Source organism: Pseudactinotalea sp. Z1732 (assembly GCF_049724975.1).
GTDB lineage: Bacteria > Actinomycetota > Actinomycetes > Actinomycetales > Beutenbergiaceae > CALKWS01.
The window spans coordinates 284,792-342,462 of the sequence record NZ_JBMPQC010000003.1 but is presented as its reverse complement, the minus strand read 5'-3'; the positions used below and the strand labels follow the sequence as shown (position 1 = coordinate 342,462).

The window sequence follows — 57,671 nt, the reverse complement described above, 5'->3', positions numbered from 1 at the left end:
GGAACGCCTGAAGAAGGTGCTCAAGGAGATCCGTACCCGCGGAGACATCATCCTGTTCATCGACGAGATCCACACCCTGGTCGGCGCCGGTGCAGCCGAGGGTGCGATCGATGCCGCCTCCATCCTCAAGCCGATGCTGGCCCGCGGTGAACTACAGACCATCGGGGCCACCACCCTGGAGGAGTACCGCAAGCACATCGAGAAGGACGCCGCGCTGGAGCGCCGTTTCCAGCCGATCCAGGTCGACGAACCCACGTTGGCGCACGCGATCGAGATCCTCAAGGGTCTGCGCGACCGGTACGAGGCACACCACCGGGTCACCATCACCGACCCGGCCCTGGTCTCCGCCGTGCAGCTGGCCGACCGGTACGTCAACGACCGGTTCCTGCCGGACAAGGCGATCGACCTGATCGATGAGGCCGGCGCCCGGTTGCGGATCCGCCGGATGACCGCCCCACCGGAACTGAAGGAGCTCGACGACCAGATCGCCGAGGCGCGCCGCAGCAAGGAGTCGGCGATCGACGATCAGGACTTCGAGCGTGCCGCCCGGCTGCGCGATGAGGAGAAGAACCTCACCGCCACCCGCGCCGAGAAGGAGAAAGCCTGGAAGTCCGGCGACCTGGACACCGTGGCCGAGGTGGATGAGGAACTCATCGCCGAGGTGCTGGCGATGTCCACCGGTATCCCGGTGTTCAAGCTCACCGAGGAGGAGTCCTCGCGCCTGCTGAACATGGAGACCGAACTGCACAAGCGGATCGTGGGCCAGGACGCCGCCGTGAAGGCGCTGTCCCAGGCGATCCGGCGCACCCGAGCCGGGCTGAAGGACCCCAAGCGTCCCGGTGGTTCGTTCATCTTCGCCGGCCCCACCGGTGTGGGGAAGACCGAACTGGCCAAGGCGCTCGCGGAGTTCCTGTTCGGTGATGACGACGCGCTCATCCAGCTGGACATGAGCGAGTTCTCCGAGAAGCACACCGTCTCGCGCCTGTTCGGTTCTCCGCCCGGGTACGTCGGTTACGAAGAGGGTGGACAGCTGACCGAGAAGGTGCGGCGCAAGCCGTTCTCGGTGGTCCTCTTCGATGAGGTGGAGAAGGCCCACGCGGACATCTTCAACTCGCTGCTGCAGATCCTCGAGGACGGCCGGTTGACCGACTCCCAGGGTCGCATGGTGGACTTCAAGAACACCGTGATCATCATGACCACCAACCTGGGGACCCGTGACATCGCCAAGGGACTGCTCACCGGCTTCCAGGCCGGAGGGGATCTGTCCACCAACTACGAGCGGATGAAGATCAAGGTCAACGACGAACTCAAGCAGCACTTCCGTCCTGAGTTCCTCAACCGCGTCGACGACGTGATCGTCTTCCCCCAGCTCTCCCGCGAGGAGATCCACCAGATCGTGGACCACATGGTCGGTGCGCTGGCCACTCGCTTGGCGGACAAGGACATGACGATCGAACTCAGCCCCGCTGCCAAGGAACTGCTGGCCGATCGTGGCTACGACCCGGTGCTCGGTGCCCGGCCGCTGCGCCGCGCGGTGCAGCGTGAGATCGAGGACCAACTCTCCGAGAAGATCCTCTACGGCGAACTCACCGCGGGCCAGAAGGTCTACGTGGACGCCACCGGAGAGGGTCTGCTGGCCGAGTTCACGTTCACCGGGGTGGACAGCGACGAGCCCGCCAAGGAACTCGAGGCCGCAGAGCCGGTCGCTGCGGCGGTCGGCGCGGGTTCGCCCAACAGCACTGCTGAGGACGCCCCCGCCGACGAGGACTGAGTTCCGCCCGCCCCTGGGCCCAACCGTCGAACGCCCCGTGCACCCCGTGCACGGGGCGTTCGCGTTCCCCACCCCCGGCCCCGCACCCCCAAACCCGGGGGCGCTGAGACCGGTCACGCGATCGACCGGCCTCACGGGCGATCGACCGGTCTCATTTGCGCCGCAGCCGCCCTCCCGTGGTACCGAGCGCCGGTCCGGCGGCCGCCGGCCGGATGGTGAGATGGCCGCGCAGCCGCTGGAACGATGCCGATGGGCTGGTTAGCGTGCCTGATGTGAGGGATTCGCACGGCGCTGCCACCTCGGCTGCCCCCGGGTTGCCGGTCGAGGTCGACCCGTCGACCCCCGAGGTCGACCTGGTGATCGTGGGGGGAGGGCCGCGGGCCGTGGCCACCGTGGCCCGCCTGGCCGCGCGGTTGCGCCCGGAGGAGCCGTTCGGCGCTCCCGCGCCCTCCGGTGATCCGGCGCTGCGGGTCGCGATCATCGACGCGGTCCAGGTGGGCGCCGGCGCCACCTGGCGGACCGACCAGCACCCGCTGCTGCTGAACAACACCTACAGCGCCCAGACCACCGCGCACGCCGACGCCAGCACCGACCAGGACGGTCCGTTGGTGCCGGGGCCGGACCTGGTGCAGTGGGCGGCCACCTGCTCGCACGCCCCGACGCAGCGCTACCTCGGTATCGGCCCGGAGCGACCGGCATGGCTCGGCGCCGAACTCGCCGCATTGCGCCCGGAGTCCTACCCGACCCGGCGGCTGCAGGGGGTCTACTACCGCGACCAGCTCGCCGAGGCCGCCCGCCGCGGGGGAATCGAGGTGTGGCACATCGAGGGCACCGCGACCGACATCGCCGTGGCCGGCGCCGAGCCGGCCACCCGCGCCCACGAAACACCTGGCCGCACCGGCACCAGCACAGTGGGTGGGCGCCGCCTCGTCCGGCTCACCGGCGCCCACCGGGTAGCCGTCGACGGACCCCGCGGACACCGCGCCCATCACCCCGAGCCGGTCGCCGCGATCAGCGCCCCCCTGGTGGTCCTGGCCCAGGGCATGATCCAGGCCGAGCCGTCGGATCAGACCCGCGCCCGCACCGACCGGGCGCGCAGGCAGCGACTGCTCTATGTGCCCCCGGGGATGCCATCGGAGCGGGACTGGACCCAGGTGCCCGGCGACGGCCAGGACGTGCTGGTGGCGGGGATGGGGGCGAACTTCTTCGACGTGATCGGCATCCTCACCGCCGGTCGCGGGGGCCGCTTCACGCTGGCGGACAGCGGCGCACAGGCTGATACCGCCGGGTTCGCCGCCCTCGACGGCGGTGCAGGTGGCCCGGCCGCCGGCGCGCCGCTGCACTACGAACCCTCCGGCGCGGAACCGCGGCTGCTGGTGGGATCCCGGCGCGGTCTGCCCTACCGCGGCAAGGGCGCCTATCCCACCGGTATGCCCCCGCCGTGGCGACCCCGGATCGCCACCGCCGGAGCCCTCGCGGACGCCTGCCGTGGCCGTGTCCGGGATCTGCGCACCCAGGTCTGGCCGCTGTTGGCCGCCGAGTTCGCGGCCGCGCACCTGATCACCTTGGCTGCCCACCACCGCCACGCCGTGGTCGACGGGGTGGATGAGGCCGCGATCATCGCCGCGCTCAGCCGCGGCACCGATCCCGCCGCCGTCGTCGCCGATCTGGTCACCGCACCCGGTTACGACCTGGACGTGGACCGGCTGGACCGGCCCGCGCCCGTGGCGGACCCGCAGCAGTGGGACGGCTGGGTGCGCACGTGGTTGGACCAGGAACAGGCCTCGATCGCGAACCCGCTCACGTCCCCGCGCAACGCGGTGAACCGGGCGATGGCCACCCTGCGAGTCCTACTCGGGCGCCATGTGGCCGCCGGGGCACTGGACGGGCGCGCCCGGCTGGTCCAGTACGAGGACTGGTTCGTGCCGTTGGGCCTGACCCTGGCCTCCGGCCCGCCGCCGCGGCGTACCGCTCAACTGCTGGCGCTGGTGCGCGCCGGAGTGGTGCAACTCCTGGGGGAGAGCCTGCTCATCGAGCCCGACGACGACGGCTTCCGGGCCCGCACGCGCGTTCACCCCGGGGGGGTGGTCACCCGGGCGCTGCTGGAGACCCGGATGTCCCGGGGCCAGGTGCCGGGCACGTCCGACCCGCTGCTGTCCACGTTGATGGGCAGCGGCCGCGCCCGGCTGCACCGGGTCCCCGACACCACCAGGGCCGGTGGGTGGGCAGCGACCACCACCGTGGATGTCACCCCTGACGAGTTTGCACTGATCGATGCTGCGGGCCGGACGGATCCGGACGTGCTGGTGCTGGGAATCCCGGCCGAGGCGGTCCAGCCGGGCTCGGCGATCGGGGCGACCCCCGGGGTCCCCTCGCCGCTCCTGGCGGGCGCGGACCGGGTGGCCGCCCAGGCGCTGGAGCGGATCGCCGTCCCGGTTTGAGGGGGCGGAAAGGTGGGCTCAGCGCACTCCCCGGCGCACGCGCAGCAGCGGCAGCCCGGCGGCAGCGACGATGATCGCCACACCTGCCCAGTTCAACGCCGAGATGGTCTCGCCGAACAGTGCCGCGCCCAGCAGCAGGGCCACCACCACCTCCCAGTAGGAGGTCCTGGACAACTCGGCGGTGCGCAGGTGCTTGCCGGCCAGCACCAGCAGGCCCAGGGCCAGCAGGCCGCAGACCGCGAAGAACGTCAGGGCCCAGGCCCAGTTGGCCGGGGTCATCGCGCTCAGGTCCGGGCGGGTGAGGGCCACCATGGCCCCGGTGGCCAGGGTGCCGAAGGTGAAGTTCCAGAAGCTCCGCACGTCGGCGGGCATGTCCGCGCGGAACCGGTAGCACAGCAGCGCGGCTCCGTACAGCACCCCTGAGGCAACCCCGAGCAGCACCCCGAGCAGGTGGTTCTCCGAGGCGGTGGTCGGCCCCTCGATCAGCCCGGCCACCAGCATCATGCCGGTGAATGCGGCCGCCAGCGTCAACGTCTCGGCGCGGGTGGGGGACTCCTTCAGGACCACCCGCGCCAGGATGGTTGCCAGCACCGGGCCGAGATAGAGCAGCGCCACGGCCAGGGCCAGGTCGGTCAGCACGGTGGCCGAGAGCATCAGCGCGAAGGACAGGCCGAGGAAGACCCCGCCCAGTACGACGGCGGGCGACAACCTGGTCTGCCGCAGCAGGTGCCGGCGCCCGGTGATGGTGAGCAGCACGAGGATGCCCAGGGCCCCCACCAGCATCCGGCCCATGGTCAGTGCCTCACCCATCACCTCACCTGGAGGGCTGGACAGCCGCCCGAAAACCCCGGCCGTGCCCATCGCGGTGGTCGAGGCGAAGATCGCGATCAGGCCCAGCGCACGGTTGGGACGACGCGAGGCAGCGGGCGGGCGTGGAGCCGGTGTGGCAGGCGCCGCAGAAGTCGCTGCAGCCGGAACGGTAGGGGCCGGTGTATCGGTGAACGTTGCCAAGGATCTCCTCGGGACGGGCGCAGGCACGCCAAGCGGTCAGGTGGTTCCCCGCTCTGTCATCGGACCTGAGAGATTTCGCGGGCACGCCCGCCTGCACCATCGGTGAACCCCGCAGGGTTACTTTTCAGAGGAGCCTGGCCGTCGGCGGTCTGGGTGCCTGAGAGATTCCCGGGGAGGTTGCTCCGTCGGCGCCCGCTCGTGCGGGCTCTCCCGCCACGGCTGAAGTGGCATGTTCAGTTCTGCCCCGATTATGCCACCCGCTGCGCTTGTCCGATGTGGCCCGCCTCACTCCTGCTGCACGGAACCGCACCGACGCGGCCGGCGGTGACGCGGCCTGCGGTTGCGCGGGTGCCTGCCCTACCCCGGGGGATCGCCGCGAAACTGTGCCGCGACGCGGTTCCCGCGCGACGAGTGCTCAGGTGGACACGCTCAGCGGCGGGGGAGTACGTGCGCGGCAATCTCGCAGGCATAGTGTTGCGAGGTGGTCATCTCGCCACGGAACCACAGCAGCACCAGGGTGCCGGGATCGCCGGGAGCCACGATCGGGCGCAGATTGTCCACCGAGGAATCCCGCGTCACCGGGGTCCAGGCCCAGGTAGCGCCACCGTCGGCGGTACGGCCGTGGAAGATCTCGTGGTGGGCCAACTCGGACCCGTCGCGCGGGTCGATGTGGGTCGAGGCGTAGACCGAGTCCGCGTCGTAGGGGTCGATCGCGATCAGGCCGGTGTAGTCCTCCTCGCGCGGGAACAGCGCACGCCCGGCCTTGGCGACCTGGTACACGCCCCAGGTTCCGTCGTCGTTGGTGCGGCCGTAGAAGAAGCGGTGGTCGGCGAAGTTGGAGTTCTCCGGTTCGTCGTTGGCGCGGGCGGTGAAGGTGGCCACCACGGTGCCCTCGATGCGCCGGATGTCGGTTGTCCACCCACGCGTCATCCGCTCCCCGTCCCACACCGAGTCGGCGGCGAAGACGGTGGTCAGTTCCGCCTGGTCCGGCGCCTGGCCGGACAGCGCGTGGGGGTCGACGACGGTGCCATCGGAGGCGTGCAGCGCCCCTGCGCTCAGGTACCCGTGGTAGATCGAGTTGTTGTAGTCGCGCGGGTGGTGGTCGGTGGTGAGTACGTCGATCCGGTCGCTGCCGGCGTAGCGGCAGTATCCGTTGACGTAACCGACCTTGGGCCGGTCGAAGAGCTTGCCGGCGAAGGTCCAGGTGTCGCCCTCGTCATCCGAGACCAGGGCACAGGCGTCGTCGTTGATCGCCCGGGCGAAGCAGTACAAGCGACCGTCCAGTGCGTGCAGGTTCGAGTAGGTGACGCCCCGGCCCCCGGTCAACTCGGTCCAGTCGAAGACCTGCTCCGGGCCCCAGGTGGTGGGGTCCCCCGGCTCGCTGACGCGCCACCGGGTGTAGTTGTCACTCTTGTGCTTGGCGTAGACCGCCAGCCAGCGACCGTCACGCCGGCGCCACAGGCCAGGGACGTTGTGGTCATCGGACTCCAGGTTCTCGTGCAGCACCACGATCGTGGACTCACCCGTGCCCAGGTCGGTAACGGTGAGTTCCACGTTCCCGGCTCGGGTCGCACCATCCTCACCCTCGGGCGCGGCCACCGAACCGACCACCAGAACATTGGACTCGGGATCCACCAGGGCACGTTCGTCCTGGTACCAGCACCAGGCGCCGTTGCGGTTCAGGACCCACGGGTCAGCGTCGAACACCGGATCAGCCGCCATTGGGCCACCACTCTCTCGAAAGCTTCGGGAATTTCTCCGATACATGGCGACCGTAGAGCGGGCGTCGGCGCAGGTCAAGTCGGTCCGGCCGGGCCGAACAAATGCGGCCACCCCGGCCCGGTCTGCCTCGGCGCTGCCGGACCCGCTAGCGTGCCGCAAGCCCTTGGATGAGGCTCTCAGCCTCGCTGACCGAGACCGCGCGGGCGCCCTTGCCGGTCCAGTGGCGGATCAGGGCAGGCTCGGCGCGGGTGTGCGCCAGCCCCCGGCGTACCAGTGTCGGCAGGGGTTTGCGGGCTTCGGCGATGTCGCGCAGCAAGCGCAGCCAGAAGGTCTGCACCCGCGGGCGCACCAGGCACAACGCCTCGGCGAGCAGATCGCGTGAGCGCAACTCGTCGATGAGCTCGGCGGCGAAGATGCCTTCGGCCAGGACTACCGGGTGGTCCGGTATCACCAGCCGGGTGGTGCCGGTGCGCCGGGAGGTGGGGATGTCATAGATCGGCAGTTCGGCCTCGCCGTTCAGGCACAACTCCTCCAGCGACTGCACTGCCGCGGCACCGTCCCAGGCCAGTGGGGAGTCCCAGTCCACGCTGCCGAAGCGTTGCGGGAGACCGGGGTGGTCGATGTCGCGGTAGAAGTCGTCCAGTTGCAGTGCGGGCAGGCCGAGCCGGCGCACCAGGGAACTCTTTCCCGACCCCGAGGCCCCGGTGATCAGCACCACCCGGCGGGGTGCGCGCCGGCTACCGCTGGGCAGATCGAACAGTGCCGGATCGGAATCGGCGCCACGGTCGAAGGGCATGGGTGCGATTATCGCCCCTGCCGGCCGCGCATCGGACCGCGCCCGCCCTGCCGGCGGCGTTAGGCTCATCCTCAACCAGCCGCGGGTGCAGGTACCCCGGCCGGCGCCAACGTGAGGAGTGCTTCGATGGTCAAGCGGCGAGTTCCACGGGTTCGTGACCTGGCCCCCCTGCTGCGGTTCAAGCCGCCGGTACTGGACGGTCGCCGTCGTCGGTTGGAAGCAGCGCAGACCATCGCCGACCTACGCGCCGTCGCCCAGCGCCGCACCCCGCGCGCGGCCTTCGATTACACCGAGGGGGCGGCCGAGCAGGAACTGTCGCTGACCCGGGCCCGACAAGCCTTCGAGGACGTGGAGTTCCACCCCTCGATCCTGCGCAACGTGGCCGAGGTGGACACCGACACGACGATCCTGGGCGGGCGCTCGGCGCTGCCGTTCGGCATCGCCCCCACCGGCTTCACCCGGATGATGCAGACCGAGGGGGAGATCGCCGGGGCCGGTGCCGCCGGGGCGGCGGGGATCCCGTTCGCCCTGTCCACCATGGGCACCACCTCGATCGAGGACGTCGCACTGGCCAATCCCTCCGGGCGCAACTGGTTCCAGCTCTACATGTGGAAGGACCGGGACCGTTCGATGGCCCTGGTGGACCGGGCCGCGGCGGCCGGGTTCGACACGTTGCTGGTCACTGTGGACGTACCGGTGGCCGGGAACCGCCTGCGGGACGTGCGCAACGGTCTGACCATCCCGCCCTCGCTGACCGCGCGCACCGTGGTGAACGCGATCCCGCGCCCGCAGTGGTGGTTCGATCTGCTCACCACCGAGCCGCTGGCGTTCGCCTCGCTGGACCGCTGGTCCGGGACCGTGGCCCAGCTCCTGGACACCATGTTCGACCCGACCGTCGACTTCGAGGACCTACGCTGGATCGCCCGGCAGTGGCCGGGCAAGACCGTGGTCAAGGGCGTGCAGACCCTGGCCGACGCCCACAAGGTGGTCGAGGCCGGCGCGGACGCGATCATGCTGTCCAACCATGGCGGGCGTCAGCTCGACCGTGCCCCGGTGCCCTTCCACCTGTTGCCCCAGGTCGCTGCCGAACTGGGCCAGGACGCCGAGATCATCCTGGACACCGGGATCATGTCCGGGGCCGACATCGTGGCTTCGGTCGCCCTGGGTGCGGACTTCACGATGGTGGGCCGGGCCTACCTGTACGGGCTGATGGCCGGCGGTCGCGCGGGGGTGGACCGGATGATCCAGATCCTGCGCGCCGAGATCGAGCGCACCATGCGCCTGCTGGGGGCGGCCTCGCTGGCCGAACTGGAACCGGGGCACGTCACCCAGCTCCAGCGCCTCACCCCCCGCCCGCGCGCCGGGGTGCATCAACAGGCCTGAGCCCGGCTGCCGGAGGTTCGCCCCAGGACGGGGCTGGCGGGGCGGGCGAGCAGCGCCTGGCCGCTGAGCCCGGCCCGGGGCGAGTCGAGTCCGACGACGGAGCCGGGCCCGGGCCGAGCCGGCCCCTGGGCGGGGGTGCTCAGAGCGGCCGGACCGTCAGGTCGGCGTACTCGGCGATCATCGGGGCCATCTGCCGGAAACCCAGGTGCCCCCCGCGCAACGGGTCGCCCCCGGTGCCGCCGTCGTCGTGCCAGTCGAAGATCGGCAGATCGTCGATCGCTAAGCGGACCCGGTCACGTCGGGTGCGGACCGAGATCCGGTACGGCGGATCGGCGTCGGCCAGCGGGGGGAGCGGATCGGCGCCCTGAGCCACCAGGTGGAAGCCGTGGGACTTGCGCAGGTTGGCGGTGTGGAAGCGCCGCTCGCTGTCCCACTTCCGCCGGAAGTAGGACACGTGGTAGGCGTCCAGATCCCCGTGGTGGTACTGCTCGTACGGGCCGGTGCGTGGCGCCAGGGCGGGGTCCAGCACGCTGCGACCGCCGTGACCGGTGGCGTGGAAGAACAGGATGCACAGGCCCTCATCGGCCAGCGGGTAGAAGTCGAAGGAGATCTCCACCTCGGCACCGAAGGGCTGCGGGCACCACAACACGATGTTGGCGTCCTGACCCTCGCCGGGATCGCGTAGGGACTCCAGGCGTAACCGGCCCCTGGGGAAGGACAGTGCGCCGTCTCCCTCGAGGACGAAACGGTCGAGGTCTGCGGCCGAGGCCAGCCGGTTGCGGTAGGTACTGGGCATGCGGGCACTTCCGTTGCTCACGGCCGGTAACCGGCCACCTGCAGGAACGCTGCCATCCTTGCAGCCGCTACCGGTGGGTCCAGCAACAGGCCGGCCCGGTCCGCGAGACGGAACACCTCGATCAGGTGGGCTGCCGAGCGGGCCGAGTGCATGCCGTCCAGCATCTGAAAGCCCGGCTGGTGCCCGTTCAACCAGGACCAGAACGCCACCCCCGCCTTATAGGACTGGGTCGGAGCGGCGAAGATGTGCCGGCCCAGGGCGACGGTGTCCTCAAGGATCCGGCGAGCCCCGTCGTCGTCGGCCGCTTGCAAGGCCTGCAGGGCCGCGGAGGCGGCCGGATAGATCACCGCGAACACCCCGAGCAGGGCATCGGAGTGGTGCCGCCCGTCGCCGAGGATCAGCTCCGGGTAGTTCAGGTCGTCCCCGGTGTACAGGCGCACCCCAGGGGCCCGGCGCGCCAGTTCGGCGCGCAGGTCCATCTCGCGCCGTGCCTCCAGCAGCGAGACCTTGATGCCCTCGATCCGGTCTGCGCCCCTGGCGATGAGGTCGGCGACGGTCCGGTGTGCCTCGTCCAGGTCCTCGCTGCCCCAGTAGCCGGTCAGATCCGGATCGAACATCGGCCCGAGCCAGTGCAAGACCGCCGGTTGGTCCACATCGGCCAGCACCGACTCGTACACCCGGGCGTACTCGTGGGGGTGGGTGGCGACAACGGCCAGGTGACGTGAGGCCATCACGATCACCCGGGCACCGGCGTGCTGGATCACCTCGACCTGGTGGCGGTAGGCATCGATCACCTCGGTCAGGGTGGGTGTGGCATCGGCGGGTAGGTGGTCGGTGTTGGCCCCGGCAGCAATCGTCCCGCCGGCGGCCCGAGCGTGGGCGGCGGAGCGTTCGATGAGTTCGGCGGCGCCGTCCCAGTCCAGCCCCGTTCCCCGCTGCGCGGTATCCATCGCCTCGGCCACGCCGAGCCCGGCGTCCCAGATCCGCTGGCGCATGCCGAGGGTGGCATCCCAGTCGATCAGGGCCGGTGCGCCGGGAACGTTGTCGGCGTCGTGGCGGGGTGCGACCGGGACGGCGGCGTAGGCGGACCGGGCGGTCAGGGGCCCGGTGGGGGTGGGCCAGTGAGTGGGTTCGCGCAGTGTGAGCGGTTTCCAGTTGCCCTCGGGGCCGGGCAGGGACAGGGTGATGTCCGTCGTCGTCATGGCTTGGCTCCTTTCGCGCTGACCGCACCGGTGCGGTCGGCCCGATTCTGCTGCGCCACGCACCTGCGCTGGTCCCGGCCACGGTAGGCCGCGGGGCGGGCGTGTGCCTGCCGAGCCATCCCGGCGCGGCGCGGGAGTGCGCTGCCCGCCGGGTGCCGAGCCGTAGAATCTGTGTCCTGATGCGTGCGACGTGGCGGGAGTAGGCGATGGTGGCAGGCGGGCGGACCCGGCCGGGGATGCTGGACGTCGCACGTCTGGCCGGGGTGTCGCACCAGACCGTTTCGCGGGTGCTGAACGAGCATCCGAACGTGCGCGAGAGCACCCGCGTCAAGGTGGTGCAGGCGATCGAGGAGTTGGGCTACCGGCGCAACAGCGCGGCGCGGGCGCTGGTGACCCAGCGTTCGGGAACACTCGGGATCGTGACCACCGGATCGGAGCACTACGGCCCCTCCCGAACCCTGGCCGTGGTGGAGCGCGCAGCGCGGGAGGCCGGGTACTTCGTGGCCGTGGCCACCGCCGTACATCCGACGCCGGACATGGTCACCTCCATCTTCGACCGGTTCCTGGACCAGGCCGTGGAGGGCGCGGTGGTGATCGCCCCGACCGAGGAGATCGCGGCGGCCGCCCGCAACGCCTCTGCCGACCTGCCGGTGCTGATGATCGCGGCCACCCCGAAGTGGGAGCCCGGCCAGCACGCCCTCAGCGTGGACCAGGGCGCGGGGGCACGGATGGTGGCCGAGCACCTGATCGAGTTGGGCCACCGTGACGTGGTGCACGTGGCCGGGCCGGTCGATTGGTTCGACGCCCGGGCGCGTGCCCGCGGCTGGCACGCGAAGTTGGCCGAGGCCGGGATCCGCGCCCGCGCCGACCGGCAGGGGGACTGGACCGCCGCGTCGGGGTATGCGATCGGGCAGGCGTTGCTCAAGGACCTGCCCACCGCGATCTTTGCCTCGAACGACCACATGGCGCTGGGGCTGTTGCGGGCCTTCGCCGAGGCCGGCGTGCACGTGCCCGGACAGGTCTCGGTAGTCGGCTTCGACGACGTGACCGGGTCCGATCACTACTTCCCGCCGCTGACCACGGTGCAGCAGGATTTCACCGTGCTGGGCAGGCGTGCGCTGGAGGCGCTGATCGACCTGATCGTGGGGGTTCCGGTGAACACCGAGCAGGTACCTCCGACGCTGGTGCCACGGGCCAGCACCGGTCCGGCGCGCCGGTAAGCCCCACGCCACGGGTCCGCGCTGGTCCGGTCGGGACCGCGGCCGCGGGCGCGCGCCCGCGCAGCGGCTCGGACCCGCGCCCGAGGTTGCGGCGCGCACCCGCGCCCGAGCAGCCCAATTGGATGGTTGTGGCGGACGGGGGTGCCGGGTTGGCGCTGTACGCGCGCAATTGGATGGTTGCGGCGCACGGGGTGCGGGAGCGGCTACCCGCGTGCGGCCTGATGGAGCCGAACAGGTGCGTCATGTGTGACGTGCGGGGCTGGTGCGACGGATCGAGTCCGGATCGTGATCCTGGAACCTTTGACCGTTGAATCGTTTTATTGCTATGTTCTCGCTCACAACGGTAAACGCTGTCCAGCGGCAGGGTCGTCGCTCGGCGGGAGAGTGCCCGACCGAGTCCCAGGTTCGAATCGCCAGTCGGCCCCGGCCCGCGCTCGGCAGACGTGTCACGAAGAGGTGTTTCCAATGGTGAGTCCCACGCAGGCGAAGGCAGACCGCGCCTTCGGCGTGGGCCGTGCGTGGGAGTTTGCCGACGCGGTCCTGTTCACCGCGCTCCTGAACCTGCTGGTGCTCGTGATGACCCTGGCCGGTGGCGTGCTGTTCGGACTGGCCCCGGCGCTGACCGCGGCGGTCACCTGCGCCCGTGCGCGGCTTCGCGGGGAGGTGCACCCCTGGGTGCGCACCTTCGTGCGGCACTGGCGTACCCAGTTCGGCCACGCCAACCTGTTGCAGGCACCTGCGCACCTGGTGCTGGTCCTGCTCGCGGTGAACCAGGTCACCCTGGGTCGCAGCAGCGGTCCGTTGACGATCGTCATCGCGGGTGCCGCCGCCCTGACCCTCGTTTACCAGGTGCTGGTGGTGACGATGGATGCCCACTACGAGGTGCGGCGCCGGGACTGTCTGCGCCTGGCCGGGCAGTTCCTGGTGCGCTTTCCCGGGGCGCCGTTGCTGCTGGCGGCCACGCTCGCCCTGATCGGCGTGGGCACCTACCTGGTCCCGGGCCTGCTCCCGGTGCTGTCCGTCGGGGTGGCGCTGTATCTGTGCACCGCGCTGTGCCTGTCCTTCTTCGCAGCCAACGACCGCGGCCTGGCGGCCCAGCCCGCCGGCACTCCCGATCCCGTCGCCACGGGCATCTCGGCTCGAAACACCCATCAGCACCACCCGGCGGACCCTGCCGCGCAGAACCCTGCGCGCACGCCGGCAGCGACACCCACGATCTGACACACCCCAGACGTCATCGACGGCGTCGACGAGAAAGGAAATCCATGCGTTATCGACACACAACAGCAGTGGCCACTGCGGTGGCCGGTGCACTGGTGCTGGCCGCCTGCGGCGGTGGCAACGGCAACGGCAACGGCAACGGCAATGGAGGCGGTGAGAACGGGGAGGCCGGCGGCAGTGGCGAGGCGGCCTCGCTCGACTCGGTGACCATCATGGCTCCCTTCTTCTCCCCGACCGCGCCCGAGCCCGGGGGCGAGATCGAGGAAGCCCTGACCGACCTGACCGGCGTGGACCTGAACATGCGCTGGGTGCCCAACTCCAACTACGGCGACCAGACCAACGTGGTGCTGGCCAGCGATGACATCCCCGATGTGATGGTCATCCAGGACAAGAGCCAGGGCTTCATCCAGACCGCTGAGGCCGGCGGCTTCTGGGATCTGACCGACTACCTGGCCTCCGGGGACTTCCCCAACCTGGTCACCGAGAACCCCGAGGTGCAAGAGGCCTCCGGGGTGAACGGACAGATCTTCGGCGTCTACCGTGCCCGGGACGTGATCCGCCACTCGATCATCCTGCGGGCGGACTGGATGGAGAACCTCGGTCTGGAGGACCCCGAGACCCTCGACGACCTCGCCGAGATCGCCCGGGCCTTCACCGAGGACGACCCCGACGGCAACGGTCAGGACGACACTTATGGCCTGATCGTTCCGGAGTGGCCCGCGGCAGTGGGCACCGGCAGCCCCTGGGATGCGATCGACGTCTGGCACGGAGCTGGCAACGTGTGGCGCGATGACGGCGGGGAACTGACCGCCACCTGGACCACCGACGAGTGGCGCGACTCGCTGCGCTTCCAGCGCGACCTGATCGACTCCGGCTACGTCAACCCCGACTTCGCCACCATGCCGCCGGAGGACTGGAACCAGCGGTTCATGAACGGCGATGGCGGCATCATCATCGACGTGCAGTCCCGTGCGGCCGAGTTGATCAACCTGTACCGCCAGAACGACCCGGACGACTTCGACTCCTACGTTCGTCTGGTCGGACAGGTGGAGGGCCCGAACGGCAAGTTCTCCCTGCCCACCGCCGGCTACGCCGGGTTCCTGGCCGTGCCGCGCTCCTCGATCGAGACCGAGGAAGAGCTCCTCGCCGTGCTGCAGGTCCTGAATGACCTGAACAGCCCGGAGGCGCAGGTCCTGCTGAACAACGGGATCGAAGGCCACAACTTCGAGGTCGAGGACGGGTACGCGGTGACCGACCCCGACATGCAGGAGTTCACCGACTTCGTCACCGGCGCCTGGGCGCAACTGGGCACCAACGTGGCCGGGCAGCACTTCTACACCCCGCTGCCCCAGACCGACTATGACGTGGAGATCTTCGAACTGCGTCAGGAACTCCAGGAGGAAGACCTGCAAGATGCGGTGTTCAACCCCGCCCTCGGGCTGATCTCGGAGACCTACGTCACCAACGCCACCCAGCTCGACACCCTGATCGCCGACGCCCGGATCCAGTACCTGGCCGGGCAGATCGACGAATCCGGGATGGACGAGGCGGTGGAGCGCTGGCGCTCCAGCGGCGGTGAACAGGTGGACGCCGAGGTGAACGAACTCTACTCCCAAGCAGGCTGATCTCCGCTGGTGGGGGCGGGCGCTGGCGCAGTCCCGCCCCCACCAGGCAGACCACCCACGAAAGGACCCGCGGTGAGGGTTGCAACCCAGACGCCACCCGTGGCGATCGCCCCCGGCCCCGCGCCGGCCCGGCGCCGACGCGGCCTGGGCACCACGATGGTGCGCTACCGGTGGCTGTTCCTGTTGATGCTGCCCGGCATCATCTATTTCCTGGTCTTCCGGTTCTGGCCGATGTACGGAGCCCAGATCGCGTTCCGCAACTACGTGCCGTTCCTGGGCATCGAGGACAGCCCCTGGGTGGGCTGGCAGCACTTCGAGGTGTTCTTCACCAATCCCGATTTCCCCCGAATTCTGGCGAACACCCTCATCATCGCGGCGATGAGCCTGTTCATCGCCTTCCCACTGACGATCGTGCTGGCGTTGCTGCTGAACGAGATGCGGCTGCAGATCCTCAAGCGCACCGTCCAGACGCTGGTCTACATCCCCCACTTCCTGTCCTGGACGGTGGTGGTCTCCCTGACCGGGCTGCTGTTCACCATGGGCACCGGCCCGTTGTCGGCCTTGCTGGACTCGGCACTGGGTGGCACCACGAACTACCTTGCCGATCCGTTCTGGTTCCGGCCCCTGATCCTGCTGCAGGAGATCTGGAAGAACACCGGATGGGGCACCATCATCTTCCTCGCCGCCCTGGCCGGGGTGGACCAGGAGCAGTACGAGGCTGCGATCATCGACGGCGCCGGCCGCTGGCAACGGATGTGGAACATCACCATCCCCTCGATCCAGCCCACCATCATCGTGCTGCTGATCCTGCAGAGCGGGCAGATCCTCAACACCGGGTTCGAGCAGATCTACCTGATGTCCAACGCCCTCAACCGCTCCGTCGCCGACGTGTTCGACACCTACGTGTACTTCGTGGGCATCCAACAGGGCGCCTACTCCTACGCCACCGCCGTGGGTCTGGCCAAGGCGATCGTCGGGTTGATCCTGGTGTTCGGGACCAACTGGCTGGCCAAACGGTTCAACCAGCAGGGGATCTTCTGATGGCACTGCACTCCACCCCCGTCACGCTGCCCGCAGAGCACGACACCTCGCCGGCGGTGCCGCAGCGCCCACGCGCCAACAAACAGCGGTACCGGTTCAACACCCGGGCCGGGAAGGTCTTCGACGTTTTCAACGGCGCCTTCCTGCTCGTCGTGGGGTCGGTCGCGATCCTGCCGTTCCTGTACGTGCTGGCCGGGTCCTTCGCCACCGAGTACGAGATCACCACCCGGCCCTTCTTCTTGTGGCCGAGCGAGTTCATCACCACCTCGTACGAGTCGATCCTGGGTTCGCGGGCGTTCGTGCGCTCCTTCATCACCACCGTGGTGGTCACCGGGGTGGGCACGCTGATCCAGCTGGTCCTGACCGCGCTGATGGCCTACCCGCTGTCGAAGGTGGACCTTCCGGGCCGGCGCACCATCTTGTCGCTGGTGGTCTTCACCATGGTCTTCAGCGCCGGCATGATCCCCACCTTCCTCGTGGTGCGGGACCTGGGCATGTTGAACACCTACTGGGCACTGATCCTGCCGATGGCGATCAACCCCTTCAGCCTGATCATCATCAAGAACTTCTTCCAACAGTTGCCCGATGAGTTGGAGGAGTCGGCCAAGATCGACGGCGCCAACGAACTGCGAATCCTGCGCAGCGTGATCGCACCGCTATCCAAACCGGTGCTGGCCACCTTCGGGCTGTTCTACGCCGTGGGGATCTGGAACGACTACATGTCCCCGTTGCTCTACCTCTCCGACCAGTCGATGTGGACCCTGCAGATGGTGCTGCGCCAGGTGACCGCCGCGGCCTCGCTGACCGCTGACGACCTGGCCACCGACGTGCCGCCCCCGGTCGAGGGCATCAAGTTCGCCGTCATCATCGTGGCCACCATTCCGGTGCTGCTGGCCTACCCGTTCCTGCAGAAGCACTTCGCCAAGGGCATTCTGATCGGCAGCGTGAAGGGGTGAACTCGATTCACCTGGCCGGGGACTCCACCGTGGCCCCGGGGCCCCTGGACGGTACGGGTGTGATCGGTTGGGGCGGCGTGCTGCACGAATTCATGACCCAGCCGGTGCACAACCGCGCCGTCGGCGGGGCCACCACCGCCTCCTTCGAAGCAGAAGGGCGCTGGGCGGACACCCTCGCGGCGATCAAGCCCGGTGATCTCGTGGTGATCCAGTTCGGGCACAACGACCAGAAGGAGACCGAACTGGCCGCGGCGGGCGGCTACCGGAACAACCTGGCTCGGTTCGTCGAGCAGGTCCGCGCCGCCGGCGGTCGACCGGTGCTGGTCACCAGCGCCGAGCGGTGCCTGTTCGACGACGACCGCGACCTGCGCGTCTCTCACGGCGGCTACCCCGCCGCGGTGCGAACTCTGGGCGACCAGCTGAACGCCCCCGTGATCGACCTGACCGCATTCACCCGGTGGCTGTACACGTGGCTGGGAGAGCAGGGCTGTGCCGACCTGTTCCCGCACGCGGTGCCCGAGGGCGGCGAACGCGACACCACACACTTCGGCCTCGCCGGTGCACGTGCGGTGGCCGGGTACGTGGCCCAGCATCTACGTGCCCTGCAGGGCCTGGATGACCAGCATGAACCGATCGGGAAATGGGGAGTGAGTCCATGACCATCCAGCACGTGGACGTACCGTTGCGTTGGCTCGACGATGCGGCACCGGCCAGGTTGCCGGCGGGCGCGACCCTGGGTGTGCCACTGCCACGGGGGGCGGTGCCGGCCCCGGAGGGGCTCGCGGTGATCGACGACGACGGTGCACCGGTCCCGGCGCAGACGTGGCCCCTTGCCACGTGGCCGGACGGGTCGGTCAAGTGGGCGGGCATCGCACTGGGCAGTACCGCGGCACCGGCCGCGGCCTACCGGGTGGTCACCGCGGGGGAGCAGGGAGGCGCCGCCGGCCCTGCCCCGGCGAGTCCGGATCCGGCTGCTGAACGCGCCACGGTGCGCATCGAGCCGGGCGCCGACGAAATCGTGGTGCACACCGGCCCGTTGCGGGTGGTGGTGCCCCGCTCGGGGGCCGCGCTGGTCGGCGCGGTGCACGTGGACGAGCGCCTGGTCGCCACCGGTGCGCACCTGGTCTCAGCACGCCAGGACCACCCCGAACCTGCCCACCGCGACCGGACCGACGCCGTCGGGCACCACACCGAGGTCGAGGTGGAACAGGACGGGCCGGTCCGTGCGGTCCTGACGCTACGCGGACGCCACCGGGACCAGGTCCGGGATGAGGCCGGGCCCGGGGAGCAGCGCCGTGCCTGGCTGCCGTTCACGGTGCGGCTGTACTTCACCGCCGGGGCGCGCACCTTCCGGATGGTGCATACCTTCACCTATGACGGCGATCCGGGGCAGGACTTCCTCGCCGCCCTCGGGGTTCGCTTCGCGGTGCCGTTGCGGGCCGCGTGCCACGACCGGCACGTCCGCTTCGTCGGGGCGCAGCAGGGGGTGCTTCGCGAGGCGGTCCAGGGCCTGACCGGGCTGCGCCGCGACCCCGGTGAACAGGTCCGCCGGGCGCAGGTGCAGGGCCGGCCCACGCCGGACCCGCAAGAGTGGCAACGCGACGTGGGGGACCTGCTCACGTGGGTGCCGCGCTGGCCGGACTACACCCTGCGGCAACTCGGCCCGCAGGGGTACTCGATCGCCAAGCGCACCGCCGCCGACCGGCCCTGGATCGACGTGGCCCACGGGGATCGCGCCGCCGGGTTCGCCTACCTGGGTGATATCGATGGTGGCCTCGGTGTGGGATTGACCGACTTCTGGCAGTCCCACCCCACCGGCATCGACCTGCGCGGCGCCGACACCGACTCCGGTGAGGTGACCGTGTGGCTGTGGTCCCCGGACGCGGACCCGATGGACCTGCGCTTCTACCACGACGGCCTCGGTCAGGAGACCTACCCCCAACAACTCGAGGCGCTGGAGATCACCTACGAGGACTACGAGCCCGGCCTGGGCAGCGCCCACGGGATCGCCCGCACCCACGAGTTGGACGTCGTCGCCTACCCCGCCACCCCGGACCTGACGACGCTGACCGCCGACGCGGCCCACGCCGGGCAGCGCCCCCGGCTGGTGCCCACCCCGCAGGCGCTGGCCCGGGCCGGGGTGTTCGGGGACTGGGACGTTGCGGACCACTCCAGCCCTGCCCGCGCGGAGTTGGAGGAGCGGCTCACCGCGATCGTGGACTTCTACCTGACCCAGGCCGAGGAGCGGTCCTGGTACGGGTTCTGGAACTACGGCGACGTCATGCACTCCTACGACTTCGACCGGCACACCTGGAAGTACGACGTGGGCGGCTACGCCTGGGACAACTCCGAACTGGCCACCGACCTGTGGCTGTGGTCGATGTTCCTGCGCACCGGCCGGGCCGATGTGTTCCGGATGGCAGAGGCGATGGCCCGGCACACCGGGGACGTGGACGTGTACCACTGCGGCGAGCACCGCGGCCTGGGCACCCGGCACAACGTGCAGCACTGGGGCTGCAGCGCCAAGCAGGTGCGCATCGGGTCCCCGGCCTTTCGCCGTCCGCACTACTTCCTCACCGCCGATGAGCACTCGCGCGACCTGCTGCTGGACAAGGCCGACAGCGACGCGGCCCTGGCCGTGCTGGAACCGACCCGGAAACTGCACGGCGACGACGACGCCGCACCGCTGGACCGGAACCGGCTACGGGTGGGACTGGGCACCGACTGGGGCGCCCTGGCCGCGACGTGGTTGGCGAACTGGGAGATCGCCGGAGATGTCGCCGCCAGGGACCGGCTCCTGGGCACGATGGCCGACATCGGGGCCCTCCCGAACGGGTTCCTGCACGGGGAAGCCTTCTACGACCTGGACACCGGGCGCTTCACCGGCCCGGCGCGTGAGGTGGCGGTCTCGCACCTCTCGGCGATCTTCGGGTTGGTGGAGATCTGCTCGGAGTTGATCGACCTGGTGGAGGTGCCCGGGTTCGAGCAGGCCTGGCTGCAGTACTGCCGGCTCTACCTGGCCGACCCTGGCGAGCAGGTGGCCGAGGTGGGGACGGAGCTGAGCGGTAACAACTTCCCGCAGTGGCACTCCCGGCTGCTCGCCTACGCGGCGCACCGGCTCGGTGATGAGACCATGGCCGACCGGGCCTGGGCGGCGTACCGCTCCGGTGGTGAGCACACCCCGATGGACCTGGGGCCGGTGCGCACGATCAGCCCGCCGGAGGTGCTCACGGAGGTCAGCGAGGTGTTCATCTCCACCAATGACGCGGCGCAGTCCAGCCTCGCGGCGATCCAGAATCTGGCCCTGATCGGGCACCGGCTCGACGCAGGGCACGGGCCGGCGGCCTGACCAGCGTCGGCCGGGCGCCCGACCCAGGCTAGTTGTAACGATTCAGCAACGAAAACGATTTCGGGCGAATCGTGACCTGGGTCACCTCTTGCCAGCCTGAATGGATTCAACCTAGCGTGTGAACACCCCCGATGACGGGGATCCGCGAAAGGAAGTCCAATGACTGCAACGTTGCAGAACAACAAGAGAACTCTCATCGCACTCAGCGCCGGTCTTTCGGCCGGCCTGGTTCTGGCCGCATGTTCGGGCAGCGCAGCAGGAGACGGGCCGGTGGAGATCGACTTCCTGGTCGACAACCAGCCCCACACCATCGCGCTGGCCGATGCGCTGGTCGAGGCCTTCACCGCCGACAACCCAGATGTCACCATCTCGGTCGACTCCCGTCCCGGGGGTGGCGACGGCGACAACATCGTCAAGACGCGACTCTCCACCGAGGAGATGGCGGACGTGTTCATCTACAACAGCGGGTCGCTCTTCCAGGCGCTCAATCCCGATCAGATGCTCGTGGACCTGAGCGATCAGCCGTGGGTGGCGGAGTTGGACGAGGAGTTCGTCAACACCGTCAGCACCGAGAACGGCACCTACGGCAACGCCTGGGGCGCCACCTTCGGGGGCGGCATCATCTATAACCGCGCCGTCTACGACGAACTCGGCCTCGAGGTCCCCCAGACCTGGGATGAGTTCATGGAGAACAACGAGGTGATCGCCGAGGCGGGGATGACCCCGGTGATCCAGACCTACGGCTCGACCTACACCTCCCAGCTCTTCGTCCTCGCCGACTTCGCGAACGTGGACTCGATGGACCCGGACTGGGCGGAGGAGTACACGGCGAACAACCGCAAGTACGCCGATGAGCCCGCCGTGCAGGCCTTCCGGAACCACGAGGAGGTCTACGAGGCCGGCTACTTCAACGAGAACTTCCCCTCGGCCACCGATGCCGACGGCGCCCGGATGCTCGCCGAGCGCGACGGGGTGCACTACCCGATGCTGTCCAACCTGATCACGCACGTGCGCCAGGACAACCCCGAGGCACTGGAGGACATCGGCTTCTTCGCGATCCCGGCGCAGGAGGCCGAGCACACCCAGGCCACCATCTGGCAGGCCGCCGGCATCTACATCCCGCAGACCACCGAGGGCGCCGAACTGGAAGCGGCCAAGGACTTCGTGGCCTTCATCACCTCCGACACAGGGTGTGAACTCAAGGCGGAGTACCTCTCGATCGCCGGGCCCTTCCCGGGCACCTGTGACCTGCCCTCGGATGCCGCGCCGATCCTGACCGACCTGGAGCAGTACGTCGATGAGGGCCGTACGGCACCGGCGCTGGAATTCCTGTCCCCGGTGAAGGGCCCGAACCTGGAGCACATCATGGTCGAGGTCGGCTCCGGCATCCGTTCGGCTGAGGACGCGGCGGCCTACTACGACGACGACGTGGTGAACCAAGCCCGCCAGCTCGGCCTCGACGGCTGGTGAGTACTGCGGGGACCCGCCCGGGCACCCCGGCGGCCGAGACGCGACGCTCCTGGACCAGGGGGCGCGTGCCGAGGCCGGCCGGGGAGGCCGGCCGGGGCCGGTCATCGGGTGTGTGGCGCCACGCCTATCCGATGTGGTTCTACCTGCCCGCAGGGCTGCTGTACGTCGTCTTCTTCGCCATCCCGACCTTCGCCTCCTTCTACTTCAGCCTGACCCGCTGGACACTGTTCAGCTCGGAGTTCATCGGGATGGAGAACTACGTGCGGTTCTTCACCGAGCCCCAGTTGCGCCAAGGGTTCATCAACACCTTCATCTTCGGGGTCACCACCTCGGGTGCGAAGGTGGTGATCGGACTGGCCCTCGGGGTGCTCCTGGTCTCGAACATCTTGGCCCGGGGCTACCTGCGCTCGGTGGTGTTCTTCCCGGTGCTGGTGTCCACCATCGGGGTGGGCGTGATGTTCACCGCACTACTGGATCCCTTCGACGGCATGGTCAACTCCATCCTGGCGGCCGTGGGGATCGACGGCCCGGGTTGGTTCACCGACCCGAACATCGCGCTGCTGACCATTGCCGGAGTGGACATCTGGAAGGGTCTGGGCATCGCGACCCTGATCTACATCGCCGGCCTGGTAGCCATCCCGCGGGAGTACTACGAGGCAGCCCAGATTGATGGGGCGGGCGCCTGGCAGCAGTTCCGACGGATCACGTTGTCGCTGGTGATGCCGGCGACCGGGACCGTGATCATCCTGTCCCTCATCGGTGGGCTGCGCACGTTCGATCTCATCTGGGCCACCACCGGTGGTGGCCCGGGCTTCGCCTCCGATGTGATCGCCTCAGTCATCTACAAGCAGTACCAGGCCGGCTTCTACGGTCTCTCCACCGCCGGGAACGTGGTCCTGTTCCTCACCGTGACCGCGATCATGGTGCCGATCACGATCATCATCAACCGCAAGGCGGTGGAGCGATGAGGTCGGCACGCAAGTGGACCGGCGGCATCGTCGCGATCGTCGCCTCGTTGATCATCTTCCTGGTGCCGTTCGTGTTCGTGATCCTGCAGGCGATGAAGACCCCCGCCGAGGCCTCCCGGTTGGAGTTCTCCTGGCCGGAGCAGATGGCGTTCGTGGAGAACCTGATCGAGGTGCTCACGATGCGCAACGGCGTCGTGCTGCGGGCCTTCGTCAACAGCACGATCATCACCGTCGCCGCAGTGACCCTGATGGTGATCGTCTCGGCGATGGTGGGGTACGTGCTGCAGCGGCGGGTGAGCAAGATCAACCCGGTGGTGAACTTCTTCGTCCTGGCCGGTCTGATCGTGCCGCCGGCCGTGGTGCCCACGGTGTGGCTGCTGCAGGCGCTGGGTCTGTTTCGCACCATGCCGGGGCTGGTGCTGGTGCAGGCCACCTTCGGGATCTCCTTCTGCATCCTGTTGTTCCGGGCGTTCGTCGGCACCATCCCGAGAGAGTTGGATGAGGCCGCGGTGATCGACGGGTCCGGCCCGGTACGGCTGTTCTTCACGGTGATCCTGCCGTTGATGAAGCCCACCGTGATCACCGTGATCGTCGTGCAGGCGGTCAATGTCTTCAACGACTTCGTCAACCCCCTCTACTTCCTGCCGGGCGAGCGCAATGCCACGGTCCAGTTGACGCTCTTCAACCTGATGCAGCAGCAGGCGGCCACACAGTGGAACCTGCTCTTCGCCAACACCCTGCTGATCACGATCCCCCCGCTGGTCATGTACATCTTCTTCAACCGCCAGATCGTCGCCGGCATGACATCGGGGGCGGTCAAGGGCTGAACTCACTATCCCCAGCGCGGCGCGCCGGGCGCGTCCGCCCCCACTCCGGATCTTCAGCAAGCAAGCAAGGAAGCGAGCATCACGACGATGTCCATTGAGGTTCTATCTGTCCGCATCGAACGCCGCCGGGACGGCCACTACGCCGACACCTCGACCCCGCGCCTGTCCTGGACGGTGCGCACCGACGTGCCGAACTGGAACCAGGCCGGTGCCGAGGTGCGACTGGACGCCGAGCACGTGGTGGAGCTCGACGGCGCGGAGTCGGTCTTCGTGGAATGGCCGTTCGCGCCCCTGCAGCCCCACGGTCGGCACGCGGTGGAGGTGCGGGTACGGGGCGGCGACGGCGAGTTCTCACCATGGAGTGAGCCGGTCACCGTGCGTGCGGTGTTCCTGGGTGAGGGGGAGTGGCGGGCCGAGTTCGTCGGCCTGGCCGAGCCGGTCGGTGAGGCGTGCCCCGGGCTGGTGCGGCGGGAGTTCGAGGTGAACGGTGATCTCGCGTCCGCCACCCTGTACGCCACCGCCCAGGGCGTCTACCAGGTCTCGGTCAACGGCAGCGACGTCGACACGGACGTGCTCAAGCCGGGGTGGACGAGTTACCAGTACCGGATCGAACACGAGGCAACCGACGTCACCGACTTGCTCAGCACCGGACGTAATGCCATCGGCATCAGGTTCGCCGGCGGCTGGTTCACCGAGAAGTTCGGGTTCCACGGCGAGGGCCGAGCCTTCTACGGTGACCAGCCGGCCGTCGCCGCCCAGTTGCACCTGCAGTACCTGGACGGCCGCACGGAGGTGCTCAGCACCGATTCGCAGTGGCGCGGCGCAGCCGAGGGCCCGGTGGTGCACAGCGGAATCTACGACGGCGAGCGCATCGATGCCCGCCGCCAGCTGTCGGGCTGGGACCGGCCCGGCTTCGACGACGGTGGCTGGCCGGCCGTGGCGGTGCGCCGGAGCGAGGTGGTGCCGGAGCCGATGAGTAGTGAACCGGTGCGTCGCACCGATGAACTCCCCGTCCGGGAGGTGCTGACCACCCCGTCCGGCAAGACGGTGGTGGACTTCGGGCAGAACCTCGTGGGCTGGGTACGGGTGCAGGTGCAGGGAGAGCCCGGGCACGTCATCTCCCTGCGCCACGCCGAGGTGCTGGAGCACGGCGAGTTGGGTGTGCGCCCGCTGCGGCATGCCAAGGCGACTGATGAGTTCGTGCTCTCCGGCGGCCACGACGTCTTCGAGCCGCAGTTCACCTTCCACGGGTTCCGCTACGCCGAGGTGAGCGGGTGGCCCGGCGAGCTCGACCCGAGCGCCCTGACCGCCGTCGTCGTCCACAGCGATATGCGTCGCACGGGGTGGTTCGAGTGCTCCGATGAGCGGGTGAACCGACTGCACGAGAACGTGGTGTGGGGGATGCGGGGCAACTTCCTGTCCATTCCCACCGACTGCCCCCAGCGCGATGAGCGGCTGGGTTGGACCGGGGACATCCAGGTGTTCAGCCCCACCGCCACCACGTTGTTCGACTCCGGTGCGTTCCTGGCTGCCTGGCTGAAGGACGTGGCCGCCGAGCAACGAGGCCTGGGCGGGGTGTGCCCGTTCGTGGTGCCCCAGGTGCTTCCCGATGGCGGGCGTCCCGCAGCCGCCTGGGGTGATGCGGCCACGGTGGTGCCGACGGTGCTGGCCGAGCGCTTCGACGACCGGCGCGCACTGGCCGAGCAGTACCCCTCCATGCGCGCCTGGGTGGACGTCATGGCCGAGCGGGCCGGGGAGAACCTGCTGTGGCAGGGCGACTTCCAGTTCGGCGACTGGCTGGACCCGGACGCCCCGCCGGAGAGCCCCGGCGACGCCAAGACGGAGAAGGACCTGGTGGCCAGCGCGCACCTGATCCGCTCGGCCCGGATCGTGGCCGAGACCGCCGAGCTGCTCGGTGACGCCGACGGGGCATCCCGCTACGCCGACCTGGCTGAGCGGGCCCGGCAGGCGTTCCTCGCCGAGTACTCAGTCCCTGGGCATCGGTTGACCTCGGATACCCAGACGGCCTACTCGATGGCGATCTGCTACGAGCTGGTCGACGGCGAGGCGCGCCAGGCGATGGGAGATCGGCTGGCCGAGTTGGTGGCAGAAGCGGGCGATACTATCCGCACCGGTTTCGTGGGTACCCCGATCATCTGCGACGCCCTGACGAGGACCGGGCACGCTGACACGGCTGGGCGGCTGCTGCTGCAGACTTCGGTGCCATCCTGGCTCTATGCCGTCACGATGGGGGCGACCACCATCTGGGAACGCTGGGACTCCATGCTTCCGGACGGCACGATCAACCCGGGCCAGATGACCTCCTTCAACCACTACGCCTTCGGAGCGGTGGCGGACTGGCTCTACCGGTGCCTGGCCGGTCTGGCCCCGGCGGCTCCGGGTTACCGCCGAATCCGGATCGCCCCGACTCCCGTCGCCGGCATCGACGACGCCTCGGCTCGCGTGGAGACGCCCTACGGGATGGCCGAGGCGGGATGGGTCGTCCGGGACGGGATGCTCACGGTGCGCGCCACGGTGCCGCCGAACACCTCCGCCACAGTGGCGCTCCCGGGCGAGGCCGAACGGGAGGTGGGATCGGGCACGCACGAATGGAGCGTTCCCGACCCGCGCCGCAGCGCCTGAACCCGCAGCGCCTGAACGTTGAAGCCTGCCGCTGCACGCCGAGGACGACGCCCGTCGTCATCGTCGAGTGGCCGGCCCGTCGTCTCCGCCCATGCCCGTCGCTTTCGGTGCTGGGCGGAGGCGATGCGGCCCTGGCGTCGCCGGGACGACGGCGGTGCTCAGCCCAACTCGAGGCGCACCGTGGCGTAGGAGTGCGGGGGCAGGGTGATCCGCACGTGCTGTGCCTCGCTGGTCACCGGGTGCTCGCGGGGGGCCACCTGCTCGGCGTCCCCGGGTGTGTTGTGGGCATGGGGCGCCGCACCGCTGAGCACCTGGGCGCTCGCGGACGTAACGCCCCGCCCGCGCAGGTCCAGGGTCACCTCATGGTCGGAACCGGCGTCCAGGTTCGTGAGCGAGACCAATGCCACCCCGTCCTTGACGGAGGCGGAACTGGAAATGAGGGGCAGTTCCTTCCCGCCCACCTCGCGCACCGGCACCTCACCCAGCAACGGTGCCTCCAGCGCGGCGGCGTCGTGGTGGCCGGCATTCATCGCGAACACGTGGAAGGTGGGTGTACGCACCAGCGCGCCGGAGTCCGGATCGGTGAGGATCATCGCCTGCAGCACGTTGACGGTCTGGGCGATGTTGGCCATCGTGAGCCGGTCTGCGTGGCGGTGGAAGGCGTCGAAGTGCACCGAGGCCACCAGCGCATCGCGCAGCGTGTTCTGCTGGTACAGGAAGCCCGGGTTGGTGCCCGGTTCCACGTTCCACCAGGTGCCCCACTCATCCAGCACCAGCCCGACCTTCTTCTTCGGGTCGTACACGTCCATGACCGCGGCGTGCCCGGCGATGAGTTCCTCCACCCGGGCCGCGGCCGCCATGGTGCGGTAGTACTCGTCGTCGGTGAAGTCGGTGGCGCTGCCCTTGTCCGCCCACTCACCGGACATCGTGTAGTAGTGGAAGGAGACCGCCTGGAAGATGCCCCGGGGCTCCTTCTGGCATCCGAAGCAACTGATCGCCTCCATCAGCGCCCTGGTCCAGGCGTAGTCGTCGTCGGAGGCACCGGCGGCGATCCGGTACAACTCGTTCCCGTCATGGTTGCGCAGGTAGGTGGCGTACTGGCGGGCCAGGTCGGCGTAGGCCTGGGCACGCATGTTGCCCCCGCACCCCCAGGCCTCGTTGCCGATCCCCCAGAACGGGACCTTCCAGGGTTCCTCCCGACCGTTGGCCTTGCGCGCCGCCACGGCCGGGGAGTCCCCGGTACGGGTCAGGTACTCCACCCACTCGCTCATCTCCTGGACCGTGCCGGAGCCGACGTTGCCGTTGACGTACGGCTCGGCGCCGAGCATCTCGCACAGGTCCATGAACTCGTGGGTGCCGAAGTGGTTGTTCTCCTCCACGTTGCCCCAGTGGGTGTTGACCATGCGGGGCCGCTCCTCGCGCGGGCCGATCCCGTCGCGCCAGTGGTACTCATCGGCGAAGCATCCCCCGGGCCAACGCAGGTTCGGGATCCGTAGTTCCCGCAGTGCCCGCACCACATCGGTGCGGATACCGCGCTCGTTCGGGATCTCGGAGTCCTCACCCACCCAGAAGCCGCCGTAGACGCACCGGCCAAGGTGCTCGGCGAAGTGGCCGTACAGGTGTCGGCTGATCACCGGACCGGGCAGGTCGAGGTTGATCACGGCGCGCAGGTTGTTGGTCATCAGTTGAACTCCAGGTAGGTGCCCGCACCGGGGCGTGTTCGAACGTGCAAGAGAATCAGCGGTCAGCGGGTTGATGCGGTTGGTTTGTTTGCGTCCCCAACGACCGTACTCGTCAGGAGGACTCGGGCGGGGCATCAACGGGCAGCCAGACCCGCATTGCACCGGCGCCGCGGTTGCCCCAGTGGCCGAACGGAATGAGGCCGGCCTGCACCGACGCATCCCCATCGGCCCCGGACTCGGAAGCCGGGCGATACAGGCCCGGCCGGGCCGGCCGATGGTTGGCCGTCACGCGCATCGGGGCGAGGTCGCCGTCACCGGAGACCCGCGGAGCGTGGGAGGCGTCGACGATCACGTCGTCCACGTCGATCCCCTCCGGCAGATCCGCCTGCTCCAGGCAGTAGACCACCGGCCCGCGCTCGGCTGCCAGGCAGCCCCGCACTGCGTCCACCCGCGGGTGGGCGGCGGTCCAGCGCGGGCTCATGTCCAACTCCAACACACCGCCCACCCCGAGCGGCAGGTGCAGGTAACCGTCATCGCCGGCGGTGACCTCCTCGCCGTCGAACGTGGTCCGCCGCGACCACGACGGAATGCGCAGGGCGAGGTCGGCACCCGGACGGGCCCCGCCGTCGAGGCTCACTTGCACCCGGCCGCTGCGGGGGTAGTCGGTGCGTACTCGCACTACCCCGGAGCCCAGATGGCCGGGCAGATCGATGTCAGCCGCGGCGTACACGTGCAGCCAGAGTGTGTCCTCGGTGGAGGTGGCCAGGTAGGCGGACAGTTGGGCGATGACCCGGGCGATGTTCGGCGGGCAGCACGCGCACTCATACCAGGAGGTGCGTTCCTTCGGAGCGTTGACCTCGGTGGTGCGATCGGGGCGCATCTGCAGGGGGTTGGAGTAGAAGAAGCGGGTGCCGGAGGCATCGACCGAGGCGCGCAGCGCGTTGTGGATCTCCCGCTCGATGGTCTCGGCATAGGGACCCGGGCCGAAGGCGAGCAGCATCCGCCAGGCCCAGTGCGTGTCGGCGATGGTGGCGCAGGTCTCGGCGTAGGCGCGATCGGGCGGCAGTTCGTAGTCGGATCCGAAAGCCTCGTCCCGGTGCCGGGAACCGAAGGCACCGGAGATGTACATCTTGCGCTCATGCGTACTGCGCCACTGGGCGTCCATCGCCTCGGCCAGTGCCTGCTCGCCCGTCTCCAGATACAGGTCGGTGACCCCGGCATTGAGGTAGAGCTGGCGCACGGCGTGGCCGGCGGCGTCGGTGGCGTTGCGCACCGGTTCGTGATCCTGGAAATAGCGCGCCCCCAGACCTCCGCGTTTGAGTAGGCCGGTGCCGCGCAGGTTGATCATCCGGGTGGCCAGGTCCAGATAGCGGCGCTCCCCGGTGTGGCGGTAGAGCTCGATCAGGGCGGTCTCGATCTGAGGGTGCCCACAGATCCCGTTGGTGCCCTCGGGTCCGAAGGTGCGCTCCAGCAGGTCGGCGAACGCTCGGGCGATCTCCAGCAGGTCGGTGCGCCCCGCCGCACGGTCCAGGGCGATCGCCGCCTGGATCAGGTGCCCGGCCACGTACATCTCGTGGGTCCACTCCAGCTCGGCGAACCTCTTGCCCGGGTGCACCCCCTGGATCCACGTCATCACGTACCCATCGGGCTCCTGCACCCGGGCCACCAGCGCGATCACCTCATCAAGCCAGGCGTCGAACTCGGTGGTGCCGGAGCGGGCGATCTCCCAGCCGACGGCCTCGATCACCTTGTACAGGTCGGAGTCGGCAAAGACGAAACCACGGTAGTCCGCTTCCGAGTTCCCCAGCACGCGCCGGAAGTTGTCCAGAACACCTGACTCCTCGAGTTGGTCGATGCAGTGCGGGATCGTGGCTGCGGCATTGCGCTCCTGCCAGCCACCCAGGACCCCGCCGTGCAGCCGGACCGCGGACATCGCCAAGCCCTGATGCACGGCGACCGCGGCACGCGGGGCGGCCGGGGTGAGCGGGCTTGCGGATTCTGCGGGTGCGGCTGTGGTCATGGTGTGCCCTTTCGAGTGCATGGCAGGTAGCCCGGGAACGGCTGACGGTGTGGTCCGACCGGTCTGTAAAGGTCGCCGAGGGAGTGGTCAGGAGGCAGCGGCCGCACCTGCCGTCGATGTGCGCGCGGCGGGTCCGACGGTCGGCGCCGGGCGTGTCGGTACCGGCGTTGCCGGCGGCCGCAGGAGCCCGGTGCTCCACAGGTACTGGGAGGTGAGGGCTGCTGGCAGGGTGAGACCGAACACGATGATCAATCCTGGCACGAGGTAGTAGCCCGCCAGCACGACTGCGGCGGTGAGAATCGTCAGCGCCGCAATTGCCGGCCGCGCCGGGATCAGCGTGAGGGCCCGGCACAGCATCGCCAGGGCGCCCTCATCGAAGTGGGCCGCAAGGATCCACACATTGACACTGACGGCGAAGAGCACCACACCGAGCACGGTGAGCAGACCGGCCAGCACCGGTCCGGGGGCACCGAAGTCGACCACTGCCACCAGTCGGCGGTTGATCACCAGGATCACCCACGGAATCACCAGCAGGTACCCCAGCCGGTTCGCCGCCGCGAACTCGATGCGCCAGGTGGTGCCGAAGTGGGTGCGAAGCCGCACCCGTACCCCGTGCTCGGGTGTGAGGATGCCACGGCGGATGACGGCGTATACCGCTGCGGTCGCGGGGAAGACACCCAGCACGATCCCCCCGCGCAGAGTCCAGATGATCCAGAGCAGGTGCAGGGCGAGCAGGCGCAGCCCCGCACGCCCGATCCGGGAGTGCCAGCCCACCAGCCAAGTCATCGCGGTGCCTCGCCGGCCCGGGGTGTCGCGGTGCCCATCAGCCCTTCACCGAACCGATCATGATGCCCTTCTCGAAGTAGCGCTGCAGGAACGGGTACAGCACGATCACCGGCAAGGTCGAGACCACGATCACTCCGTACTTGATCTGGTCGGCGTACTGCTGGGCGTAGCTACCGCCGCCCGACCCGCCCGACCCGCCGGCACCGCCGGAGAAGGCCTGGTTGGAGATGAGGATGTCCCGCAGCACGATCTGCAGTGGTTGTTTCTGGTAGTCGCGCACGAAGACCAGACCGGTGAAGAAGTCGTTCCAGTGCTGCACCAGGTAGTACAGCCCGATCACCGAGATCACCGCCAGCGAGAGCGGCAGGGCCATGCGGACGAAGAACTGCAGGTAACTGGCTCCATCCAGCGTCGCGGCCTCGAAGAGTTCATCGGGGAGGGAGTTCTCGAAGAACGCCCGCGTAATGATGAGGTTGTACACGTTCACGGCCGGGGGCAGGACGAATACCAGCCAGTTGTCCAACAGGTTCAGGTCCCGGTACAGCAGGTAGGTGGGAATCAGGCCGCCGTTGAAGAACATCGTGAAGGCGAAGAAGAACATCAGCACCTTGCGTGGGGCGAACTCCCGCCGGGACAGCGCGTAGGCCGCCGGCAGTGTGACAGCGAGGTTCAGCGCGGTGCCGACCGAGGCGTAGAGCAACGTGTTGCGGTACCCGGTCCAGATCCTCGCATCGGCCAGGATCTGCTCGTAGCCGAACCAACTGATGCGCCGGGGCCAGAGCGAGACGCCCCCGGTTGCCACCAGGGTCGGGTCACTGACCGAGGCGATCACCACGAAGTAGACCGGGTAGAGGGTCACGAACAGGATCAGTGCGCACACCAGGCCCAGGACGAGGCTGAACGCGAGATCTCCGGGTGTGCGCTTGCGCAGCGCGGCCAGGCGCGGGGTGGCGAACAGGCGAGACATCAAGGGGCTCCTCACCACAGGCTCGTGTTCGAGTAACGTTTGGCGAGCTGGTTGGCGATCACCAGGAACGCGAAGTTGATCAGGGTGTTGAACAGCCCGATCGCCGTGCCGTAACTGAATTGGTTGGACAGGATTCCGATCTTGTACACATAGGTCGCGATCACCTCGGAGATGCCGAGGTTGAGCGGATTCTGCATCAAGAAGATCTTCTCGAAGCCGGTATTGAGCACGGTGCCCATATTGAGAATGAGCAGGATGATCATGGTCGGGACCAGGGCTGGTACGTCGACGTGCCGGATGATCTGCAGGCGGTTCGCTCCGTCGATCCTGGCTGCCTCATACAGTTGCGGGCTCACCGCGGACAGGGCCGCGAGGTAGATGATGCTGTTCCAGCCCGCGTGCTGCCAGACCTCGGAGATCACGTACACCGGCACGAAGGCCCCGGTGTCACCGAGGAAGTTCACCCCGGTGATCCCCAGGCCCTGCAGGAACCGGGTGATCAAACCCGAGGAGGGAGACAGGAACACCTGCAACATGCCCACGATCACCACGATCGAGATGAAGTGGGGCAGGTAGGTGGCGGTCTGCAGGAACTTCTTGCGCCGCCGGCCGAAGACCTGGTTGATGATCAGTGCCAGCGCGATCGGGGCGATGAAGCCCACCACCAGGGTGGAGACACTGATGAGCACGGTGTTGCGCATCAGCGTCCAGAACAGGGCGCTCTCGAAGAACTGGATGAAGTACTTCAGGCCGACCCACTCACCACCGGTCAGGCCGCCGGTGAAGTCGAACTCCCGGAAGGCCAGCTGGATGCCGTACATCGGCACGTAGGAGAAGAGGAAGACGAAGCCGATCGCCGGGGCGGCCATCAGCCACAGTTGCCAGTACTTGTGGAGGTGTCGCGAGACTCGGCGCTTCCCGGGCCGGTCCTGTGCCGGAACGATCGGCGGTGGCGCGACGGCGCGCGTCGGCGTGGTCACCAAGGTGCATCCCTTTCAGTCGGGCGTGCTCCGCCATGGAGTCGACGGGGTCAGGGCCGTCGCGTGGCCCGTGGGCGGGTGTGCCCGCAGGCCACGCGTGGTGATCAGCGGTTCTCCAGGTACTCGTCGAAGTAGCGCTGGTGGATCTCGACGTTCTCGGTCAGCCCGGAGTTCTCCAACTCGGCAACGTAGGCCTCCCAGTCGTCCTCCACGCCCCCGCCGGTCACCCACTCGGCCCATCGCGTCATGGCCAGGTTCATCACCGCTGTGTCGTTGAGGGAGACTGTGTTGGAGTCCTCCTGGCTCATCTTGATGAACTGGCCGGGCCAGACATCCATCACCAGGTCCATGTTGTCCAGGGCGTCCATCAGTGGTTCGGCCTCGTCCACCGCCTCCTGCAGGTCGACCGGGATGGTCACATCCAGCTCGTCCCGGATCCACACCGGCCCGTTGTCGGCGATGGTGGTGGTCCACTTCCAGGTGGACGGGTCACTTTCGCCATCTGCGGGAGGTAGCACCTCGTAGGTGGTGTCGTCGATCTTCTCGATGCTCTCCCCGAAGTCGCCCCAGAGCACCTGCAGCGAGATATCCTGGTCGTAGAAGGCGTTGATCACGCGCAGGGCCGCCTCGGTGTTCGCGTTCGCCGCCATCGTGACCTGGTTCTGCGGGAAGTTCTCCCCATAGGAGTCATACGTCCAGGCCAGGTCCTCGTCCTGGTCGGCCTCGGCGAGCAGGGGTGCGGTCGCGGTGTACTGCGGGGCGAGCACCTCGCCGAACCTGTCGCTGGCGGTCCACCCCCAACTGAAGCCGACCTTGGCTACGTCCCCGTCGCCGCGACCGATCGACTGGTAGGCGGAGTAGTCCTGGGTCATCACGTCTTCACTGATCAACCCGGCCTCGTAGCAACGGTGCAGGAACGCCACCACCTCCCGGTAGCGCTCATCGGTGAGGAAACTGCCGGCGACTCCGTCCTCGACGAAGTACCCGGAGCCACCGCCACCAGCCAGGGGCAGTCCGAGGCTACCGAGCAGGACGGTGGGCTGGAAGTAGCCGAAGCCGCTCTCACCCGCTGGCGCCCAGTCCATCGGGATCTCATCGCTGGGGTCCCCGTTGCCGTTGGCGTCCTCATCACGGAAGGCCACCAGCACGTCGAAGAGTTCGTCCCAGGTGGTCGGTACGTCGAGACCGAGGTTGTCCAGCCAGTCCTGGTTGATGTACTGGTGCGTAACGGTGTCGGGCCAGAACCGCTTGTAGCCGGGCAGCCCATAGATCGCGCCATCGGCCTGGGTGGCGACCTGCACCAGGTCCGGTTGTGCCTCGAACATCGCCTGCACGTTCGGCAGGGTATCCATGTGTTCGTTGAGGTCGGCGAACAGGCCGGTGAAGGTGGCGAAGTCGGCGTTGGTGATGGCGTTGGTACCCACGATCAGGTCGGGGACATCACCGGCGGCCAGCATTGTGGACTTCTTCTGGTCCCAGTCCGCCGACACTTCTTCCCACTCGATGGTGACGTCGGCGCGTTCCTCCAGATCCTCCACCCAGGCCATCTCCGACATCGGCCGGGTCAGGGGGTGCTTGAGCACCAGGATGCTCACCGTGCCATCGTCGGCGGAGCCGCCCCCACCACCACCCCCGCCCGTGCAGCCGGCGAGCACGAGCGCGGCTACTGCGGCGCTGGCTGCTGTGGTGGCAAGCATTCTTCCGCGGCTTCGTTGCCGAGCCGCAATCGTCCTACTCATGAACTCCTCCTTGAGATCACCGGACCAGCCGGCGAGAACGGTCCGTGGTGTGTTGTGGGTGATCGTGCTGCTGGTCGCCGCGCACGTGCGTCGCACGCCCGGAGGGGCGTGGCCGGGCTCGTTCCCGGGGCGTCGACACCCCGGGTGCCGCCGTGACGTCCTCGTGGCCGCCGATCGATTCGCTTACACGCCCGACGAACTGGGTCTCAGTGGCTCGGGCGGTGTTCCAAGCGTTGTTCCATTGAAGATTCGTCGATTTTGGAGGCAGTGATTCAGCGTTGTCAAGAGCAGGACAAGAATTGGCGTCGAGATGTTGTCGATCCATGATCGACAGCATTGCCGCAAGCTGTAACCGGTTCAGCCGGCCACGGGAGAGACGGCCGGCAACGGCCGGGTGCGGGGCGCCCGGCGCCCATCCCACCGGCTCGCTCAGGCGGAGCGGGAGGAGGCTCGCGGTACCAGGTGGGCGCCGGTGCGCACGTGTCGGCCGGCGCCGCGGAGCCCACCCAGACGCTCGACCAGCATGGTCACCGCGTGCTCCACCATGACCTCCTGGTCGGGCTGAACCGACGTCAGTGCCGGTGTGGTGAACTCGGCCTCGTCGGTATCGTCGAAGCCGGTGACGGCCACGTCATCGGGCACCCGCCTGCCATGGCTGCGCAGCGCTCGCAGCGCACCGACAGCGACCGCGTCATTGATGCACACAGCCGCGTCGAAGTCGACGCGGGTGCGCAGCAGCGCCACCATCGCCTCGTACCCCGTGATACGTCGGTCCCAGTCCGAGCCTGGAGCGATCAGAGCCGGGTCGACCGTCAGTCCGTACTCGCCCAGAGCCTGCTGATACCCCTCGAACCTGGCCCCTTCGGGCATCGCGCCCTGCGGCGAGTTCCACACCAGCGCGATCCGGCGGCGCCCGGTATCGAGCAGGTGAGTGGTCACCGCATGCATCCCGGCGCGCTCACCCATGATGACGCCATCGAGCCGATCCAGCGGGCCTCCGCCGAGGGTCACCACCGGTTGGGGTGGCTCCGCCCCATCGAGCAGGTCATCGCTCAGCGCATGCGGGCAGATCACCACGCCGTCCACATCGGGTGTGGTGATGCCCAACACGGCATCGCGCTCGGCCTGGGGGGTGGGAGCCAGCCGCAGCGTGGTGGACAACCCCTGTGCCTCCACGGCGAGGATGAGCCGTTCGGCGACCTCGGCGAAGTAGGGCTGGTAGAGCATCGGGACCACGACCGCGATCCGGCCGTGCCGGCCCGAGGCAAGTCCCCGGCCGGCCTGGTTGACCCGGTAACCCACGGCCACGATCGCCTCCTCGACCTTCTGCCGCGTGGCGGCCGAGACGCGGCCACGACCCAGGATCACGTTCGACACGGTCTTGGCGGAGACGCCCGCGATCCGGCCGACGTCGGCCAGCGTCGGGCGGCTCATGGCAGCCCCGGTCCGAGGGTCGATTCACGCCGGACCAGCTCCACCGGGGTCAGGGTCCGTCGGGGCTGGGCGTCGGCGGCCCCCGACAGTCGCTCGGTCAGCAGATCCATGGCGGCGCGCGCCATCCGGGCCCGCCCGGGGCTGACGGTGGTGAGGGAGGGGGTGGTGAACCGTCCGTCATCGAGAGCCCCGTTGCCGATCACCGCAACCTCGTCCGGAACGCACACACCGTCGGCGGCCAGGGCTGCCAGTGCCCCGAGCGCGGCGGTGTCGCGGGCGCAGACGATCGCGTCCGTCTGCGGCCAGGTTGCGACCGCGTGACGGGCCGCCTCGAAACCCTCGGAACGAGTCCGCACGCGTCCATCCGTGGCCAGCGGCGGTCCGATGCCCTCAGCCCGCAATGCCCGTAGCATCGCCTGACCAGCAAGGGTGACGCGTTCATAGCCCAACAGCACCGGCCGGGATCTGCCCATGACCGCCAGATGCCGCGCCACCAGCGAAGCCGCCTCGACGTGATCGGTTTCGACGCCGTCCACCGCGCCCACGATGGCGGCCTGGATGCTGACCAGCGGCTCCGTGGCCCTCATGCTGCTCATCAGTTCCGGTGCGATCGGGCCGATGGTGACGATGCCGTCGAAGGTCTCACCGCGAGCCTCGAGCAGGTTGCGCAGGCGTTCGGGGCGGTCGTGGGTCGGTTCCACGGCGGCGTGCATCCCGTTCCGCGCGATCTCCTCGACGAGGACATTCACCAGAGCGGCCAGGTCGGGTTGGCGCAGGTCGGGCACGCCCACGCCGATGATGCCGGTCCGGCCGGTGCGCAGGGTGCGCGCGCTGGTGTTGGGAAGCCAACCGAGTTCCTCGATCGCTGCGCGTACGCGCCGGAGCGTCTTGGGCCGGATATGCGGCTCGAGGTTGACCACCCGGGAGACGGTCTTGACCGACACCCCGGCGAGGGCGGCCACGTCCCGCATCGTCACGCTCATGCACACAGAGTAGGTCGCCGGCCCTCCGGCACCGGCCCGATCACGCGCCTTCGGAAGTCCTGCCTCACGACGCAGTGCCGGCCAGGGCGCTGGACATTGTCACCGCACCCGGTAGCGTGAACGCTCACATCCGGACTCCCGATGGAGAGAGGTCAGCCATGACGGCATCGGCCACGCGCAGCCAAACGCCACCGATGGGCTGGAACAGCTGGGACTGTTACGGCACCACCGTCACAGAGTCGGAGGTGCTGGCCAACGCCGACTTCATGGCCGAGCGCATGCGTGCCCACGGTTGGGACACCGTCGTCGTCGACATCGCCTGGTACGACCCCACCGCCCGTGCCCACGGTTACAACGCCGATGCGCCCGTGGCCCTGGATGGTTACGGCCGGCCGATGCCCGCGCCGAACCGGTTCCCCTCCGCGGCGAACGGAGCCGGGTTCGCCCCGCTGGCCGGCGCCGTGCACGACCTGGGCCTGCGGTTCGGGGTGCACATCATGCGAGGTATCCCGCGGCCGGCAGTGCACGCGGACCTGCCCGTGGAGGGAACCTCCTACACCGCGGCTCAGATCGCCGACACCGGGGCGGTGTGCGAGTGGAACCCGGACAACTACGGTCTCAACCACGACCACCCGGGCACCCAGGCCTACTACGACTCGTTCATCGCCCAGTTGGCGAGCTGGGGTGTGGACTTCATCAAGGCCGATGACATGCTCTGGCCCTATCGTGCAGCGGACATCGAAGCCCTGGCGCTCGCGATCCGGCGCAGCGGCCGCGAGATCGAGTTGTCCCTGTCACCGGGCCGGGACCTGTCGCTGGTCCACGGCGTGCATCTGAGGCAGCACGCCACGATGTGGCGCATCAGTGACGACCTGTGGGACCGGTGGGAGGACGTACGCGACCAGTTCGGCCGGCTGGCCCGGTGGGCGCCCAACTCCGGGCCCGGAGGCTGGGCGGACGCCGACATGATCCCCCTGGGCCGGATCGGGATCCGCGCCGAACGCGGGGAGGACCGACACTCCCGGCTCACCCCGGCCGAGCAGCAGACCCTGATGAGCCTGTGGGTGATCGCCCGATCCCCGCTGATGGTGGGGGCGGACCTGCCCACGTCCAGTCCGGAGACCATCGAGTTGCTGACCAACGACCGGGTCCTGGAGGTGCTGCGGCGGGGCCGGAGTCCCCGGGAGATCCTGCGAGAGCGCGACCTGGTCATCTGGCGGTCGGAGTCCGCCGTGGACGGGCACGTCTACGCCGGGATCTTCCACCTGGGCGATGAGCCCGTCCGCGTGCGCCTACCCGGGTACCAATTCGGCGCGGACGGCACCGAGGATGTGGTCGAGTTGTGGAGCGGGGCGGATCAGGCGTGGGACGACGACGGCGCCCTCACCCTGGCCCTGGACGCGCACGGTTCGGCGCTGCTGCGCCTCGCCCGCTGACCTGGCGCCGTCAGGGTCTTGCCATCCCTGGTTGTGATCGTTAACATCGACGTCACCCGGGATGCTGGGCGGCGGTCCCGCCCAGCGACCCGGATCAACCAGCCCGCCATCGTGCGGACCTCCGAGCGATGAGGCCGAGATGAAGGAGGCCCCGTGACCGTGGACAACGAGCGTGCTCTGGCGGTGGGAGTGGACTTCGGCACCCTGTCCGGCCGGGCCGTGGTGGTTCGCGTGGCCGATGGTGCCGAACTCGCCAGCGCCGAGCATGCCTATCGTCACGCCGTGATGGACACCGTGCTCAGCGCCGGCGACGGCCAGCCCCTGCCACCGGACTGGGCGCTGCAGAACGCCGAGGACTACGTCGACGTGCTCAAGAACGCCGTCCCGGAGGCACTGCGCCGGGCCGGCGCGGACCCGGCCGACGTGATCGGGATCGGCACCGACTTCACCGCCTCCACTCCGTTGCCGGTACGTGGCGACGGCACCCCGTTGAGTGAACTCCCGGAGTTCACGAACAACCCGCACGCCTACGTCAAACTGTGGAAGCACCACGCCGCCCAGGCGCAGGCCGACCGGATCACCTCGCTGGCCGCGGAGCGGCGCGAGCCCTGGCTGCCCCGCTTCGGGGGAATGATCTCCTCCGAGTGGCAGTTCGCCAAGGGGCTGCAACTGCTCGAGGAGGCCCCAGAGGTCTACGCCGCGATGGACCATTGGGTGGAGGCGGCCGACTGGATCGTGTGGCAACTGTCCGGAACCTACGCACCCAACCCGTGCACCGCCGGCTACAAGGGCATCTACCAGGACGGCCGCTACCCCTCGAGCGACTACCTGGCTGCGCTCAACCCCGACTTCGCCACCTTCGCGCAGGAGAAGCTTCCCAGCGAGATCGCCACGCTGGGCGCCAGCGCCGGCCCGCTCACCGCCGAGGCCGCCTCCTGGACCGGACTGCCCGAGGGCATCGCGGTGGCGGTGGGCAACGTCGACGCACACGTGACCCTCCCGGCCGCGAACGCCGTGGACCCGGGCCAACTCACCCTGATCATGGGAACGTCCACGTGCCACGTGATGAACGCGGACGAACTGCGAGAGGTGCCCGGCATGTGCGGGGTGGTCGACGGCGGCGTGGTCGACGGGCTGTACGGCTATGAGGCCGGGCAGAGCGGCGTCGGTGACATCTTCGGCCACTTCGTGGCCACCGGCGTGCCGCGGGCCTACGCCGAGGAGGCCGCCGCACGCGGGGAGAACCTGCACACCTACCTGACCCACCTGGCCTCCCAGCAACCGATCGGCGGCCACGGCCTGATCGCCCTGGATTGGCACTCCGGGAACCGTTCGGTGCTGGTCGATCACGAGTTGTCCGGGATGATCGTGGGTCAGACCCTGGCCACCCGGCCCGAGGACACCTACCGCGCCCTGCTCGAAGCCACCGCATTCGGCACCCGAACGATCGTGGAGGCCTTCACCGACTCCGGGTTGGCGGTGCAGGAGTTGGTGGTGGCCGGCGGGCTGCTGAAGAACACCTTCCTGATGCAGATGTACGCCGACGTCACCGGACTACCGCTGAGCACCATCGTCTCCGAGCAGGGTCCAGCCCTGGGCTCGGCGATCCACGCCGCGGTGGCCGCCGGCGCCTACCCGGACGTGCGGGCCGCGGGAGCGGCGATGGGAGGCCGCACAGTCGGTGCCTACACCCCCGACCCGCAGGCTCACCGGGCCTACAGCGCCCTGTACGCCGAGTACCAGAAGCTGCACGACTACTTCGGTCGTGGCGGGAACGACGTGATGCGAAGGCTCAAGGCCATCCGGCGCCAAGCGCTCACAGCCGACGACGGCGGGAGCGTGGACTCCCCGGAGCTGACTGTCCCCGAGGAGTTGACATGAGCCGGATCGTGCTCGCCGAGTTGCCCGCACAGGTGCAGTCCGAGGTGGCTCGGGTGCGTGAGAACGTGGCCCAGTTGCACGCCGAGCTGGTGCGCTACGACCTCGTCATCTGGACCGCGGGGAACGTGTCCGAGCGGGTGCCGGGCGCCGATCTGTTCGTGATCAAACCCTCCGGGGTCTCCTACGACGACCTGGACGCCGAGTCGATGGTGGTCTGCACCCTGGACGGGAAGAAGATCGTCGACGGCACCCCGGAGAAGTTCGCCCCCTCCTCCGACACCGACGCGCACGCCTACGTCTACCGGCACATGGACCACGTGGGCGGGGTGGTGCACACCCACTCCACCTACGCCACCGCCTGGGCCGCCCGGGGCGAACCGATCCCGTGCGTACTGACCATGATCGCTGATGAGTTCGGTGGTGAGATCCCGGTGGGCCCGTTCGCCCTGATCGGTGACGACTCCATCGGAGAGGGCATCGTGGCCACCCTGTCCGGGCACCGCTCCCGCGCGGTGCTGATGGCCGGCCACGGCCCGTTCACCATCGGGGCCGATGCCCGCGATGCGGTCAAGGCCGCCGTGATGTGTGAGGACGTCGCCCGCACCGTGCACATCGCCCGCCAGCTGGGCGATCCGGCCCCCATCGCAACGCACCACGTCGACGCCTTGTTCGACCGCTATCAGAACGTCTACGGAGTCCGGGAGGACACGTGATCGACCCCTTCGCCCAGCGCGAGATCTGGTTCCTCACCGGCAGCCAGGACCTGTACGGACCCGAGACCCTGGACCAGGTTGCCGCCCAGTCCCAGCAGGTCGCCGGGCTGCTCGACGAGGCGGGCCAGGTTCCGGTGCGCATCGTATGGAAGCCGGTGCTCAAGGACACCGCGCAGATCCGCGCGTTGGCGCTGGAGGCCAACGCCGACCCCGACTGCGTGGGGGTGATCGCCTGGATGCACACCTTCTCCCCGGCCAAGATGTGGATCACCGGCCTGGACGCGCTGCGCACCCCGCTGCTGCACCTGCACACGCAGGCCGACGCGGCGCTGCCGTGGTCCACGATCGACATGGACTTCATGAACCTGAACCAGGCCGCGCACGGGGACCGGGAGTTCGGTTACCTCACCGCGCGCCTGGGCACTCCCCGCAAGGTGGTGGTGGGCCACGCGTCGGAGGACCTGGTGCGTGAGCAGGTGGGAGCCTGGGCACGTGCGGCCACCGCGTGGAGCGAGATCTACGGGATGCGGTTGGTGCGCTTCGGCGACAACATGCGCAACGTCGCGGTCACCGAAGGGGACAAGACCGAGGCCGAACTGCGCCTGGGCGTGAGCGTGAACACCTGGGGTGTGCACGACCTGGCCGCCGCCATCGATGCGGTGCCCGAGGCGAGCATCGACGAACTGATCGAGGACTACCTGGCCTGCTACGACGTCGTCGATGATCTGCGGCCCGGGGGAGACCGGCACGAGTCGTTGCGCTACGGCGCCCGCCAGGAGGCGGGCATGCGCACGTTCCTGGAGCAGATCGGGGCCAAGGCCTTCACCACCAACTTCGAGGACCTCGGCCCGCTGCGCCAACTGCCCGGCCTCGCCGTGCAGCGCTTGATGGCCGCCGGTTACGGGTTCGGGGCCGAGGGCGACTGGAAGACCGCCATCCTGGTGCGTGCGGCCAAGGTGATGGGCCACGGTCTGCCCGGCGGCGCCTCGCTGATGGAGGACTACACCTACGACCTGACCCCGGGAGACGAGGTGATCCTGGGCGCGCACATGCTGGAGATCTGCCCGACCCTGACCACCTCGCGCCCCAGCCTGCAGATCCACCCGCTGGGCATCGGGGACCGGGAGGACCCGGTGCGCCTGGTGTTCGACACCGATCCCGGCGAGGGCCTGGTGGTGGCGCTGAGCGACATGCGCGAACGGTTCCGGCTGGTGGCCAACGAGGTGGACATCGTCGGCGAGCGGGAGCCGATGCCGAACCTGCCCGTGGCGCATGCGGTGTGGGTGCCCAAACCGGATCTGCGCACCTCGGCGCGCGCCTGGCTGATCACCGGCGGTGCGCACCACACGGTCCTGACCACCGCGGTGGGCCGGGAGGTGTTCGACGACTTCGCCGAGCTCGCCGGCCTCGAGCTGGTGGTCATCGACGACCAGACCCAGGTGGCCTCCCTGCGCCAGGAGCTGCGCTGGAACGCCGCCTACTACCGGTTGGCCCAGCCGATGAACTGACCGGGGGACACCCGCCCCACCACACTGCTGACCAGGAGGAAGTACCCCATGTCAACCGCACGTTTGAGCGTGGACCCGGCGTTCGTCGTCGGGCCGGTGCGCGAACGCACCTTCGGATCGTTCGTAGAACACCTTGGCCGGTGTGTGTACACCGGGATCTATGAGCCGGAGCATCCGACCTCCGATGAGCACGGGTTCCGCACCGACGTGCTGGACCTGGTCTCGGAGTTGGGCACCAGCACGGTCCGTTACCCGGGGGGCAACTTCGTCTCCGGTTACCGCTGGGAGGACGGTGTCGGTCCGGAGGACCAGCGCCCCTCCCGCCTGGACCTGGCCTGGCACTCCACCGATCCGAACACCTTCGGCGTCGATGAGTTCCTGGCCTGGACCGCCAAGGCCGGTGTGGAGCCGATGATGGCGGTGAACCTGGGCACCCGGGGCATCCAGGAGGCACTGGACCTGTTGGAGTACACCAACGTGCCCGGCGGGACCGCCCTGTCCGATGCCCGCCGCGCCAACGGGGCCAAGGATCCCTACAAGATCAAGATGTGGTGCCTGGGCAACGAGATGGACGGGCCCTGGCAGATCGGTCACAAGACCGCCGAGGAATACGGGCGCCTCGCTGCCGAGACCGCGCGGGCGATGCGCATGATCGACCCGGATCTGGAACTTGTGGCCTGCGGATCCTCGAACTCCACGATGCCCACGTTCGGCGCCTGGGAGTCGACCGTGCTGGAGCACACCTACCGCCACGTGGACCTGATCAGCGCGCACGTCTACTACTACGAGGACGACGGCGACCTGTCCAGTTTCCTGGCCAGTGCAGCGAACATGGACTACTTCATCGACTCGGTGGCTGCCACCGCCGATGCGGTGCGGGCCGCGGGCAAGCACAACAAGGCGATCAACATCTCCTTCGATGAGTGGAACGTCTGGTATCAGAAGCGTGCCGAGTCCCGCCCGCCGTCCGGCGATGAGTGGCCGGTGGCGCCGGTGCTGCTGGAGGACAAGTACAACGTGGCCGACGCGGTGGTGGTGGGCAACCTGCTCATCTCGCTGCTGCGGCACACCGACCGGGTGCACTCGGCCTCGCTGGCCCAACTAGTCAACGTGATCGCCCCGATCATGACCGAGCCGGGTGGACGTGCCTGGCGCCAGACCACCTTCCACCCCTTCGCCCTCACCGCACAGCACGCCCGCGGCGAGGTACTGCAGGTGGCGGTCGATGCGCCGGTGCTGGAGACCGACAAGTACGGTCCGGTGGACCAGGTCGATGCGGTGGCCACCCGGGATCCGGAGACCGGGTCGGTGTCGCTGTTCCTGGTGAACCGGTCACTGAGTGAGGAGACGCACGTGCAGATGGATCTGCGCGCACTGGGTGACCTGCGGGTGGACAACTGTGTGACGCTGTCCAACCCCGACCACACCTGGTCGGCCACCGCAGATGACGCGACGTCGGTGCTGCCACGCCGCAATGACAGCGCCGGCGTCTCCGACGGTGCCGTCAACGTCAACCTCCCGCCGGTGTCCTGGACGATGGTCACCCTGGTCTGATCACCCGCCCGCCCCACCCGGGGCGGGTTCAGCGAACGCGGCCCGGGTCGGCCCACGATTGAGCCGACCCGGGCCGTCGGCATGCTCGGGCGGTGGCGCCGGGGACCCGGAGACGGGGGCACCGCTGAGGACGCGGAGACCGGCGCTGCAGAACTCAGCCGGATGCGGGGTCGGAGGAGGCGCGGACCACCAACTGCGGTTGGAAGACCACGTGCTCGGGTGTCCCCGCGGTCATCAGGATGTCGGCGGCGCGGTAGCCGAGTTCGTGGTGCGGCTGGCGAACCGACGTCAGCGGCAGGGCGAGCTCGCTGGCGATGTCGATGTCGTCGTAGCCCACGATCGCCATGTGCCCCACCATCTCGAGGCCGCGGCGGCGCATGGTGCGCTGCACCCCGATCGCGACCAGGTCATTGACGCAGAAGACCGCCGACGGCGCCGCGTCGCCCTGCTCATCGAGCACGCGGGAGATGGCCAACTCGCCGCCGTCGGCGTCCAGGCTCGAGATCGTCAGCTCGGTGATCACCTCGGCCGGGTCCCTGCCCGCCTCCTGGACGGCGAGTTCCACACCGGCGAACCGGTCGCGGCACTGGCGGATGCTGTGCGGGCCGTTGATGAACGTGATCTCCTCGTGCCCCATCGCCAGCAGATGCTGAGCGGCCAGCTTGCCACCCTCGATGTTGTCCACGGCGACGGAGGAGATGCGAGGGGTAGGTGAGGGGGAGTCGAGCAGCACCACGTCCAGGCCGCGGTCGACGATCGCGAGCAGGTGGTCGATCTCGGTCGTGGAGGGCACCACGAGCAGACCGCTGACGCCGTGCTCCTCGAACAGGCGAAGGTATCGCATCTCCCGCTTGGGGTCCTCATCGGAACTGGCCAGCATCAGGGTGCGGTCATCCAGGGCGATCCGGTCCTCGATACCGCGTGCCATGTCGGTGAAGAAGGGGTTGCGGATGTCCAGCAGCACCGCCCCCACCGTGGTGATCGTGCCCGCGCGCAACTGGCGGGCGGAGGCGTTCGGGACGAACGACAGAGCCGCGATCGCCTTTTCTACCCGAGTCCGGGTCGCGTCGGCCACGCGTTCAGGGCGGTTCAGCACGTTGGACACCGTGCCGACGGACACGTTGGCCAACTTGGCGACGTCGGTCACGCTCGGTCGGCGGGCGGTCCGGGGGCCGTGGGTGGTCGTCATCGAGGTCCTGTTCATCGCTGGATTCGCGAGAGTCTACGCCGCTGCGGCACGGTCGAGGAGATCTCGGCCGCCCTGCGTCGCGCGCGCATCAGGCAACGGACCGGCAACAATTTGGCGTAGAGACCGGCAATAATTTGGCGTAGAACGGTTGCACGGAGGGGAGCGAAGGGCCTAGATTTGACTGAAACGTTTCATAGGCTGACGGGCGCATGGGCCGACGGCCTGGGGCTCCGGAATTAATGAGGATTCGGTGATGAACGACCAGTCGAGTAGGCAGAGCGCCGCGACGGCGGCACTGTCCGAGCAAACCGTGGAACTGCCCTCCTGGGCGTTCGGCAACTCAGGGACCCGGTTCCGCGTATTCACCACCGAGGGTGTTCCGCGGGATCCCTACGAGAAGATTGCCGACGCCGCCCAGGTGCACAAGTACACCGGCATCACGCCTCGGGTGTCGCTGCACATCCCGTGGGACCTGGTCGATGACTTCTCCGATCTGGCCCGCCATGCCGATGACCACGGCCTGACCATCGGCATGATCAACGCCAACCTCTTCCAGGACGCCGACTTCCGGCTCTCCTCGCTGACCCACTCCGATGAGCGCATCCGGCGCAAGGCCATCGACCACCACATGCAGTGCCTGGACGTGATGCGGGCCACGGGCTCGAAGGAGCTCAAACTCTGGCTCCCGGACGGTACCAACTATGCCGGCCAGGACTCCCTGCGGGCCCGCCAGGACCGCCTGGCCGAGTCCCTGGCCGAAATCTACGCCGCGATGGACTCCGACCACACGTTGGTGCTGGAGTACAAGTTCTTCGAGCCGGCGTTCTACTCCACCGATATCCCGGACTGGGGCACCGCCCTGTTGCACTGCCTGGCCCTGGGCGAGCGCGCCACCGTGGTGCTGGACACCGGGCACCACGCACCGGGGACCAACATCGAGTTCATCGTGATGCAACTGCTGCGCCAGGGTCGCCTGGGTGCCTTCGACTTCAACTCACGCTTCTACGCCGACGACGATCTGATGGTCGGCTCCGCGGACCCGTTCCAACTGTTCCGGATCATGCACGAGATCGTCCAGGCCGATGCGCTCAAGCCCGAAGCGGGGGTGAACTTCATGCTTGATCAGTGCCACAACATCGAGGAGAAGATTCCTGGCCAGATCCGCTCGGTGATGAACGTCCAGGAGGCTACCGCCAAGGCGCTCTTGGTGGACTCCGAGGCACTCACAGCGGCCCAACAGGCCCAGGACGTACTCGGAGCCCACGGGGTGCTGATGGATGCCTACAACACCGACGTGCGCCCGATGCTCGCCGAACTACGCGCCGGCCAGGGCCTGGACCCCGACCCGATGGCGGCCTTCGCCGCCTCTGGCTATGCCGCCGAGGTCGCGGCCGCACGGGTGGGCGGGACGCAGGCAGGATGGGGGGCCTGATGGGTACCGTCGACGATCTGGTCGCGCGGTCCAACCGGCTCGGTTCGGACCCGCGGATCACCAACTACGCCGGTGGCAACACCTCCGCCAAGGCTTCGGCACCGGACCCGGTCACCGGTGACGACGTGGAGCTGCTGTGGGTCAAGGGCTCCGGCGGTGACCTGGGCACGCTGACCAAGAGCAACCTGGCAGTGCTGCGAATGGACCGCCTGCGCGCCCTGCCGCAGGTGTATCCGGGCGTGGACCGTGAGGATGAGATGGTCGCCGCGTTCGACTACTGCCTGCACGGCAAGGGCGGGGCTGCGCCTTCGATCGACACCGCGATGCACGCCCTGGTGGAGGCCGACCACGTGGACCACCTGCATCCCGACGCCGGCATCGCCGTGGCCACCGCGGTGGACGGGGAGGACCTCACCCGTCGCATCTACGGCGACGAGGTGGTCTGGGTGCCCTGGCGCCGCCCGGGATTCCAGCTCGGCCTGGACATCGCCGCGATCAAGGAGGAGAACCCGCAGGCGATCGGCTGCATCCTGGGCGGGCACGGTATCACCGCCTGGGGCGAAACCTCCGACCAGGTCGAGGAGCGTTCCCTGAAGATCATCCGGATGGCCGAGGAGTACATCGAGCAGGCCACGGCGGACCTGGCCGGACGCGACGAGCACCCCTTCGGGGCCCAGCGCCCGGGATATGAACCGTTGGCACCGGAGCAGCGCCGTGCGCGCGCGGCCGCGCTGGCACCGGTGATCCGGGGCATCGCCTCGGCCGACCGGCCGCAGGTCGGCCACTTCACCGACTCCGACGTGGTGCTGGAGTTCCTGGCCCGGGACAAACTCACCGCGCTGGCCGAACTGGGCACCTCCTGCCCCGATCACTTCCTTCGCACCAAGGTCAAGCCGCTGGTGCTCGACCTTCCCGCGGAGGCGCCGCTGGAGCAGGCCGTCGAGCGGTTGCACGAACTGCACGCTGCCTACCGCGAGGACTACGCCGGGTATTACCAGCGGCACGCCGATGCCGACTCCCCGGCGATGCGAGGGGCGGACCCGGCGATCGTGCTGGTGCCCGGGGTGGGGATGTTCTCCTTCGGAAAGGACAAGCAGACTGCCCGCGTGGCCGGGGAGTTCTACGTCAACGCCATCAACGTGATGCGCGGCGCCGAGGCGATCTCCACCTACGCGCCGATCGATGAATCCGAGAAGTTCCGCATCGAGTACTGGGCGCTGGAGGAAGCCAAGCTTCAGCGCATGCCCAAGCCCAAAACGCTCGCCACCCGCATCGGTCTGGTCACCGGAGGCGCCTCGGGCATCGGCAAGGCGATCGCCCAGCGACTCGTGGCCGAGGGCGCCTGCGTCGTCATCGCCGACCGCGACGCCGAAGCAGCACAGGATCTGGCGACCGAACTCGGTGGCCCGGACGTGGCCGTGGCCGTAGCCGCCGACGTCACCGAAGAGGACGCCGTGGCCGACCTGATCGGCCAGGCCGCCCTGGCCTTCGGGGGCGTGGACCTGGTGGTCAACAACGCCGGGCTGTCCATCTCCAAGCCGCTGCTGGAGACCACTGCAGCGGACTGGGACACCCAGCACGACGTGATGGCCCGGGGGTCCTTCCTCGTCTCCCGTGAGGCGGCCCGGGCGATGATCGCCCAGGGGATCGGTGGGGACATCATCTACATCGCCTCCAAGAACGCGGTGTTCGCCGGCCCGAACAACATCGCCTACTCCGCCACCAAGGCCGACCAGGCCCACCAGGTACGCCTGCTCGCTGCCGAACTGGGCGAGCACGGGATCCGCGTCAACGGCATCAATCCCGACGGAGTGGTGCGCGGCAGCGGCATCTTCGCCGGCGGCTGGGGTGCCCAGCGCGCGGCGGTGTACGGGGTCCCCGAGTCCGAGCTCGGCGCCTACTACGCCCAGCGCACCCTGCTGAAGCGCGAGGTGCTGCCCGAGCATGTGGCCGCGGCGGTCGCCGCCCTCACCGGCGCCGACCTGTCCCAGACCACCGGCCTGCACATCCCGGTCGATTCCGGGGTGGCTGCGGCGTTCCTGCGCTGAATCGCGCCCGGGGGTAGTGATGACCAGCACGCCGGCGGTACCGGCATTCGCGGCGGTCGACCTGGGGGCATCCTCGGGGAGGGTGATCCGGGCCGAGATCACCGGCACCTCCGATCGCCCACAGGTCAAGATGCGCCAGGTGGCGCGCTTCCCCAACGAGGCACGGTATGACTCCACCGGCGTGCTGCGCTGGGACCTGGAGGGACTGTACGAGCAGATCCTGTCGGGCCTGCGGGCGGCGGGCGACGATGGCCCACTGCTCGGTATCGGGATCGACTCCTGGGCGGTGGACTACGGACTGATCGACGACGACGGTGCCCTGCTGGCACAACCGGTCGCCTATCGCGATGCTCGGGGCGGGCAGGCCGTGTCAGAGGTGCACGCGCTGGCCGACCCGGGTGAGTTGTACGCGATCTCCGGGATCGCCCATCAGCCGTTCAACACGATCTTCCAGCTCGCAGCGGAGAAGCGCACCGGTCTGCTCGCCGCACCCACGTCGTCGTCCACCCCGCTCCCGGCCCGGGCGCTGCTACTGCCGGACCTGCTCGGCTACCGGCTCACCGGAGTGCAGGCCAGCGAGACGACGAACGCCTCCACCACCGGGTTGTTGGACCAGGACGGGCCGGCTTGGTCGGCTGATCTGCTCGGTCGACTGGGCCTGCCGACCGATCTGTTCCCACCCCTGGTCGAACCCGGCCACGTGCTCGGGCCGTTGACCGAGCAGGCCCAGCAGACGACGGGGCTGGGCCCGGTGCCGGTGATCGCGGTGGGATCCCACGACACCGCCTCGGCAGTGGCCGGCATCCCGGCCACCAGTTCCGACTTCGCCTACATCTCCTGCGGCACGTGGTCTCTGGTCGGGGTGGAGGTGGGCGAGCCGGTGCTCACCGAGACTGCCCGGGAGGCCAACTTCACCAACGAACTCGGATTGGACGGCCGGGTGCGCTTCCTGCGCAACGTGATGGGATTGTGGCTGCTGCAGGAGAGTCAGCGGATCTGGGCCGGGGCGGGTGAGGATGCGGACTTGACCCGCCTGCTCGACGCGGCCGCCCGGGCCGAGCCGCTCCGCACCCTGATCGACGCCGACGATCCGGCGTTCCTGCCCCCGGGCGACATGCCCGAACGGATCCGTGCTCACGCCGTCGAGCGGGGCGAACCGGATCCGGTCAGCCCGGCGCAGATCACCCGTACGGTGCTGGACTCGCTGGCCCTGGCCTATCGCCGCAGTGTGCGCGCGGCGGTCGAGTTGACCTCCCGCCCGGTGCGCCGGGTGCACCTGGTGGGTGGTGGTTCCCGGAACGCGCTGCTGTGCCAGTTGGCTGCCGACGCGACCGGGCTGCCGGTAGTGGCCGGCCCGGCCGAGTCCACCGCCCTGGGGAACGTGGTGGCGCAGGCCCGCGCCGTGGGGGTGCTCGAGGGGACTCTGGAGGACCTGCGCAGCGTGGTTGCCGCGAGCGTGTCCACCGCGACCTACAACCCGGCCCCGGGGGCGGCCGAGCGTTGGGGCCGGGCGGAGCAACGGCTGCCGCCCTCGACCTCGCGCACCTGAGCCACGCCCAGCCCACGCAGAAGCCCGCCGAACTCCCACCAACCCACGCCCGACCCACGCCAACCCACGTTCAAGGAGATCCGCGATGACCCGCTACTGCTTCACCTCCCGCGTGCGCCCGGACCGGTTGGATGAGTACCGCCGCGCTCATGCCGCCGTCTGGCCGGACATGCTCGCGGCGCTGCGAGACTCCGGGTGGCGCAACTACTCGCTCTACCTGTCGCAGGACGGTCTGCTGGTGGGTCACTTCGAGTCCGAGGATTATCGTGCCGCCCAGGAGGCGATGGCCGCCACCGAGGTGAACGGGCGCTGGCAGGCCGCGATGAGCGAGTTCTTCGTCGACTCCGGCAACCCCGATGAGGGTTTCGTTCTCCTCGAGGAGGTCTTCCACCTCGAGGACCAACTCGCTGCCGCCGGCCTGAGCACCACGCCCGCCGGCGACTGAACCGCACGCACGCCATCGCCCGCCGCCCACCCCACACCCGCCACACCCACCATCCGCTCGCTTGGGGTTGACCCCGGTTTCCGGTCACTGACCAGAAACCGGGGTCAACCCCACGGCAGCCGCCCACCCGGCAGCCGCCCCACCCGGCAGCCGCCCCACCCGGCAGCCGCCCCACCCGGCAGCCGCCCCACCCCCACCCGGGCGGCGGCGCTGACGTCGCGGCGAATGCCGCGAAGTAGCGGAACCTCTCCGGCGAACTCGATCCATATGCCGCGCAGTCGCCTCCGGATCGGTGGGCTGGTGGTGGGCCGGTGGGGTGGCGGCGGCGGGTTGAGGGGTGGCGATCTCGGCTCAGCGGGGTGGGGATAGGGAAAGGGTGTCCACAGCGGGCGGGCGGTTCATCGCCCGCCTGCGCACGACCGGCGAGGCTGCCAGTCATGGAACGCCTACGAGGGCCCGGACCGCCGTCCCTTCCGCGCGTCATGCTCCGATCCGAACTGGGGAAGGCCGACCTCGCCGACCTGCTCAGTGCCGGCACCATCGCCCGGGTGCGCCACGGTGCCTACATGGTGGTGGATCAGGCACTGACGGAACCGTGGGCGACGCGGCAGCAGTACGCCCTGGCGCGCTGCGTCGCGGTAGTCCGGGCTTCCGCCGAGCCACGCATCCTCAGTCACGAGAGCGCGGCGCTGCTGCACGGATGTCCGCTCTGGCGGACGCCCGAACGGGTCCATCTGATCCAGCCCACGCGTCACGGCGCGAGACGAGCACCCGACGTGCTCCGGCACACGGTCGATCTGGAGCCTTCCGATGTCACCACGATCAACGGGTTGGCGGTCACCACCCTGCAGCGCACCGTGCTCGACTGTGCCAGGACGCTGCACGCACGCGACGCGCTGGTGGTCGCTGACAGTGCGCTGCGGCTCCTTGCGAAGCCGGATCGCTGGCGGCGTGCGGAATCGCAGGAGCGGATGGAGGGGATCCGTGCGGAACTGTGCGAGCGCCTCGCATCAGGTCGCGCACGCCGTGGCCGGGTCCGGGCCAGGGCGGTGCTGTCGGCTGCCAACGGCTTCGCGGAGTCCCCGGGTGAATCGGTGCTGCGCTGGATCGCCGTCTCCCGGGACATCGGTCGGCCGGTCGCTCAGTTCCGAACTCAGACTGATCGCGGCACCTACTTCAGCGATCTGGCCTGGTGCTACCGCCGAAGGTCCGGCGGCGGTACAGAGCGCTGGGTCGTTCATGCCGAGTTCGACGGGAGGATCAAGTACCACGCAGAAACGCCAGACGGCGGTGCCGAGGCCGTGGTCGAGGAGAAACTCCGAGAGGACGCCATCCGGGAGGCCGGAGGGGTGGTGTTGAGGTTCGTCTCCGAGGATCTGCATCGCCCGGACGCGACCGCTGAGCGCCTGGTCCGCGCGATGCCCGCCCGACTGATGCGTGGCGCTCGTGCCGTACCGGGCCTGTACCTGCCCGAGTGATCGCCAGGGAGGCGTTGAGGTCGCGGCAAGTGGATTGAGTGAGCGGAATCTTCTGGGAGCACTCAGTCCAGAAGCCGCGTAGTCAGCATGGTTCCCAGGGGCCGGAAAGCGCTTGCCGGATCTGGTGTCGTCAGGCATGATGGGCCTACCGGTTGCGCCGTGCTGCGCGCGGACCCAGCGCAGATCCACCAGGGTGATCCTGTGCCGCCCTGATCCGGCCTCCGGGCCCCAGCCCCAACCCAAGGAGGAACGCGTGAGTAAAGTGGCACTGGTCACCGGTGGCAACCGGGGCATCGGGCAGGGGATCACCCGGGCTCTGCTGGCCGAGGGTTACGCCGTGGCCATCCTGGCCACCCGTGAGGAGCCGGCGGACCTGATGGCCGAACTGCGCGAGTTGGGGCAGGTCTCTTACACCCGCGGCTCGGTAGCGGACCTGGAGGACCACCGCCGCTACGTCGATGACGCGCTGGAGCGCTGGGGCCGCATCGACCTGCTGGTCAACAACGCCGGGGTGGCTCCCCAGGTGCGCGACGACATCGTGGTGGCCACACCGGAGAGTTACGACCGGGTAATGGACATCAACCTGCGTGGCCCCTACTTCCTGACCCAGATGGTCGCCGCCGAGATGATCGAGCGCCGCGAGGGTGAGCCGGGCGACCAGGTGCACGGCACCATCATCAACGTCTCCTCCACCTCCGCGGTGACGGTCTCGACCAACCGCGGCGAGTACTGCATCTCCAAGGCAGGCATGGCGATGACCACCCAGCTCTGGGCCGCCCGCCTGGCTCCGGAGGGGATCATGGTCTACGAGGTTCGTCCCGGCGTGATCGCCACCGACATGACCGCCGGTGTGAAGGAGAAGTACGACGCGCAGTTCGCCGGCGGGCTCGCCCCCATCCCCAGGTGGGGCACCCCCGCCGACGTTGCCGGCGCCGTCGTCCAACTCGCTGCCGCCCGCATGCCCTACTCCACCGGCGACATCATCAACGTCGACGGCGGCATGCACATCCCCCGGCTCTGAACCGGTAGCGGAACCGCCCGCCGAACCCCGCGCCCACCCCACAAGCCCGCGCCGATACGTCACCGCGACCCCGGCGCCGACCCTGACAAGGAACCTCATGCCCATCGCCGATGCCGACTCCGCGCCCACCCAGACCATCGCCGGCCAGCAGGTTCCGGTGGTCAGCACCAACACGGTGGTGGTGGGCACCGGCTCGGCCGGTTTCGCTGCCGCCGACCGGCTCTGGGAGTTCGGCCAGGACGACGTCATCATGGTGACCGACAAGGTCGGCGCCGGGGCCAGTCGCAACGCGGGCTCGGACAAGCAGACCTACTACAAACTCTCCCTCTCCGGAGAAGAGGCCGACTCGGTGCACGAGATGGCCAGGACGCTGTTCGCCGGTGGGGCGATGGACGGCGACAACGCCCTGGCCGAAGCCGCCCTGTCCGCCCGGGCGTTCCTGCGCCTGTGCGATCTGGGTGTGCCGTTCCCACAGTCCCGGTCCGGGGAGTTCGTCGGCTACAAGACCGACCACGACCCGCGCCGCCGAGGCACGTCGGTGGGTCCTTACACCTCCCGGTCCATGGTGGAGCAACTCGAGAAGAAGGTCGCCCGCAACGGCACCGACATCTACGACAACTGCCGTGTGGTCGACCTGATCGTCGATGACACCACGGACGAGGGCCCCCGGATCGCCGGCCTGTTGTTGCTGCGCACCGACGTTCCGCACGACGGCGAGCGCAGCCCTTACCTGCTGATCCGGTGCACCAACATCGTCTACGCCACCGGCGGCCCGGCCGGGATCTACGCAACCAGGGTCTTCCCCAACGGCCAGTGGGGCGCCTCCGGTGCCGCCTACCGCGGTGGGGTGCGCGGCAAGGGTGTGACCGAGTGGCAGTTCGGCCTGGCCTCGATCAAGCCGCGCTGGAACGTCTCGGGAACCTACATGCAGGTGGTGCCCCGGTTCGTCTCCACCGATGCCGAGGGCAACGACGAGCGCGAGTTCCTCACCGAGACCATCCCCGACTACGGCCGGCTGATCTCGCTGGTGTTCCTCAAGGGCTATCAGTGGCCCTTCGACGTGCGCAAGGCCACCGAGGGGTCTTCCCTGATCGACCTGCTCGTCTACCGCGAGACCGTGCTGCGCGGGCGCCGGGTGTTCCTGGACTTCCGCTCCAACCCGGTGCGGGAGACGTTCGAACACAGCGAGCTGGACCCCGAGCCGTTCGAGTACCTGGAGAAGGCCGGGGTGCTGTTCGGCACCCCGATCGAGCGGTTGCGCAAGATGAACGAGCCTGCCTACCAGTTCTACCTGGACAAGAACCCGTACGTGGACCTCGAGAAGGAGATGCTCGAGGTGGACGTGTGCGCCCAGCACAACAACGGCGGGCTCAGCGTGGACGGCTGGTGGCAGTCCAACGTGTCCGGCTTCTTCCCGGTGGGGGAGGCCGGCGGTGCCCACGGGGTGTACCGGCCCGGTGGTTCCGCACTGAACTCCGGGCAGGTCGGGGCCACCCGGGCGGCCCAGTTCATCGCCGCCCGGCGCACCCAGGACCCGGTCGCCGAACCGACCTTTTCCGCTGCCGCCGAGGCTGTCCTGACCGACGCCACGGACCTCGTCGCCGCTGCCGCCGAGCGTGCCCGCTCGGGTCTGACGGACAACACCGGGACGATGCTCACCGCGGTGCAGGAGTTGATGAGCGCCAAGGCCGGGCCGGTACGCTCGGCCGAGTCGATCGACGAGGCACTGCAGCAGGTGCACCAGTGGCTGACTGAGTACGGTGAGACGATCAGTGCCGATTCCACCTCACGCCGGTCGGTGAACCGCACCTTCCTGGTCCGCGACATCCTCACCACCGCCTATGTGTACCTGTCGGCGATGGCCGACTACGTGGGCAAGGGTGGGCGCTCACGCGGCTCGGTCCTGTACACCGACCCGGGCGGCCACCTGCCCAAGGTCGGCTACGGCACGAACGCCGATGAGGAGCTGGACCTGCCCGAACTCTTCCGTTTCAGTCTGGACGAGGGTGCGCTGGCCGATCAGGTCCAGGAGGTCGCCTGGCTCGCCCCCGATGGCGCACCGGCGCCCGTGGGCCACAACGGCCTGGACCGGCCCGAGGACGACGGCGGGGGAGACTGGGCTCAGATCGTCCAGCGCGAGGAGACCGACCCCGCCGGACGGCCGTTGTTCCGTTGGCGTCCGGTGCGGCCGATCCCGGCTGACGACGACTTCTTCGAGAACGTCTGGCGCGACTTCCGCGAGCACGGCAACATCTACTGACCACCCGGCGGCCGTGTTGGTGAGACCGGCCGATCGTCCGTGAGACCGAAGCGTTGCGGGGTGCGGTCTCACCGCACCCGACCGGTCTCACCCCACCCGCCTGCAGGCTGCGGTCTCAGCGCTGGGCAACGCCCCGGGGCACAGCCGGGCGACGCCCCCGGGGCGCTGGCGGGGAACTGGCGGGGGCGCTGGCCCGGGGGCGAGGTCAGGCCAGGGACCACATGGACAGCCCGGCGGTGGTCACCACCAGGAGACGGCCCTCGTAGGTCCGCTCGGTACGCACCAGTGCGTCCGGGCCCTCAACGCCGGTGACCTCGAAGAGCAATTCCCCGGTTCGCACATCAACCCCGCTCAGGACCTGCCGCCCGGAGGCGGAGTCGAGGGAGAGCAGCGTGCGGCCGTCGCTGAGCGATCGCCACGCCACCAGCGGCACCTGTTCGCGCCAGACCTGTGCGCCGGTGCGCTCATCGAGCGCGGCGGTCGTGGTGCCCTCCTGCACCAGGACCAGGCCGCCCACCCGTGCCAGGACCGCCGTCATCCCGGAGGTGGATCGGCTCCAGTAGATGTGGTCGGGGCGGCGGTGGGAGAGGGCCTGTAGTTCCCCGTGCGCCAGGTGCAGGGAGACATCGGACATCAGGTCCTCGTCCACGACCAGGTAGTGACTCCACTGGCTGCGTGCCTCGCTGAGTGCTCCCTCGGCATTGAGGTAGCGGAACTCGCTCCCGTCCTCGGCCACCAGCAACCACGGGTTCGCGGCGTCGGCGGGCGGGCGGCCGACCCAGAGGTCACCGATCTCCTCGGCCACCTGCCCGTCGGCCGCGTTGCGAACGGCGAACGAGGGAACCGAGGGCCCCCCTAGCCCCATCCCGACCATGACGTAGCCCCCGGTGGTGCCCAGCAGGGTCAGCAGCGCGGGAACGTACCAGGCGCCGACGAAGCCGAGGTCAACCGACCAACGCCGGGTACCACTGGAATCCTCCCGCTCCAGGAACGTGCGCTCACCCTCCTGACGCAGGCTGAGCACGTCGCCATCGACGTCCAGCGCGGCGAGAGTGCCCGGCCGGTCCTGGCGCATGATCTCCCCGGCCAGGGCATCGATCCGGATCAACTCGGCCTGCGCGGCCTCACCGCTGACGCACAAAACGTCGCCGTCGGGTTCGCCCTGGTGGCAGCGCAGGTGCCGGCCCTCGGCCTGCCAGAGCTCGGCCCCATCGGCCACGGCGAAGCCGTGCACGCGGGAGCGATTGGCCAGAATCGCCGTCTCCGGGCCCAGCCACACATCGTGCGGGTCGCTCATATCGACCTGCAGCGGGGTGTACCACTGCTCCGTCGGGGTGGCGATGTGCTCGACGATCCCGGTCCGCCAGTCTGGAGGCGGACGTTCGGCGAGCGCGATACCGGCCAGCACCAGGACGACGGCGACCGCCACCCATGGCAGGGGACCGGACAGCCCGGGGCGGGTTCTCGAAGCGCCCTGGGTGTCACCTCCCGGCAGGCGCGGATCGAGCGGCGCCGAGGCGGCGACCTCGAGGTCGAACTCCTCCGCTCGGGCGCGCATCAGGCACTCCCCAGGGACCACACCGACAGGTCGAAGGCGGTGAAGACCGCCAGGTGCGACTCGTTGACGTCGTAACTGAAATGACGGGATTCGGCGAGCGGTATCTCCCAGGTGACCTCACCGGTGCGCGTGTCGAACCCGGTCAGGACCGAGACGTCCTCGCCGGTCACGTGGCCCAACGTGGTGTCGGCACCCAGGCACGGGCACCGGGGCATCTCCCCGGGGCGGGTCCACCGCAGAGTGCCCTCCTCGGCGTCCAGGCCGTACCAGGAGCCGCCGGACCAGCCCACCATCGTCCCGGCCAGGCGGGCGTGGGCGATCGCCCCGGACTGTTCGGTGCTGAAGGACCAGGTCTGCTCGCCGGTGGCGGCCGACAGCGCCCGTAGGTCGCCGGTGCTGTCAGAGAAGACAAGGTCCGAACCGGGGTCGTCATCCACACGGAGCAACCCCGACTCCTCACTGACCGTGGTGGGGCGGCCGGACCGGTCGTAGAGCGTGACCTCGTTGTCCCGGCGCACCAACCATTCGCCGTCGTGATTCACACGCACGGCCTCAGTCTCCTCGTG

General features: G+C 69.0%; 42 protein-coding genes and 1 riboswitch (2 of these 43 running past the window's edge). Of the genes, 26 read left to right on the top strand and 16 right to left on the bottom strand.

From position 1 onward, the window contains the following. Both ACPL7H_RS08815 and ACPL7H_RS08810 read left to right on the top strand, forming a co-directional pair. On the top strand, positions 1 to 1,771 hold the 3' portion of the coding sequence (locus ACPL7H_RS08815; protein WP_424796578.1) for an ATP-dependent Clp protease ATP-binding subunit. It extends 785 nt beyond the left edge of the window; 1,771 of the gene's 2,556 nt are visible here — the last part of the coding sequence; the start codon falls outside the window, past its left edge; its stop codon occupies positions 1,769 to 1,771. A 272-nt stretch (positions 1,772 to 2,043) separates the two neighbouring features. Then, positions 2,044 to 4,212, top strand: a complete 2,169-nt coding sequence (locus tag ACPL7H_RS08810) for an FAD/NAD(P)-binding protein (RefSeq protein WP_424796577.1) — start codon at positions 2,044 to 2,046, stop codon at positions 4,210 to 4,212. An 18-nt stretch (positions 4,213 to 4,230) separates the two neighbouring features. Here the strand turns inward: ACPL7H_RS08810 and ACPL7H_RS08805 are convergent, their stop codons facing one another. From ACPL7H_RS08805 to ACPL7H_RS08795, 3 genes are all read right to left on the bottom strand, one after another. After that, entirely contained in the window at positions 4,231 to 5,250 is a 1,020-nt protein-coding gene (locus ACPL7H_RS08805) for a DMT family transporter (protein WP_424796576.1), read from the bottom strand. Between the two features lie 108 nt (positions 5,251 to 5,358). Beyond that, positions 5,359 to 5,446: riboswitch (glycine riboswitch) on the bottom strand. A 206-nt stretch (positions 5,447 to 5,652) separates the two neighbouring features. Next, positions 5,653 to 6,945, bottom strand: coding sequence for a BNR-4 repeat-containing protein (locus ACPL7H_RS08800; RefSeq protein ID WP_424796575.1), 1,293 nt, complete (start codon positions 6,943 to 6,945; stop codon positions 5,653 to 5,655). A gap of 145 nt (positions 6,946 to 7,090) precedes the next feature. After that, entirely contained in the window at positions 7,091 to 7,741 is a 651-nt protein-coding gene (locus tag ACPL7H_RS08795) for a uridine kinase family protein (protein ID WP_424796574.1), read from the bottom strand. A gap of 126 nt (positions 7,742 to 7,867) precedes the next feature. On the opposite strand from ACPL7H_RS08795, the gene ACPL7H_RS08790 reads away from it, so the two are divergent. Further along, positions 7,868 to 9,124, top strand: a complete 1,257-nt coding sequence (locus tag ACPL7H_RS08790) for an alpha-hydroxy acid oxidase (protein ID WP_424796573.1) — start codon at positions 7,868 to 7,870, stop codon at positions 9,122 to 9,124. Positions 9,125 to 9,263: 139 nt separating this feature from the next. Here ACPL7H_RS08790 and ACPL7H_RS08785 read toward each other — a convergent pair whose 3' ends face one another. Together ACPL7H_RS08785 and ACPL7H_RS08780 are read right to left on the bottom strand one after the other, a co-directional pair. After that, positions 9,264 to 9,920, bottom strand: coding sequence for a DUF1961 family protein (locus ACPL7H_RS08785; protein ID WP_424796572.1), 657 nt, complete (start codon positions 9,918 to 9,920; stop codon positions 9,264 to 9,266). Positions 9,921 to 9,937: 17 nt separating this feature from the next. After that, positions 9,938 to 11,122, bottom strand: a complete 1,185-nt coding sequence (locus ACPL7H_RS08780) for a DUF993 family protein (RefSeq protein ID WP_424796571.1) — start codon at positions 11,120 to 11,122, stop codon at positions 9,938 to 9,940. Positions 11,123 to 11,328: 206 nt separating this feature from the next. On the opposite strand from ACPL7H_RS08780, the gene ACPL7H_RS08775 reads away from it, so the two are divergent. The 11 genes from ACPL7H_RS08775 to ACPL7H_RS08725 all read left to right on the top strand — a co-directional run bounded on the left by ACPL7H_RS08775 (position 11,329) and on the right by ACPL7H_RS08725 (position 26,442). Further along, complete coding sequence (locus ACPL7H_RS08775; RefSeq protein ID WP_424796570.1) at positions 11,329 to 12,342, top strand: LacI family DNA-binding transcriptional regulator; 1,014 nt, start codon at positions 11,329 to 11,331, stop codon at positions 12,340 to 12,342. 465 nt (positions 12,343 to 12,807) lie between these two features. Then, positions 12,808 to 13,563, top strand: a complete 756-nt coding sequence (locus ACPL7H_RS08770) for a YesL family protein (RefSeq protein ID WP_424796569.1) — start codon at positions 12,808 to 12,810, stop codon at positions 13,561 to 13,563. 44 nt (positions 13,564 to 13,607) lie between these two features. Then, the gene (locus ACPL7H_RS08765) at positions 13,608 to 15,188 is read left to right on the top strand and encodes an extracellular solute-binding protein (protein WP_424796568.1); all 1,581 of its coding nucleotides are present in this window, start codon (positions 13,608 to 13,610) and stop codon (positions 15,186 to 15,188) included. Between the two features lie 72 nt (positions 15,189 to 15,260). Then, entirely contained in the window at positions 15,261 to 16,229 is a 969-nt protein-coding gene (locus ACPL7H_RS08760; RefSeq protein ID WP_424796567.1) for an ABC transporter permease, read from the top strand. Then, on the top strand, positions 16,229 to 17,185 hold the full coding sequence (locus ACPL7H_RS08755) for a carbohydrate ABC transporter permease (protein ID WP_424796566.1): 957 nt from the start codon (positions 16,229 to 16,231) through the stop codon (positions 17,183 to 17,185). The genes ACPL7H_RS08760 and ACPL7H_RS08755 overlap by 1 nt, the downstream gene beginning before the upstream one ends. Beyond that, entirely contained in the window at positions 17,182 to 17,844 is a 663-nt protein-coding gene (locus ACPL7H_RS08750) for a rhamnogalacturonan acetylesterase (protein WP_424796565.1), read from the top strand. The genes ACPL7H_RS08755 and ACPL7H_RS08750 overlap by 4 nt, the downstream gene beginning before the upstream one ends. Further along, the gene (locus ACPL7H_RS08745) at positions 17,841 to 20,534 is read left to right on the top strand and encodes a Tat pathway signal sequence domain protein (protein ID WP_424796564.1); all 2,694 of its coding nucleotides are present in this window, start codon (positions 17,841 to 17,843) and stop codon (positions 20,532 to 20,534) included. Before ACPL7H_RS08750 ends, ACPL7H_RS08745 begins: the two co-directional genes overlap by 4 nt. Before the next feature lie 159 nt (positions 20,535 to 20,693). After that, positions 20,694 to 22,004 carry an ABC transporter substrate-binding protein gene (locus ACPL7H_RS08740; RefSeq protein ID WP_424796563.1) on the top strand — a complete coding sequence of 437 codons (1,311 nt, stop codon included), beginning with the start codon at positions 20,694 to 20,696 and terminating at the stop codon, positions 22,002 to 22,004. Positions 22,005 to 22,135: 131 nt separating this feature from the next. Next, complete coding sequence (locus ACPL7H_RS08735; protein WP_424786417.1) at positions 22,136 to 22,972, top strand: carbohydrate ABC transporter permease; 837 nt, start codon at positions 22,136 to 22,138, stop codon at positions 22,970 to 22,972. After that, on the top strand, positions 22,969 to 23,799 hold the full coding sequence (locus ACPL7H_RS08730) for a carbohydrate ABC transporter permease (RefSeq protein ID WP_424786416.1): 831 nt from the start codon (positions 22,969 to 22,971) through the stop codon (positions 23,797 to 23,799). Before ACPL7H_RS08735 ends, ACPL7H_RS08730 begins: the two co-directional genes overlap by 4 nt. An 87-nt stretch (positions 23,800 to 23,886) precedes the next feature. After that, positions 23,887 to 26,442, top strand: coding sequence for a family 78 glycoside hydrolase catalytic domain (locus ACPL7H_RS08725; protein ID WP_424796562.1), 2,556 nt, complete (start codon positions 23,887 to 23,889; stop codon positions 26,440 to 26,442). Between the two features lie 158 nt (positions 26,443 to 26,600). Here the strand turns inward: ACPL7H_RS08725 and ACPL7H_RS08720 are convergent, their stop codons facing one another. From ACPL7H_RS08720 to ACPL7H_RS08685, 8 genes are all read right to left on the bottom strand, one after another. Continuing rightward, on the bottom strand, positions 26,601 to 28,124 hold the full coding sequence (locus ACPL7H_RS08720; RefSeq protein ID WP_424796561.1) for an alpha-N-arabinofuranosidase: 1,524 nt from the start codon (positions 28,122 to 28,124) through the stop codon (positions 26,601 to 26,603). A 112-nt stretch (positions 28,125 to 28,236) separates the two neighbouring features. Further along, the gene (locus ACPL7H_RS08715; protein ID WP_424796560.1) at positions 28,237 to 30,144 is read right to left on the bottom strand and encodes a glycoside hydrolase family 127 protein; all 1,908 of its coding nucleotides are present in this window, start codon (positions 30,142 to 30,144) and stop codon (positions 28,237 to 28,239) included. Positions 30,145 to 30,231: 87 nt separating this feature from the next. Beyond that, positions 30,232 to 30,930: a YesL family protein gene (locus tag ACPL7H_RS08710; protein ID WP_424796559.1), complete on the bottom strand. Its 699-nt coding sequence runs from the start codon at positions 30,928 to 30,930 to the stop codon at positions 30,232 to 30,234. A 37-nt stretch (positions 30,931 to 30,967) separates the two neighbouring features. Then, complete coding sequence (locus ACPL7H_RS08705; RefSeq protein WP_424796558.1) at positions 30,968 to 31,897, bottom strand: carbohydrate ABC transporter permease; 930 nt, start codon at positions 31,895 to 31,897, stop codon at positions 30,968 to 30,970. Positions 31,898 to 31,908: 11 nt separating this feature from the next. Beyond that, positions 31,909 to 32,877: an ABC transporter permease gene (locus tag ACPL7H_RS08700; protein ID WP_424796557.1), complete on the bottom strand. Its 969-nt coding sequence runs from the start codon at positions 32,875 to 32,877 to the stop codon at positions 31,909 to 31,911. Between the two features lie 104 nt (positions 32,878 to 32,981). Next, entirely contained in the window at positions 32,982 to 34,616 is a 1,635-nt protein-coding gene (locus ACPL7H_RS08695; RefSeq protein ID WP_424796556.1) for an ABC transporter substrate-binding protein, read from the bottom strand. 429 nt (positions 34,617 to 35,045) lie between these two features. Further along, positions 35,046 to 36,050 carry a LacI family DNA-binding transcriptional regulator gene (locus tag ACPL7H_RS08690; protein WP_424796555.1) on the bottom strand — a complete coding sequence of 335 codons (1,005 nt, stop codon included), beginning with the start codon at positions 36,048 to 36,050 and terminating at the stop codon, positions 35,046 to 35,048. After that, positions 36,047 to 37,033 carry a LacI family DNA-binding transcriptional regulator gene (locus ACPL7H_RS08685; protein ID WP_424796554.1) on the bottom strand — a complete coding sequence of 329 codons (987 nt, stop codon included), beginning with the start codon at positions 37,031 to 37,033 and terminating at the stop codon, positions 36,047 to 36,049. Before ACPL7H_RS08685 ends, ACPL7H_RS08690 begins: the two co-directional genes overlap by 4 nt. Before the next feature lie 158 nt (positions 37,034 to 37,191). On the opposite strand from ACPL7H_RS08685, the gene ACPL7H_RS08680 reads away from it, so the two are divergent. The 5 genes from ACPL7H_RS08680 (at position 37,192) to ACPL7H_RS08660 (ending at position 44,125) form a co-directional block, all read left to right on the top strand. Beyond that, positions 37,192 to 38,469: a glycoside hydrolase family 27 protein gene (locus tag ACPL7H_RS08680; RefSeq protein WP_424796553.1), complete on the top strand. Its 1,278-nt coding sequence runs from the start codon at positions 37,192 to 37,194 to the stop codon at positions 38,467 to 38,469. A gap of 153 nt (positions 38,470 to 38,622) precedes the next feature. Further along, on the top strand, positions 38,623 to 40,350 hold the full coding sequence (gene araB, locus ACPL7H_RS08675; RefSeq protein WP_424796552.1) for a ribulokinase: 1,728 nt from the start codon (positions 38,623 to 38,625) through the stop codon (positions 40,348 to 40,350). Beyond that, positions 40,347 to 41,063 carry an L-ribulose-5-phosphate 4-epimerase gene (locus ACPL7H_RS08670; protein WP_424796551.1) on the top strand — a complete coding sequence of 239 codons (717 nt, stop codon included), beginning with the start codon at positions 40,347 to 40,349 and terminating at the stop codon, positions 41,061 to 41,063. Before araB ends, ACPL7H_RS08670 begins: the two co-directional genes overlap by 4 nt. Further along, positions 41,060 to 42,571: an L-arabinose isomerase gene (gene araA / locus ACPL7H_RS08665; protein ID WP_424796550.1), complete on the top strand. Its 1,512-nt coding sequence runs from the start codon at positions 41,060 to 41,062 to the stop codon at positions 42,569 to 42,571. Before ACPL7H_RS08670 ends, araA begins: the two co-directional genes overlap by 4 nt. Before the next feature lie 48 nt (positions 42,572 to 42,619). Then, positions 42,620 to 44,125 carry an alpha-N-arabinofuranosidase gene (locus tag ACPL7H_RS08660; RefSeq protein WP_424796549.1) on the top strand — a complete coding sequence of 502 codons (1,506 nt, stop codon included), beginning with the start codon at positions 42,620 to 42,622 and terminating at the stop codon, positions 44,123 to 44,125. A 154-nt stretch (positions 44,126 to 44,279) separates the two neighbouring features. Here the strand turns inward: ACPL7H_RS08660 and ACPL7H_RS08655 are convergent, their stop codons facing one another. Next, positions 44,280 to 45,314 carry a LacI family DNA-binding transcriptional regulator gene (locus tag ACPL7H_RS08655; protein WP_424786408.1) on the bottom strand — a complete coding sequence of 345 codons (1,035 nt, stop codon included), beginning with the start codon at positions 45,312 to 45,314 and terminating at the stop codon, positions 44,280 to 44,282. A 253-nt stretch (positions 45,315 to 45,567) separates the two neighbouring features. Here ACPL7H_RS08655 and rhaI point away from each other — a divergent pair, with 253 nt between their 5' ends. From rhaI to ACPL7H_RS08620, 7 genes are all read left to right on the top strand, one after another. After that, positions 45,568 to 46,746 (top strand): L-rhamnose isomerase, encoded by a 1,179-nt coding sequence (gene rhaI, locus ACPL7H_RS08650; protein WP_424796548.1) that lies wholly within the window; start codon positions 45,568 to 45,570, stop codon positions 46,744 to 46,746. Then, a complete protein-coding gene (locus ACPL7H_RS08645) occupies positions 46,746 to 48,794 on the top strand; it encodes a bifunctional aldolase/short-chain dehydrogenase (RefSeq protein ID WP_424796547.1) in 2,049 nt (682 codons plus the stop codon). Before rhaI ends, ACPL7H_RS08645 begins: the two co-directional genes overlap by 1 nt. A gap of 19 nt (positions 48,795 to 48,813) precedes the next feature. Further along, entirely contained in the window at positions 48,814 to 50,343 is a 1,530-nt protein-coding gene (locus tag ACPL7H_RS08640; protein ID WP_424796546.1) for a rhamnulokinase, read from the top strand. An 85-nt stretch (positions 50,344 to 50,428) separates the two neighbouring features. Next, complete coding sequence (locus ACPL7H_RS08635; protein ID WP_424796545.1) at positions 50,429 to 50,788, top strand: L-rhamnose mutarotase; 360 nt, start codon at positions 50,429 to 50,431, stop codon at positions 50,786 to 50,788. A 437-nt stretch (positions 50,789 to 51,225) separates the two neighbouring features. Next, positions 51,226 to 52,266, top strand: a complete 1,041-nt coding sequence (locus ACPL7H_RS08630; RefSeq protein ID WP_424796544.1) for a hypothetical protein — start codon at positions 51,226 to 51,228, stop codon at positions 52,264 to 52,266. A 253-nt stretch (positions 52,267 to 52,519) separates the two neighbouring features. Next, entirely contained in the window at positions 52,520 to 53,287 is a 768-nt protein-coding gene (locus ACPL7H_RS08625) for a 3-ketoacyl-ACP reductase (protein ID WP_424796543.1), read from the top strand. Between the two features lie 97 nt (positions 53,288 to 53,384). Continuing rightward, a complete protein-coding gene (locus tag ACPL7H_RS08620) occupies positions 53,385 to 55,547 on the top strand; it encodes an FAD-binding protein (RefSeq protein WP_424796542.1) in 2,163 nt (720 codons plus the stop codon). A 205-nt stretch (positions 55,548 to 55,752) separates the two neighbouring features. Here ACPL7H_RS08620 and ACPL7H_RS08615 read toward each other — a convergent pair whose 3' ends face one another. Both ACPL7H_RS08615 and ACPL7H_RS08610 read right to left on the bottom strand, forming a co-directional pair. Next, positions 55,753 to 57,105: a PQQ-binding-like beta-propeller repeat protein gene (locus ACPL7H_RS08615; protein ID WP_424796541.1), complete on the bottom strand. Its 1,353-nt coding sequence runs from the start codon at positions 57,103 to 57,105 to the stop codon at positions 55,753 to 55,755. Next, on the bottom strand, positions 57,105 to 57,671 hold the 3' end of the coding sequence (locus ACPL7H_RS08610; protein WP_424796540.1) for a PQQ-binding-like beta-propeller repeat protein. 714 nt of this gene lie beyond the right edge of the window; 567 of the gene's 1,281 nt are visible here — the last part of the coding sequence; its start codon lies beyond the right edge, outside the window — the gene reads right to left on this strand; the stop codon is at positions 57,105 to 57,107. The genes ACPL7H_RS08615 and ACPL7H_RS08610 overlap by 1 nt, the downstream gene beginning before the upstream one ends.

Excerpts from the sequence above, each read along its gene's own strand:
- ACPL7H_RS08800 (WP_424796575.1), bottom strand. The coding sequence starts at position 6,945 with ATGGCGGCTGATCCGGTGTTCGACGCTGACCCGTGGGTCCTGAACCGC.
- ACPL7H_RS08795 (WP_424796574.1), bottom strand. The coding sequence starts at position 7,741 with ATGCCCTTCGACCGTGGCGCCGATTCCGATCCGGCACTGTTCGATCTG.
- ACPL7H_RS08790 (WP_424796573.1), top strand. The coding sequence starts at position 7,868 with ATGGTCAAGCGGCGAGTTCCACGGGTTCGTGACCTGGCCCCCCTGCTG.
- ACPL7H_RS08785 (WP_424796572.1), bottom strand. The coding sequence starts at position 9,920 with ATGCCCAGTACCTACCGCAACCGGCTGGCCTCGGCCGCAGACCTCGAC.
- ACPL7H_RS08780 (WP_424796571.1), bottom strand. The coding sequence starts at position 11,122 with ATGACGACGACGGACATCACCCTGTCCCTGCCCGGCCCCGAGGGCAAC.
- ACPL7H_RS08775 (WP_424796570.1), top strand. The coding sequence starts at position 11,329 with ATGGTGGCAGGCGGGCGGACCCGGCCGGGGATGCTGGACGTCGCACGT.
- ACPL7H_RS08770 (WP_424796569.1), top strand. The coding sequence starts at position 12,808 with ATGGTGAGTCCCACGCAGGCGAAGGCAGACCGCGCCTTCGGCGTGGGC.
- ACPL7H_RS08765 (WP_424796568.1), top strand. The coding sequence starts at position 13,608 with ATGCGTTATCGACACACAACAGCAGTGGCCACTGCGGTGGCCGGTGCA.
- ACPL7H_RS08755 (WP_424796566.1), top strand. The coding sequence starts at position 16,229 with ATGGCACTGCACTCCACCCCCGTCACGCTGCCCGCAGAGCACGACACC.
- ACPL7H_RS08745 (WP_424796564.1), top strand. The coding sequence starts at position 17,841 with ATGACCATCCAGCACGTGGACGTACCGTTGCGTTGGCTCGACGATGCG.
- ACPL7H_RS08740 (WP_424796563.1), top strand. The coding sequence starts at position 20,694 with ATGACTGCAACGTTGCAGAACAACAAGAGAACTCTCATCGCACTCAGC.
- ACPL7H_RS08735 (WP_424786417.1), top strand. The coding sequence starts at position 22,136 with ATGTGGTTCTACCTGCCCGCAGGGCTGCTGTACGTCGTCTTCTTCGCC.
- ACPL7H_RS08730 (WP_424786416.1), top strand. The coding sequence starts at position 22,969 with ATGAGGTCGGCACGCAAGTGGACCGGCGGCATCGTCGCGATCGTCGCC.
- ACPL7H_RS08725 (WP_424796562.1), top strand. The coding sequence starts at position 23,887 with ATGTCCATTGAGGTTCTATCTGTCCGCATCGAACGCCGCCGGGACGGC.
- ACPL7H_RS08720 (WP_424796561.1), bottom strand. The coding sequence starts at position 28,124 with ATGACCAACAACCTGCGCGCCGTGATCAACCTCGACCTGCCCGGTCCG.
- ACPL7H_RS08715 (WP_424796560.1), bottom strand. The coding sequence starts at position 30,144 with ATGACCACAGCCGCACCCGCAGAATCCGCAAGCCCGCTCACCCCGGCC.
- ACPL7H_RS08710 (WP_424796559.1), bottom strand. The coding sequence starts at position 30,930 with ATGACTTGGCTGGTGGGCTGGCACTCCCGGATCGGGCGTGCGGGGCTG.
- ACPL7H_RS08705 (WP_424796558.1), bottom strand. The coding sequence starts at position 31,897 with ATGTCTCGCCTGTTCGCCACCCCGCGCCTGGCCGCGCTGCGCAAGCGC.
- ACPL7H_RS08695 (WP_424796556.1), bottom strand. The coding sequence starts at position 34,616 with ATGAGTAGGACGATTGCGGCTCGGCAACGAAGCCGCGGAAGAATGCTT.
- ACPL7H_RS08690 (WP_424796555.1), bottom strand. The coding sequence starts at position 36,050 with ATGAGCCGCCCGACGCTGGCCGACGTCGGCCGGATCGCGGGCGTCTCC.
- ACPL7H_RS08685 (WP_424796554.1), bottom strand. The coding sequence starts at position 37,033 with ATGAGCGTGACGATGCGGGACGTGGCCGCCCTCGCCGGGGTGTCGGTC.
- ACPL7H_RS08680 (WP_424796553.1), top strand. The coding sequence starts at position 37,192 with ATGACGGCATCGGCCACGCGCAGCCAAACGCCACCGATGGGCTGGAAC.
- ACPL7H_RS08670 (WP_424796551.1), top strand. The coding sequence starts at position 40,347 with ATGAGCCGGATCGTGCTCGCCGAGTTGCCCGCACAGGTGCAGTCCGAG.
- ACPL7H_RS08660 (WP_424796549.1), top strand. The coding sequence starts at position 42,620 with ATGTCAACCGCACGTTTGAGCGTGGACCCGGCGTTCGTCGTCGGGCCG.
- ACPL7H_RS08655 (WP_424786408.1), bottom strand. The coding sequence starts at position 45,314 with ATGACGACCACCCACGGCCCCCGGACCGCCCGCCGACCGAGCGTGACC.
- rhaI (WP_424796548.1), top strand. The coding sequence starts at position 45,568 with ATGAACGACCAGTCGAGTAGGCAGAGCGCCGCGACGGCGGCACTGTCC.
- ACPL7H_RS08645 (WP_424796547.1), top strand. The coding sequence starts at position 46,746 with ATGGGTACCGTCGACGATCTGGTCGCGCGGTCCAACCGGCTCGGTTCG.
- ACPL7H_RS08640 (WP_424796546.1), top strand. The coding sequence starts at position 48,814 with ATGACCAGCACGCCGGCGGTACCGGCATTCGCGGCGGTCGACCTGGGG.
- ACPL7H_RS08635 (WP_424796545.1), top strand. The coding sequence starts at position 50,429 with ATGACCCGCTACTGCTTCACCTCCCGCGTGCGCCCGGACCGGTTGGAT.
- ACPL7H_RS08630 (WP_424796544.1), top strand. The coding sequence starts at position 51,226 with ATGGAACGCCTACGAGGGCCCGGACCGCCGTCCCTTCCGCGCGTCATG.
- ACPL7H_RS08620 (WP_424796542.1), top strand. The coding sequence starts at position 53,385 with ATGCCCATCGCCGATGCCGACTCCGCGCCCACCCAGACCATCGCCGGC.
- ACPL7H_RS08615 (WP_424796541.1), bottom strand. The coding sequence starts at position 57,105 with ATGCGCGCCCGAGCGGAGGAGTTCGACCTCGAGGTCGCCGCCTCGGCG.